The sequence below is a fragment of the Mesorhizobium sp. WSM4850 genome (genome assembly GCF_055811735.1).
Map to the genome: position 1 here is coordinate 60,397 of NZ_JBVVPV010000019.1, position 46,277 is coordinate 106,673.

Sequence of the window (46,277 nt, forward strand, 5' to 3'; positions counted from 1 at the left end):
TCGGTTTTTTTTTAAAACCCCACCCCCGGGTCTTATGCGCCCCGACCAATCCCCCCCAACGCCCTTAATTTTTGCCGGTGGCCCCCCCCCCCCCCCGCCCCCCCCCCCCCCCCACCTCTCCCCCGATCGACGGGGGAGAGGAAAGCGCGCGAACTCCAGGCTCCCTTCCTCTCCCTCCGGAGGGGGGAGAGGTGGCGCTGCGAAGCAGCGACGGAGTGGGGGATGGCCTGGGAGAGCAACTGCCAATTGAAGCAAGAAGCCTTCGACGCTTCCCAAGTAAAATGGCCGGCAGGCCAAAGGGGGTGCCGCGTGATGCCTAAACGTTGCGCTATCACACAAATCTCCCGCCTCGCCCACCGCGCCAGCGGCAGTGCAGCCGCCAACCGGATGGTGCCGGAAGAGACGCCGGTGGCGTTCTCCTTTGCCGGAACCACTCACGCGGTGATGATGGCAAGTCCGGCCGATTTCGAGGATTTCGCGCTCGGCTTCTCGCTGACCGAAGGCATTGTCGCCGACGGCCGGGAAATCGAGGCGATCGAGGTCGAGGATCACGGCGCCGGCATCGACATCCAGATCAGGCTGAAGGACCAGGCCAATACGCGCTTCGAGGCGCGGCGCCGACGCCTGGCCGGCCCGGTCGGCTGCGGGCTGTGCGGCATCGAGTCGATCGAGGAGGCGATGCGCTCGGTCGAGGCGGTCGGTTCGTCACGACTTACACTTAACACCGACGACATCGTCCTTTCGGTCAGGCTTTTGTCGAAAGCGCAGCCGCTTCATGCCGAGACCGGTGCGGTCCATGCCGCCGGTTTTTATATCCCCGGCAAGGGCATCGTCATGGCGCGCGAGGATGTCGGCCGCCACAATGCGCTCGACAAGCTGGCCGGGGCGCTCGCCAAAGCCGGCATCGATGGCACCTTGGGTGCTGTCGTGGTGACATCGCGCGTTTCGGTCGAGATGGTGCAGAAGACGGCGGCGATCGGCGCTGCGTTCATCATTGCCGTTTCGGCGCCGACGGCACTTGCCATCCGTACCGCCGGGGACGCCGGCATGACGCTGGTGGCTTTGGTGCGCGGCGATGATTTCGATATTTTTACCCACCCCGACCGGGTGGCTACCGGAGTTGCCAAGCATGTCGCATGACGAAGGCCACATCATGAGCACCAGCGAAAAGCTGGTCCGCATGGCCAACCAGATTGCCACCTTTTTTCACTCCAAGCCGCGCGAGGAAGGCGTTGCCGGCGTCGCCGAGCACATCAACAAATTCTGGGAGCCGAGGATGCGGCGGCAACTGTTCGAGATGCTGGACGATGGTGGCGAAGGCTTCAACGAGCTTGTCGTGGCCGCCTCGGCAAGGATCAAGCGGCCGGCCGCATCGGAAGCAGCGGGCTTCGGCGCCAATGCCGGGGGCGTCGTTCCAAGCGGCAAGGGCCTTGGGGCCGGTGAGTCGAATACCGGGATCGCCGCTTCGCAGAAGTAGGCCCGGTGCTGCCCCTCATCCGGCCCTTCGGGCCACCTTCTCCCCGTCAACGGGGAGAAGAAAAAGGCGCTACCCGTGCGCCACCATCACATGGCGCACGGCGGTATAATCCTCCAGCGCATAGAGCGACATGTCCTTGCCGTAGCCGGACTGCTTCAGCCCGCCATGCGGCATCTCGTTGGTCAGCATGAAGTGGGTGTTGATCCAGGTGCAGCCATATTGCAGCCGGGCGGCCGTCGCCATGGCGCGCGAGACATCCTTGGTCCACACCGAGGACGCAAGGCCATAGTCATTGGCCCAGTTCACCGCCTCGTCGACCTCGGCAAAGCGGGTGACGGAGACAACCGGCCCGAACACTTCGCGGCGCACGATCTCGTCCTCCTGCAGCGCGCCGGCGACGACGGTCGGCTGATAGAAGAAGCCGGTGCCCTCGCCCGGCTTGCCGCCGGTGGTGATCTCGATGTGCTTAAGCTCCGAGGCGCGCTCGACGAAACTCGAGACGCGGTCGCGCTGGCGGCGTGAGATCAACGGTCCGATCTCGTTTTCGGTGTCGTCGGGGCGGTTGTATTTGATGGTCGAGACGGCGGAGGAAAGGTCGGCGACGAGCTTGTCGTAGATCTTCTTGCCGGCATAGATGCGGCAGGCGGCGGTGCAGTCCTGGCCGGCATTGTAATAGCCGAAGGCGCGCAGGCCATTGACCACCGCGCCGAGATCGGCGTCGTCGAAGACGATGACCGGAGCCTTGCCGCCTAGTTCGAGATGCGTGCGCTTGACCGATTTGGCGGCGGCCTGCAGCACCTTCTTGCCGGTGGCGACATCGCCGGTGATCGAGATCATGTTGATTTTCGGGTGGTTGATCAGCGTGTTGCCGACGCTGTCGCCTCTGCCGAGCACGACGTTGACGACGCCCTCGGGCAGTATCTCGGCAAGGATTTTTGCCAGCTTCAGCGCCGTCAGCGGCGTCTGCTCGGACGGCTTGAAGACGACCGTATTGCCGCCGGCAATCGCAGGCGCCAGCTTCCAGGCCATCATCATCAGCGGGTAGTTCCACGGCGCGATCGAGGCGACGACGCCGATGGCATCGCGGCGAACCATCGAAGTGTGGCCGGGAATGTATTCACCGGCGACCTGGCCGGGCATCGAGCGGACAGCGCCGGCAAAGAAGCGGTAGCAGTCGACGATCGCCGGGATTTCGTCGTTGAGCACGGCATTGATCGGCTTGCCGCAATTGAGCGCCTCGAGGGCGGCGAAATCTTGCGCCGCGGCCTCGATGCGATCGGCGATTTTCAGGAGATAGGCTGAGCGCTGCGCCGGCGTGGTGCGCGACCAGGTGACGAAGGCCTTTTCGGCCGCCAGCACCGCGGCCTCGATCTGCGCCTGGCTGGCTTCAGGCAGGTTGAGGATAGTCGCCCCGGTCTTCGGATTGAGGATCGGCTCCTCGGTCTCGGTGCCCTTCTCGAATTTCGATCCGATCAGCATCTTTGTGTCCATGGCAATCTCTCCCTTATGGATTCTTGACGTCATTTGCCCGAACCGGCGATCTGGTCGCCGTCGCGGGTCAGGTAATAGGCGACGAGGATGGGCAGCAGCGTCACCAGCACGACGACCATGGCCACGACATTGGTGACCGGGCGCTGGCGCGGACGGATCAATTCCTCCAGCATCCAGATCGGCAGCGTCTGCTGCTGGCCGGCGGTGAAGGTGGTGACGATGACCTCGTCGAACGACAGCGCAAAGGCAAGCATGCCGCCGGCCAGCAGCGCGGTGGCGATGTTGGGCAGCACGACATGCCGAAACGTCTGGAAGCCGTCGGCGCCGAGGTCCATCGACGCCTCGATCATCGAGCCGGAGGTGCGGCGAAAGCGGGCGACGGCGTTGTTGTAGACGACGACGACACAGAAGGTGGCGTGGCCGAGCACGATTGTCCAGAACGAGAACGGAATCTCGGCCAGCGAAAAGGCCGAACGCAGCGCGATGCCGGTGATGATACCGGGCAGCGCGATCGGCAGGATGACCAGCAGCGAGATGGTTTCGCGGCCAAAGAACCGTGTTCGCGACACGGCGGCCGCGCAGAGCGTGCCGAGGATCAGGGCGACGAGTGTCGAGATGGCGGCGACACGGACCGACAGCGACAGCGCTTCCCACACGTCCGGGCGGTTCCAGGTGACGGCGAACCATTGCATGGTCAGCCCCGGCGGCGGCCAGGCGAAGCTCTTTTCCTCGGTCGTGAAGGCATAGACGAAGATCAGGAAGATCGGCAGATGCAGGAACAGCAGGCCGCAGGCGGCGGCGACCTTCAGGCCGAGAGGAGCGGATGGTGAGCCATCAGAGCGCATCGAAGGCCCCCATGCGCTTGGCGCCCCAGAGGTAGAAGCCCATGATGACGATCGGCACCACGGTGAAGGCGGCTGCGAGCGGGATGTTGCCGGCGGTGCCCTGCTGCGAATAGACGGCCTGGCCGATGAACAGCCGCGAGGTGCCGATGATCTGCGGGATGATGTAGTCGCCCAGCGTCAGCGAGAAGGTGAAGATCGAGCCGGCGACGATGCCCGGCAGCGCCAGCGGGAACAGCACGTTGCGGAAGGTCTGGCCGGGCGAGGCGCCGAGATCGGACGAGGCCTCGACCAGATTGCCCGGCACGCGCTCAAGCGCCGCCTGCACCGGCAGGATCATGAACGGCAGCCAGACGTAGACGAAGACGATGAAGGTGCCGGTGGACGACACCGACAGCGAGTTGCCGCCGACGACCGGCAGCGACAGCCAGCCATCGAGCAGCCATAGCAGATGCAGCTTGGCGAGCAGCCAGGTGAGAATGCCTTCCTTGGCGAGAATGAGCTTCCAGGCGTAGATCTTGACCAGATAGCTCGACCACAGCGGCAGCATCACGCCGAGATAGAACAGCGCTTTCCAGCGGCCGCGCGCATAGCGGGCCGCGTAATAGGCGATGGGAAAGGCGATGGTCGCCGAGGCGAGCGTGACCAGGGCCGCCATCGTCACCGTGCGCAGGATGATGTCGAGATTGGCGGCCTGCAGCAGGTCGCCATAGGTCTTCAGCGTGAACTGCCGGTTGATGAGGCCGGAGAATTCGTCGATCGAGAAAAAACTCTGCAAGAGCAGCGCGAACAGCGAGCCGACATAGACGATGCCGAGCCACAGGACCGGCGGCAGCAGCATCAACAGCAGCAGCAGCTTCGGCTTGCGCCAGAACAAGTCGGACAGGGCGCCGCGCACGCCGCCGCTTCCCGGCAGGATGGCGGGAACGGGATTGGAGTTGAGCGCGGCGATTGTCATGACGCCGCTCTGTCTTGGCGGAGGATATTTGGGAGGCCGCGATCCTTCGCGCCCCCCTTTGTCCTGCCGGACATCTCCCCCACTTGGGGGGAGATCGGCAGCTTCGCCGGCGGCGCCTCTTCTGCAACGTTGGTGACTGGCGAAAGTGGTTGCAACAGCCGATCTCCCCCCTCTTGGGGGAGATGTCCGGCAGGACAGAGGGGGGCGCCGTAGAGCGTCTTGCCTCGGCTAGCCACAATTGCCGACAGCGCCATCATCCCGGCTCGTCCATCAGATGCAAATGCTCGCGGTTGAAGGTGAGCACGACCGCCTCGCCTTCCCTGGGCAATTTCGCACCGGCCGGCACAATGGCATGCAATCTCAACCCGTCGGCGTCGAGCGCCAGTCTGGTCGTGGCGCCGAGATAATTGGTCGAGACGAGACGGGCGGCAACGCCGTCGCCCTTCGCCGCCCGGCCGATGCGAATGGCTTCAGGGCGCAGGCTGCCCCAGCGATGCTGGCCGGAATAGCGCTGAACGAAATCCGGCGGCAGCACATTGGACGAGCCGACGAAATCGGCGACGAAGCGCGTCCTCGGCCGCTGGTAGATGTCCTCCGGCGTGCCGATCTGCATGATCTTGCCGTCGTTGAAGACGGCGACGCGGTCGGCCATCGACAGCGCCTCGCCCTGGTCGTGGGTGACGAAGATGAAGGTGATGCCGAGCGCCTTCTGCAGCGACTTCAGCTCCTCCTGCATGTTTTCGCGGAGCTTGAGGTCGAGCGCGCCAAGCGGCTCGTCGAGCAGAAGCACCTTCGGCTGGTTGACCAGCGCGCGGGCGAGCGCGACGCGCTGGCGCTGTCCGCCGGAAAGCTGGCTCGGGCGGCGGGCGCCGTAGCCGGGAAGCCGGACCAGCGACAATGCTTCCTCGGCCGCCTGCTGCCGTTCGGGCTTGCCGACACCCTTGACCATCAGCCCGTAGGCGACGTTTTCGAGCACGTTCAGATGCGGGAACAGCGCGTAGTCCTGAAACACGGTGTTGACGTTTCGGCGATAGGGCGGAACGCCTTCGGCGCGTTCGCCGAAAATGGAGATCGAGCCCGATGTCGGCTGCTCGAAGCCGGCGATCAAGCGCAGGCAGGTCGTCTTGCCAGAACCCGAAGGTCCAAGCATGGCGAAGAACTCGCCCGGCACGATGTCGAGATCGACCATGTCGACGGCGCGCACGCTGCCGAAATGGCGCGAGACTTTCTGGAAGGAAACGGCTGATGTCATGGGCTGTCCTGATCTGCCAGGCTCGTCAATTCAGGCGACAGCGCTGACCCTCATCCGCCTGCCGGCACCTTCTCCCCGTAGGGACGTGGAGAAGGGGCCAGCCGCAACGCTCGCGACCCCCTCTCCCCGTTGTTCACGGGGAGGGGGTAAGGGTGAGGGGCAGCGCCAACTGGCGAGCAATGCGAAACGAACTCACCGTCCGCCGATGACGCCGATATAGTCCGACACCCAGCGATAGTAAGGCACGCACTGGTCCTGGGTGGCGCATTTCGACACCGGCGTCTTCCAGAACTTGATCTTTTCGAAATTGTCGTAGCCGTTGGTCTTGCAGCCTTCGTCGCCGAGCAATTCGTTGCCCTTGCAGGCAGCCGGCACCACCGGCAGCGAACCGAACCAGGCGGAGACATCGCCCTGCACTTTCGGCGACAGCGAGTGCTCCATCCACATATAGGCGCAGTTCGGGTGGGCTGCGTCGGCTGCCAGCATGGTCGTGTCGGCCCAGCCGGTCACGCCTTCCTGGGGGATGGTCGAAGCGACCGGCTTCTTGGCAGCAACCAGCGTGTTGACCTGATAGGGCCATGAACCGGAGGCAACGACGCCTTCGTTCTGGAAATCGTCGACCTGGATGGCGGCGTCATGCCAGTAGCGTCCGACCAGCGTGCGCTGGACGCGCAGCAGATCGAGGGCGGCCTTGTACTGGTCCTCGGTCAGCTCGTAGGGATCCTTGATGCCGAGCTCCGGCTTGTGGAACATCAGATAGTTGGCGGCATCGGCGATGTGGATCGGCCCGTCATAGGCCTGGACGCGGCCCTTGTTCGGCTTGCCGTCGGGCAAGGTCATCTCCTCGAAGACGACGTTCCAGCTCTTCGGCGCTTCCTTGAACACCTCGGTGTTGTACATCAGCACGTTCGGCCCCCACTGGTAGGGGGCGCCGTAGTGGATGCCGCCGACCGTGAACCACGGCGCATCCTTCAGCCGGTCGTCGACCGTGCTCCAGCTCGGGATCAGATCGGTGTTGATCGGCTGGACCCGCTTGCCGGCGACAAGGCGCAGCGAAGCGTCGCCCGAGGCGGTAACGAGGTCAAAACCGCCCTCGTTCATCAGCGCGACCATCTCGTCGGAGGTGTTGGCGGTCTTGATGTTGACCTTGCAGCCTGTGTTCTTCTCGAAAGACGTGACCCAATCATAGTTCTTGTCGGTTTCGCCGCGTTCGATGTAGCCGGGCCAGGCGACAATGTTGACCTGGCCTTCGCCCTTGCCGAGTTCCTTAACCTGGGCGATCGCCTGGCCGGAGAAGGCCAGCGCGACCGTCAATGCAGTGCATGACTTCAGGAATGAATTCATCGTCGATCTCCCATTTGAGGGCCGCACTCTCGCGGTGGCTTTGCTCCCTGATCATGAAGGTGCTGTGAAATTTCCGGTTTCGCAAATTCATTTATCAGAAAGGCGATATCGGTTTTTCCGATAGATCAGCGGCCGTTCTTGTCCGGCCGCTGACGAACCATGCGCTGCGACTGGGCAAGCCCGATGAAGTCGCGCGCGGCCTGCGGCAGGCCGGAGCCGCGCCGCCAGACCGTGCCGACCTGGACAACCGGCAACGAGCCCGAAATATCGCGCGATTCGATGCGGTCGCCTTCAAGCGACCATGGCCGGTAGACGAGGTCGGGCAGCAGCGCCACGCCGGCGCCGGTGGCGACGAGGCTGCGCACCGCTTCGACCGAGCGGGTGCGGAAGGCGACATGCGGCTTGGCGGCGATCGCCGCCAGCAATTTTCCGGTATTCTCTTCGATCTCATCGACGGTCAGCATGATCAGCGGTTCCGAGGCGATGTCGCTGATGCCGATGATGTCGGCGCTGGACAGCGGATGGCCAAGCGGCAGCCATAGCCGGTAGGGCGAGACTTCGAGAATTTCCGATTGCAGGGCGGTGCGGTCGCGCAGGTTCGAGGTGACCATGACGGCGATGTCGAGCTTGCCGCCGACCAGCAGATGTTCGAGGTAGTCGCCATTGTCCTCGATGGCCGAGATCTCGACGCCCGGATAGGCGCGGCGATAGCGGGCGAGAAGGTCGGACAGGACATAGCCGGCGACCAGCGAGGTGACGCCGAGTTGCAGCCGGCCGCCAGCCGCCGCTTGCTCGCCGGAGAAGGCGCGGCGCGCATCGGAAACATCGGCAAGGATCTTTGTCGCGTGGCGCAGGAACTGGTGGCCCTTGTGGGTGATGTTGAGGCCGCGCGGATGGCGCTCGAACAGTTCGACGCCGAGATCGCCTTCGAGCTCCTTGATCGCCTCGGTGACCGACGATTGCGAGATGGACAGGTTTTGGGCGGCGCCAGACACTGTGCCTTGCTCGGCGACGGCGATGAAGAACTGCAATTGACGGATGGTGAAAGCCATCGCCGGACTAAACACCGGGACGGCAAGGAAGAAAAGCCGCCGATCCCAGGCTCACCGCATTACTGCTCTGGCCAGGTCAGATCCCGCTTTCGCTGCCGGCAATGCTGAGCCGTGCGCCAGCCTGGGCAAGCGCTGCGGCGATGGCGTGCGGCGGCGGCCGATCGGTGACGAGTTCGGAAAAACCGTCGAGGCCGCAGACCTGGACCAGGCCCTGGCGGCCGAACTTGGTGTGATCGGTGATGACGAGCGAGCGCTGGCCGCGCGACAGCACCATGCGGGCGAACTCCGCCTCGTCCAGATCATAGTCCATCACGCCGGTGACGGCATCGACCGCGCCAGTGGAGATCACAGCGTGGCTGACGGAAAAGCGGCTGACGAATGCAATGGCCGAGACGCCGAAGGCGGCGCCCGAATCGCTGCGCAGTTCGCCGCCGGCCATATAGACCTTGTTGCCGTTGACGGTGGCCAGCGTGCGGGCGATGTCGGAGGAGTTGGTGACCACCGTCAACCGCCGGTGACCGAGCAGTTCGCGGGCCAGGAAAGAGGTCGTGGTGCCGGTGTCGAGCATGATCGCTTCGCCGTCGCGGATGGTGGCGGCAACCATGCGGGCGATGGCGCGCTTGGCATCGGCATTCTCGCGCATACGCCGCTCGAACGGCGCCTCGCCGGCCATCGACGGCAGGCCGACAGCGCCATGCATCTTCAGGATCGAACCGTCACTGGTCAGCGGCTTGACGTCGCGGCGCACGGTCTCCAGCGAGACGCCCAGCCGGTCGGCCAGGCTGGCGATGGTGACGGTGCCTTCCTCATGGAGGAGACGCAGGATCTCGCCATGCCGCTTCGAGGGCATCGGTCTCACCCAATCGGTTTGTTGCGCTACTGACCGCTTCTAAGGCAAATCGGCCACAGTTTACAAGAAATCCTTGTGATTTCGGGCAAAAAGCCACAAGTTGTCGTTGACAAGCCGGATCACATGGCGCGACACTGGCTTGTGACAGGCTTCGGAACTGCCACGGGAGAACGATGGCAGAGCCGCACCAAAATTCGCCTGCCCGAACGTCCGGGAAATCGTCTGACGTAAGGGAAAAGGACTTTTTTGAATCCGCGGGGGCGGATGCCGGAGTCAAAGAACCCGGCACTGGGGCTCGTCGGTGCGGTGCGGGATACCGATCCCGGGATCCCGCACCGACGAGGACTTCGTATTGCTCCCTCCTGCCGGCCGCCCTCTTTGCGTCGCCCGCGACGCCTTGAACCCCGCGCAACGAGGGATTCACCCGTGACCGCCGAGGACCGCATCCGCGCCCTGCCCTGCTGGACCGGCAGCATCGAGATCGCGCCGCTGCCGGGCGGCCTGAGCAACGCCAACTATCTGGTCAAGGACGCCGCCGGGCGGCATGTCGTGCGCTTTGGCCAGGACTTTCCGTTCCATCACGTCTTTCGCGAGCGCGAGGTGATGACCGCGCGCGCGGCGCATGCCGCCGGCTTCGCGCCTGCCGTCCGCCATTCCGAGCCCGGCATCCTGGTAACGGAATTTCTCGGCGCCAAGACTTTTGTCGCCGAGGACGTCCGCGCCAATATCGACCGCGTCGCCGCCCTGATGCGCGGCTTCCATCGCGAGATGCCCAACCATGTCTCCGGCGCCGGCTTCATGTTCTGGGTATTCCATGTCATCCGCGACTATGCGCGCACGCTGGAGGAAGCCGACAGCCGCATGCGAAGCGAGTTGCCGCGGCTGCTGACGCTTGCAGACGAACTCGAACGGGCGCAGAAATTGCTGCCGATCGTCTTCGGTCATAATGACCTTCTGCCGGCTAATATTCTCGATGATGGCCACCGGCTGTGGCTGATCGATTTCGAATATGCCGGCTTCAACACGGCGATGTTCGACCTCGCCGGCGTTGCCTCGAACGCCACCATGAACGACGAGGAGTCCTTCGCCTTCCTGACCGCCTATTTCATGAAGGAGCCGGACGAGGCGATCCGCCGCTCGCATGCGGCCATGCAATGCGCATCGCTGCTGCGCGAGGCGATGTGGAGCATGGTTTCCGAACTCTATCTCGACGCACCAGGCATCGACTACGTCGCCTATACCGACGAAAACCTGACGCGGCTCGATGCCGCGCTGGAAAACTACAGAACAAAATACGGACAGATATCATGACCTTGCCCGCCCACGCCGAGATCGTCGTCATCGGCGGCGGCATAATCGGCTGTTCGACGGCTTATCATCTGGCGCGTGACCACAAGGCCGATGTCGTGCTCCTGGAACAGGGCAAACTGACTTCGGGCTCGACATGGCATGCGGCGGGGCTGGTCGGTCAATTGCGGTCTTCGGCCTCTATCACCCGCGTGCTCAAATATTCGGTCGATCTTTATAAGGGGCTGGAAGCCGAAACCGGGCTGGCCACCGGCTGGAAGATGACCGGGTGCCTCAGGCTCGCCACCAAAGCCGACCGTTGGATCGAGTATAAGAGGCTGGCGACGACGGCGAAAAGCTTCGGCATGGATATGCAGTTGCTGTCACCAGCCGAAGTCAAGGCAATGTGGCCGCTGCTGGCAACCGGCGATCTCGTCGGCGCCAGCTGGCTGCCGACCGACGGCCAGGCAAGCCCTTCCGACATCACGCAGTCGCTGGCCAAAGGCGCGCGCATGCACGGCGCCAGGCTGTTCGAGGATGTCCGCGTCACCGGCTTCGACATGCAGGATGGCCGCATCACAGCGATAAAGACCAACAGGGGCGATATCGCCTGCGACAAGGCGGTGAACTGTGCCGGGCAATGGGCGCGGCAGGTGGGGGCGCTAGCCGGCATCAACGTGCCGCTGCAGCCGGTGAAGCACCAGTACATTGTCACCGAGAGAATTGACGGGTTGGCGAGCGATGCGCCGACGATCCGCGACCCCGACCGCCGCATTTATTTCAAGGAGGAGGTCGGTGGGCTGGTGATGGGCGGCTATGAGCCGAACCCGCAAGCCTGGACGACCGATCTTCCCGGCGGCGATGTCCCTGACGACTGGCAGTTCCGGCTGTTCGACGACGACTACGATCATTTCGAGCAGCATATGAACCAGGCGATCAAGCGGGTTCCGGCGCTCGAAACCGCCGGCGTCAAGCAGATGATCAACGGGCCGGAGAGCTTCACGCCGGACGGCAATTTCATTCTCGGCGTGGCACCCGAATGCGCCAACATGTTCGTCGGCGCCGGCTTCAACGCCTTCGGCATCGCTGCAGGCGGCGGCGCCGGCTGGGTGCTGGCGCAGTGGGTCGTCGACGGCGAGGCGCCACTCGACCTGTGGGTGGTCGATATCAGACGCTTTTCCGACCTGCACCGCGACCGGCAATGGGTCCGCGACCGCACGCTCGAAGCCTATGGCAAGCACTATACGATCGGCTTCCCGCATGAAGAGTATGCCACGGGCCGGCCACGGATCGTGTCGCCGCTCTATGAACGGCTGCAAAAGCACCGCGCCGTGTTCGGCTCCAAGCTCGGTTGGGAGCGGCCGAACTGGTTTGCGCCCGAAGGCGTCGAGCCGAACGACATCTATTCGATGGGCCGGCAGAACTGGTTTTCGCCGGTCGGCGACGAGCACCGGCACGTGCGCGAGAACGTCGGCATCTTCGACCAATCGTCCTTCGCCAAATACGAAATGACCGGTGCGGATGCGCTGAAGGCGCTCGACTGGATCTGCGCCAACGACGTCGCCAAGCCGGTCGGCCGGCTGACCTACACGCAGCTTCTCAACACGCGCGGCGGCATCGAGGCCGACCTGACCGTGGCGCGGCTCGGCGAAGACCGATTCTACGTCGTCACCGGCACCGGCTTTAGGACGCATGACTTCTCGTGGATCGGCGACCATGTCGGCAACGAGCTCGACGTGACGCTCACCGATGTCACCGAGGATTTCGGCACGCTGTCGCTGATGGGGCCGCGGGCCCGCGACGTGCTGGCTGCGGTGACCGATGCGGACGTGTCGAACACCGCTTTCCCGTTCGGACAGGTGCGGGAAATCTCCATCGCCGGCACCACAGTTAGGGCGCTGCGCGTCACCTATGTCGGCGAGCTCGGCTGGGAGCTGCATGTGCCGATCGCGGCGACGGGCGAAATCTTCGACGCTCTGATGGCGGCGGGCGAGGAGCACAGCATCCGCCCGGTCGGCTACAGGGCGCTGGAATCGCTGCGGCTGGAAAAAGGCTACCGCGCCTGGGGCTCCGACATCACGCCCAACGACACGCCGCAGGAGGCCGGCCTTGGCTGGGCGGTGAAGCTTCGCAAGAACACAGATTTTCTCGGGCGGCGGGCGCTGGAAGAGATCGGCGGCGCGGTTCTGAAAAAACGCTTTGCCGGCTTCACCGTCGACGATTGCGAGATCGTGCTGCTCGGGCGCGAAACGATCCTGCGCAACAGCGAGCCGGTCGGCTACCTGACCAGCGGCGGCTATGGCTACACGGTCGGAAAGAACATCGGCTACGGCTATGTGCGCAACGCCGACGGCGTCAGCGACGATTTCCTCACCTGCGGCGACTACGAGCTGGTGGTGGCTATGGAGCGGACGCCGGCAAAAATCCATCTCGAGCCGCTTTACGACCCGGCCGGAGAAAGGATCAGAGCCTAAAGCGCGTCGCGTCTGAACGGCTTCATGCGAGGCGCTTTGAGTTCTTGTTTCTATGCATGTCGTTATCGCAAAACCGCTGCGCACTTTTGCGCAACATGCATAAGAGCGGGGATGGTCAGTTCACGCGCAGAACGAGACCGCGGCTGGGCACGGTGTCGGCCTCGCCCGGCATGGAGACATAGGGCGATGTCTCCTCGGCGCGCGTGACGACGCCCTTCGCCTCGAGGTCGGCTATCCCTGCGGAAAAGCCGGCGTCCCACAGGGTGTTCTTGACCGTCAGCACGATTATCCCGCCCGGCCGGCAGATGCGGATCAGTTCGTCCAGCCCCTCAGCGCCGACATGGCCCGAGGTGAAGACGCCGGCCGATATGATGCCGGCATAGGCATCATCCGCGAAGGGCAGCGGGCCGCCGAGCGCCAGGCAGTGAAGCGCCGAATAGACGCCCTTGCGCGCTGCCTGGGCCAGCATGCCTTCGGAAATGTCGAGCGCCTCGACCTGCGGATAGCCCGCGATCTTCAGCCACTCGCCGATGAGCCCGGTGCCGGCACCGGCATCGAGGAGCGGTGCCGCGCCGCGCGGCAGGTGGCGGGCAAGCAGGGCAAGGCAGATGGTCGGATGGCGATAACCGGCCGCCGACATGTCGGCGTCGTAGGTGTCGGACCAGCGGTCGTAGAGCGCCGCCACCTCCTCTGGCCGCTTCGCTGCATAGGCCGCGGCGAGCGCGCCTTTGTTTTTCCTGTCCGCCATTACAGTCTCGTCCGCAAATCAAAGTGCCGCAGCGTTCTTAGCGCGTCCTACAGGAACGCACGGCGCTGGAGTGAACCGCATGCAAGCGATGATAGCCAAACGGCGAAATTTGTGGAACCGTCGTCACCACAAATAGACGCGAAAAGAGGGCAGAAGCGATGGTGGACGAGGAAGCACGCGCGGCGCTTGCAGCCATTCCGGCGCTGGCCGGCTACGAGGGACCGCTGGAGCGGCTGGGTGGCCTCACCAACCTCGTCTTCAGGGCTGGAGATGCCTGCCTGCGGATTCCCGGCAAGGGCACGCAGGAGTATATCAACCGCGCCAACGAGGCGGTGGCGGCGCGGGAGGCAGCGATGGCCGGCGTCAGCCCCGAGCTGCTGCATGTCGACGGCGAGACAGGCGTGATGGTGACGCGCTTCATCGCGGGCGCCGAGACGATGTCGCCGGATAAATTCAAGACCCGGCCGGGCAGTCCGGAGCGTGCCGGCAAAGCCTTCCGCAGATTGCATACATCCGGCGCGGTGTTTCCCTTCCGCTTCGAGCTGTTTGCGATGATCGACGACTACCTGAAGGTGCTGTCGACCAAGGACGTCGCCCTGCCTGCCGGTTACCACGACGTCGTTCGCGAGGCGGAAACCGTGCGCTCGGCGCTTGCCGCGCATCCCCTGCCTCTCGTCGCCTGTCACTGCGATCCGCTGTGCGAAAATTTTCTCGATACGGGCGACAGGATGTGGATCGTCGACTGGGAATATTCCGGCATGAACGACCCGCTCTGGGATCTCGGCGACCTCAGCGTCGAAGGCCAGTTTGATACGGCGCAGGAGGACGAGATGATGGGCGCCTATTTCGATGGCGAGCCGACGCCGGCGGAGCGCGGCCGCATCGTCATCTACAAGGCGATGTGCGATCTGTTGTGGACGCTGTGGGGACTGATCCAGCTTGCCAACAGCAATCCGGCCGACGATTTCCGCGCCTATGCCGACGGTCGCTTTTCACGCTGCAGGGCGCTGATGGAGACGGCCGACTTCTCAACGCATCTGGCGGCGGTGCGCGCCGGTTAAGTGCCAAAACTCTGAACCTTAAGGCACCAGAAATCTGGACCCTAGTTGACACCTTTCGGCACGTTTTGGGGCGGCACCGTGTCGACCACTTTCTGGCGATGGAAGATGAACAGGCCGGCCAGCACGATGATGCCCGAGCCGATCAGGATGCGCGGGCCGGGCATGTCGCCGAAGAAGGCCAGCCCGAAGATGACGGCCCAGAGCAGCAGGCTGTAATGCAGCGGCGCCAGCGTCGACGCCGGCGCCAGCTTCAGCGCCCTGGTGATCATCAGATGCGCGCCGCAGGAGACGATGCCAAGAAGCAGCATGGCGCCGAAATCGAGCGAGGACGGCGTCTGCCAGTTGCCGATGGTGAGAAACCCGCCGACCAGCAGCGTGCCGATGGTTTGCCAGGTAACGAGCGAGGTGTCGCTGGTGCCACGCAACCGCCGGTTGAGAATGATTGCGAAGGCGAATGAAATGCTTCCGGCCAGCGCGAAGGTCGACGACAGCGAAAACGCGGCCGAGGACGGTTCGAGCATGATCAGCACACCGCAGAACCCGACCAGAATCGCCATCCAGCGGCGCCAGCCGACCTTTTCACCAAGCAACAGGTGGGACAGCGCCGCCACGTAGATCGGCCCTGCCATGTAGAAGCTCATGACGTCGGCGAGCGGCAGATAGACGACGGCGGCGTAGAACAGCGCCGTGTCAAGCGTCGTCATGACGACGCGCAAGACCTGCAGTTCCAGGCGCTCCATGCGGAACAGCCTGGCCGCGCCTTGACGCGCGATCATCGGACCGAGCACGAAAAAGGCGCCGATGGAACGGATCAGCACGACCTGGCCGACGGAAAAGCTGGCGACCAGCCATTTGCCCATCGCATCATTCAAAGCAAACAGGAAATCGCCGGCCAGCATCAGCAGAATGCCAGCCAAAAGCACGTTCCTGAACGTTGAATTCTGGGCTGTTGGCTGTGCCATGCCGATGTCGCTTCCTCCCGCATGAAAGCCCGGTGAGCAGCGTCGTAGACGCAAGCGGCCGCTTTGACGAGCGGAAATCGGGAAGCCGGCCAGACCAGGGACCGGAAATCGGCTGGGCCTGTACGGACGATCGCAACGGCCTACTTTGGCCGTGGCCGAATGATAACCGGACGATAGATCACCGGCCGATCCCAGGGATCGAAGACCGACGCACTTCTGAGCTCGGCGCGGCGCGCCAGATCGATGCGCTGCAGACATTCGGCGAAGGCATCATTCTTCCTGACGAAGCCGTAGGATCGACATTTCGCCTCATCCGCGGCACGACGGTCTTCGGCCGTCATGCAGCCTGCACAGGTCGCCGCCAACACGACCATCATCGCCGCCTTGTGCCACATGACATCCTCCTCGGCATAAAACTGGAGGTTGATTGTAGACTTGCGGTCAGGACCTATCAATCTGATCGATGGAGTTTTGCGACCGGCGATGCCTGCGGTTCACTGTTGCCGGCCGTCCGGCGATCGAGAGCCGTGTTTCCTGCCTGGCCCGCTCGGCCACCACCTTGCCCCTGGCGATGACACAGAGTCGCTCGGGACGCAGGCGCAAGGCCTCGACCGGATCGCCGGCATCGAGGACGACGAGGCTGGCGCGCTTGCCGACCGACAGGCCGAAATGGTCGAGGCCCATGATGGCGGCGTTGACGTTGGTGACCATGTCGAAGCAGCGCGCCATGTCGGCCGGGCTCGACATCTGGGCGACGTGAAGGCCCATGAAGGCGACGTCGAGCATGTCGGCGGTGCCCAGCGAATACCAGGGGTCGAGCACGCAATCCTGGCCCCAGCCGACGCGGATGCCGTGGGCAAGCATTTCCTTGACCCGCGTCAGGCCGCGGCGTTTGGGGAATGTGTCGTGGCGGCCCTGCAGCATGATGTTGATCAGCGGATTGGGGATCGCCGAGACGCCTGCCTCTGATATCAGCGGCAACAGCTTCGAGACATAGTAATTGTCCATCGAGTGCATCGACGTAAGATGCGAGCCGGCGACCCTGCCCTGCAGGCCGAGGCGTTGCGTCTCATAGGCCAGTTGTTCGATATGGCGCGACAGCGGATCATCGGTCTCGTCGCAATGCAGGTCGACCATGAGGCCGCGTTCTGCCGCGATTTCGCACAGTTCCGTCACCGAACGCGTGCCGTCGGCCACGGTGCGCTCGAAATGCGGAATACCGCCGACGATGTCGACACCCATGTCGAGCGCGCGGATGGTGTTATCGCGCGCCGTCGGCGAGCGATAAAACCCATCCTGCGGGAAGGCGACCAGTTGCAGGTCGATATAGGGCGCGACGGTCTTCTTCACATCGAGCAGGGCTTCGACCGCCAGCAACCTGGTATCGCAGACATCGACATGACTGCGGATGGCGAGCAGGCCCATGGACACTGCCCAGTCGCAATAGGCGAGCGCGCGGTCGCGCACCGCTTCGTGCGTCAACAGCGGCTTCAGTTCGCCCCACAGCGAGATGCCTTCGAGCAGCGTGCCCGACACGTTGATGCGCGGGATGCCTAGCGAGAGCGTGGCGTCCATGTGAAAATGCGGATCGACGAAGGGCGGCGAGATCAGATTGCCATGGGCGTCGATCGCCGTGCCCGCGCCAGCGTTCAGCTCCGGCTCGATGGCCGCGATCGTCTCGCCGATGATGCCGATATCGGCGATCCTGCCGTCGGGCAGCGTGCCGCCGCGGACGATAAGGTCGAAATCCATCTACCGTCATCCCTTTGAAGAAGCGAACCTATTCCGGCACATACCTTACCGCACCCTTTGCAGCACTGGTCGCCATCGAGGCGTAGGCGCGCAAGGCCATTGTCACCTTGCGCTTGCGCTTTTCCTCGGGCTTCCAGGCGGCGGCTCCCTTGGCCTCCATCGCGGCGCGGCGGGCGGCCAGTTCGGCATCGTCGACGGCAAGCCGGATGGTGCGGTTCGGGATATCGATCTCGATCGTATCGCCCTCATGCACCAGCCCGATCAGCCCGCCTTCCGCCGCCTCGGGAGAAGCATGGCCTATCGACAGGCCGGAGGTGCCGCCGGAGAAGCGGCCATCGGTGACCAGCGCGCAGGCCTTGCCGAGGCCCTTCGACTTCAAATAGCTGGTCGGATAGAGCATTTCCTGCATGCCGGGGCCGCCGCGCGGCCCTTCGTAGCGGATGACGACGACATCGCCGGCTTTGATCTCGTTGGACAGGATCGCCTTGACGCTGGCGTCCTGGCTTTCGAACACCCTGGCCGGGCCGGTGAATTTCAGGATCGATTCATCGACGCCCGCGGTCTTCACGATACAGCCGTCGAGCGCCAGGTTGCCTTTCAGCACGGCAAGGCCACCATCCTTGGAAAAAGGATATTGGGCCGAGCGGATGACACCCTTCTCCCGGTCGAGATCGAGTTCGTCCCAGCGGCGATCCTGGCTGAAGGCGACCTGCGTCGGCACGCCGCCCGGGGCCGCCAGAAAGAAGTCGCGGACATTCTGGCTTGACGTGCGCGAGATATCCCAATGGTCGAGCGCTTCGCCGAGGCTTGCGGTGTGCACGGTCGGCAGGTCGCGGTTGATCAGTCCGGCGTTATCGAGCTGGCCGAGGATCGCCATGATGCCGCCGGCGCGGTGGACGTCTTCCATGTGCACATCCGCCTTGGCGGGGGCAACCTTGCATAGCACCGGCACCTTGCGTGACAGCGCGTCAATGTCGTCCTGACCGAAATCGATCTCGCCCTCATGCGCGGCAGCCAGGATGTGCAGCACGGTGTTGGTCGAGCCGCCCATGGCGATGTCGAGCGTCATGGCGTTCTCGAAGGCGCCCTTCGAGGCGATGCTGCGCGGCAGCGCGGTGTCGTCGTCCTGCTCGTAGTAGCGCTGCGCGAGATCGACGATCAGGTGGCCGGCCTCGACGAACAGCCGCCTGCGGTCGACGTGCGTCGCCAACGTCGAACCGTTGCCGGGCAGCGAAAGGCCGAGCGCCTCGGTCAGGCAATTCATCGAATTGGCGGTGAACATGCCCGAGCAGGAGCCGCAGGTCGGGCAGGCCGAGCGCTCGATTACCTTGACGTCCTCGTCGGAGATCTTGTCGTCGGCAGCCGCGACCATGGCGTCGACCAGATCGAGCGCCTGCGTCTTGCCGGCAAGCACCACCTTGCCGGCCTCCATCGGGCCGCCGGAGACGAAGACGGTCGGGATGTTGAGACGCAGCGACGCCATCAGCATGCCCGGCGTGATCTTGTCGCAATTCGAGATGCAGACCATGGCGTCGGCGCAGTGGGCATTGACCATGTACTCGACCGAGTCAGCGATCAGTTCGCGCGACGGCAGCGAATAGAGCATGCCGTCATGGCCCATGGCGATGCCGTCGTCGACAGCGATGGTGTTGAACTCCTTGGCCACGCCGCCGGCCTTTTCGATCTCCCGGGCAACCAGTTGGCCGAGATCCTTGAGGTGGACGTGACCCGGCACGAACTGGGTGAAGGAATTGACCACCGCGATGATCGGCTTGCCGAAGTCGGAATCCTTCATGCCGGTGGCGCGCCACAGGCCGCGGGCGCCGGCCATGTTACGGCCATGGGTAGTGGTGCGGGATCGGTAGGCGGGCATTAAACTGTCCTTGCTGTTTGCGTCGTCCGAACAGGGGCGGAAAACCGGAACTGAGCGGCGTTATATACGCCACCGTCTGGTCTGGCCACGGTTTTGCGATGCGCCGGGATCTTGAGCCAAAGACGGCAAGCCGGTCCAGGCAGTAAAAAAAGTCAGAGGTGCTGTCGGATCGTGTTTTGTTTGAGCGTCCTTGGGCAGACGGCGGCGACCGGCATCAATCGCCAGCCGGCCGTTGGACGCGTGAAAACAAGCCAAAACAGCCCAAGGAGCAAGAAAATGCAAAAGATCACCCCGTGCCTGTGGTTCGACGACCAGGCCGAGGAGGCCATGAACCATTACATCTCCATCTTCAAGAACTCGAAGGTGCTGAGCGTGATGCGCTGGCCCAAGGGCAGCGGCGATAATGAGGGCAAGGTGCTGGTGACCTATTTCGAGCTCGACGGCGTGCAGTTCCAGGCGCTCAACGGCGGGCCGCAATTCAAGTTCACCGAGGCAGTCTCGCTCTCCATCGACTGCAAGACGCAGGAGGAGGTCGACTATTTCTGGGAAAGGCTCATCGAGGGCGGTGGCGAGCCCAGCCAGTGCAGCTGGCTGAAGGACAAATTCGGCGTGTCCTGGCAGGTCGTGCCGGAGCAATTGCCGAGGCTGCTGCAGGACCCCGACACGGAAAAGGCCGGCCGCGTCATGCAGGCTATGATGCAGATGAGCAAGATCGACATCGCCAAGATCGAAGAGGCGGCCAGGGGGTGATCGAGCCGTCCGATCTTCCCTTCTCCCCTTGTGGGAGAAGGTGGCCGAGCGAAGCTCGGTCGGATGAGGGGTGTTCCAGCTTGGCGCCGCCGGCACTCTGTCCAACACCCCTCATCCGGCTCGGCTCTCCGTGCCAATCTATCTTCCCCACGAGGGGGAAGGGAAGGCGCTGAGTCTAGTTCAAGCCGCCTTGTCGCGGACCTGATAATCCTTGACCGCGGCGAAGCGGATCGCCTTCCAGCGCTCGGCCTCGTAGTTGAGCGAAAAGGCGTGCTGGGCAAGGAACACCGGATCGTGGTCGAGGTCGCGGGCAATGTCGCCGCGATGCGCCTCGATGAAGCGATGCACCTCGGCCTTGTCGTCGGCCGATATCCAGCGGCAGACGGAAAAGCGCGACATCTCGAAATCGACCGGCAGCGTGTATTCGATATTCAGCCGCTCCTTCAGCACGTCGAGCTGCAGCGCACCGACGACGCCGACGATTGCCGGCGAGCCGTCTTCTGGCGAGAACAGTTGCACGACGCCTTCCTCGGCCATCTGGTGCAGCGCCTCCTTCAGCTTCTTGGCCTTCATCGCGTCGCCGAGCCGGACGCGGCGCAGGATTTCCGGCGCGAAATTCGGCACGCCGCGGAACAGGATCTCCTCGCCCTCGGTCAGCGTATCGCCGATGCGCAGCGTGCCGTGGTTGGGGATGCCGACGACGTCGCCGGCAAAGGCCTCGTCGGCGGTGACGCGGGTGCGGGCGAAGAAAAATTGCGGCGCCGACAGGCTCATCGATTTTCCCGTGCGCACCAGCTTGGCTTTCATGCCGCGCTCGAGCTTGCCCGAGCAGACGCGGACGAAGGCGATGCGGTCGCGGTGGTTGGGATCCATGTTGGCCTGGATCTTGAAGACGAAGGAGGTCATCCTATCCTCGGTCGCCTCGACTTTGCGGGTATCGGCTTCCTGCGCGCGTGGCGGCGGCCCGTAGGCACCAAGCGCCTCGATCAGGTCGCGGACGCCGTAATTGCGCAGCGCCGAACCGAAATAAACCGGCGTCAGATGGCCCTCGCGAAACGCACCGATGTCGAGCGGGCGGCAGGCTTCGCGCGCCAGCTCCAGCTCCTCGATGAAAGCCTCGCGCTCGTTCTCCGGCAACAGGCCGGCGACGCGGTTGGAGTCGGGACCATTGACCGGCGTGCGTTCTTTCTCGGCGTCGCCCTTGCGCACCGCGTTCAGCGCCAGATGATAGGTGCCGGAAAAGGTTTTGCCGCGGCCGATCGGCCAGGTGATCGGTGCGGTGTCCAGCGCCAGCTTCTGCTCGATCTCATCGAGGATCTCGAACGGGTCGCGGCTTTCGCGGTCCATCTTGTTGACGAAGGTGATGATCGGGATGTCGCGAAGCCGGCAGACCTCGAACAGTTTTAGCGTGCGCGGCTCGATACCCTTGGCGGCGTCGATGACCATGACCGCCGCATCGACCGCCGACAGCGTGCGATAGGTATCGTCGGCGAAATCCTCGTGACCGGGCGTATCGAGCAGGTTGAAGACATTGTCCTCATACTCGAAGGTCATCACCGAGGTGACGACCGAAATGCCGCGCTCGCGCTCTATCTTCATCCAGTCCGACCGGGTCTGGATGCGATCCTTCTTGGCCTTGACCTCGCCGGCAAGCTGGATGGCACCGCCGAACAAAAGCAGCTTTTCGGTCAGCGTCGTCTTGCCGGCGTCCGGATGCGCGATGATCGCGAAAGTGCGGCGGCGCGCCACCGCGTTCGTGATGTCTTCAGCCAATTTATGGAATCCCATGTGGTGCGCGGGCTTCTAGCAGCGCTTTTGCAGCCTGTCGAACAATTTTGGGCGGTTGCCCCGCCTTGAGATAGGTCCGCCGCAATGGCATCAACATGAGGCGGTTCGATAAAGGTCCATCCATGAGCGCAGCCAAGCACGTCATCGTCGTCGGCGCCGGCATCATCGGCGCGTCCATCGGCTGGCATCTGGCGAAGGCTGGCGCGAACGTGACGATCATTGCCGACAGCGGCGCCGGCGGTGTCGCTACGCCGAATTCCTTTGCCTGGATCAATGCCAGTTGGGGCAATCCAGAGCCGTATTTCCGGCTGCGTACCCGTTCGATGGCCGAGTGGACGCGGCTTGCCCATGACGTGCCCGGCATTCCGCTCGCCTGGTGCGGCGGCCTGTGCTGGGACATGCCGCCGGCCGAGCTTGAGGCCTATGCCGCCGAGCATTCCGCCTGGGGCTACGGGATCGAGCGCGTCGACCGCGTGGGAGCCGCACGTATAGAGCCCAATTTGACCGAGCTTCCCGACTTCGCCCTTCACGTCGCTGAGGAGGGCGTGGCCGAACCGGTCGCGGCCACGCAGACGCTGCTGGCCGACGCCGAGCGGGTTGGCGCGCGGGTGATTACCAGCACGACAGTCACCGCGCTGATACAGACCAATGGCAGGATTAGCGGCGTCGATACGTCAGGCGGACGGATTGTCGCCGACGAGGTGGTGATCGCGGCCGGCGCCGGCTCTGCGGCAATTGCGGCAACGGCCGGGCTAAAACTGCCGATCGAGACGCCGCCCGGCCTGATCGTCCATTCACGCCCGTACGAAAAGCTGCTCAACGGCCTGGTGATCGGCGACCGGCTGCACATGCGCCAGACTGCCGAGGGCCGCATCATCGCCGGCTCGGATTTCGGCGGCGCCGATCCGGGCATGGATACCGAAGCCACAGCCCGCGAGTTGTATGCGTCGATGAAAACCATGCTGCGCGGCGCCGACCGGCTGGATCTGGATTTTCACACTGTCGGCTATCGGCCGACGCCGATCGACGGCTTTCCGATCATCGGACGGGCTCAAGGCGTGAGCGGCCTCTATGTCGCGGTCATGCATTCCGGCATCACGCTGGCGCCTGCCGTCGGCCTGTTCGCCGGCCGGGAAATACTGGACGACGCGCGCGACCCGCTGCTTGAGCCCTATGGGTTGGCGCGGTTTGCTCAATAGCCGGGCGGAGGGCGAAAACCGCCGCTCAGCGGCGCTATCGCCCTGGCGATGCCAAGCAGCCGCGATTCTGACCAGCGACGGCCGACCAGCTGCAAGCCGATGGGCAGGCCGTCGCGGTCCTGCCCGCAGGGCATCGACAGTGCTGGGTGGCCGCTGTAGTTGAACACCGCGCCATAGGCTGGCAGCAGCCAGTAGCTCTGCTCCCTGTCATCGACCTTGATTGGTGTTCCCGGCTCGCAATGCGGAAAGGCCGTGGTCATGGCGACGGGGCAAAGCAAGACATCGCAACCTTCGAAAAACCAGTCCCAGGCAAGGATTGACTGGTCGCGGCGGGCGAGCGCCTCGAACCAGCGCGAGACCGGTGTCGGTTCTTCTGGCGGCTCCGGTTGCGCAGCCTCCAGCATCATGCCGATCAGCGCGCCGCCTTGCGTCAGATCGTCATGCAGGTCGAGCGTCGGCAGTCTTGCTTCCTCGACGGCTGCCCCCGCAGACTTGAGTTGCTCGGCCAGACTTTCGACCGCGGCCCTGATCTCGCCGGCTACCGGAAAACCCGGAAAGGCCGGCGCGAAAGCGATGCGCAGGGTCTTGGGATCAACCTCCGGCGTGCCCTCGACAGGCACCGGGGCAAGGTCGGTGTCGCTGCCATCCGGTCCTGCAATGATCCTCAGGATCAGCGCCAGATCTTCGACGTTGCGGGCCAGCGGACCGATGCAGGACATCAGCCGTACGCCGCGCGGTACGCCACCGGGATCGGGAAAGGCGCCGGCCAAGGAGACGCGATGCTCGGTCGGCTTGAGGCCGTGGACACCGCAGAAGGCTGCCGGCAGGCGGATCGAATCCTGCATGTCGGTGCCGAGTTCGAATGGCGTCATGCCAGCGCAAAGTGCTGCCGCCGCTCCCCCGCTGGAACCGCCGGCGGTGCGCGATTGATCCCACGGATTACTGGTGCGGCCGAACAGTGGGTTGTTCGACTGCCAGTCGCCCAGCATCGTTGCGACATTTGTCTTGCCGACCAGCACGCCGCCGGCCGCCTTCAACCTGAGAACGACCGGGCTGTCTTTTCTCGCCACATAGTCGGCAAAAGGCGGAAAGCCGACCGTCGTCTTCATCCCCACTGTTTCGTGAGTGTCCTTCAGCGTGAACGGCACGCCGTGCAGCGGCCCGAGAGCGTCGCCGCGCGCTTGCGCTTCGTCGGCCTTCTTCGCGCGAGCGCGAGCCCCTTCCCTGTCGAGCGTGACGACCGCGTTGACCGCCTCATTATGCCTGTCGATCTCAGCCAAATGCGCGTCCAGCGCTTCCACGGCGGAAATCTTGCGGTCGCGGATCGCGGCAGCCAATTCTCTGGTGGAGGAAAAGACGAGGTCCATGACCAATGCTCCGGCTTGCTAGCGGCGCCAGCCTCACCAAATGGCGAACTACGGCGCGTCTTCAAGCCGAGTTCAGCATTCGAGGACTGGCGGTGCTTGATTGGAATTGCGCTGCAAGGGTCTGCTGAGGTCGGCACCGTCCCGCGATATTCCGCGATAGCGAGGGATCTACACGGCCAGCGCCAGTCTTGCCGGCTCCGGCGCAAACGGACGAATGGTCATGCCGTCTCTGGTAATGGTGACGAAGCTAGAGGGCGGGATCGGCTGCCAGTCGCCGCTATCACGGTCGAAAGGCTCCAACATAAGGCATCGCCCGCCGCCATTGCGGAAGACGGAGGTGTAGAGGGTCGGCGCGTGGGCATCGGTCGCATAGCGCACCGCATGGAGCGATTCGCCGTCCGACAAGGCGGCGGTAAGTCTCAGCGCCGGTTCGAAGCCGGCGCGGCGCGAGGCGTCGATCACCCGCGCCGTAGCGCGCGACACTGCGCCTTGCGGATCGCCCGCCAGACCCTCGTCGATCATCAGGAGAAAGAAAAGTTCGGAATCGGTGGTGCCCTCGCGGCGATCGAAGACATCGTCGGAGAGCGCATTTTCCAGCGCGCGGCGGATTCTTTCGAAGCCGCCGATCTGGCCGTTGTGCATGAACGACCAGCGGCCGGCAGTGAAGGGATGACAGTTCATGCGGCTGGTGGCGCCGCCGGTCGAGGCGCGCACATGGGCAAGGAACAGGCTGGACCTGATCTGCCGGCACAGGCTCTTCAGATTGGGATCGGACCAGGCCGGCAGGATGTCGCGATAGAGACCCGGTTCGGGCCGGTCGCCGTACCAGGCGAGACCAAAGCCATCGCCATTGGTCGGCGACTTGGCTTCCTGGGCGCAATGACTCTGGGCGATCAGCGAATGGCAGGGTGCCGTGACGATGTCTTCGAGGAAAACCGCTTCGCCGAGGTAGGCCGCCCACCGGCACATCGCTTAATCCCCCTCAGGCGCGATCCATGAGAGCCGCAGGCTCCTTGATCGCGTGTGTGCCTCTGTTGTGCGTGCGCTCATAGAGCTCGCGGATGATTCGGCTGGCCGTAGTCTCGAACAGAAACGGCAAGAAAGCGTGAATGAGTGCGGCGAACGCTGCCATGAACAGACGCGAGCAGAACCACGCCGCGAAGGCCATATGGCTGAAATAGGTCTCGCCCACCTTGGCCGGGTGAGAGGTAAAGAGCCTTGCAAGCCGTGTCGTCATGGTGATCCCTCCTGGCTGGGTAAGCCCCCGATGCTGAATATTCTGGCACAAGCTTTCGGTTCATCGGTCCCAAATCATCCTTGTGTTTGGCCAATTATTGGGACAAACATCCCACATGCCGCTGGAAATCGATGAGATCGACCGAAGATTGCTGGCCGAACTGCAACGCGACGGCACGCTGTCGGTCGACCAATTGTCGGAAAGAGTGTCGCTGTCGCGCAACGCCTGCTGGCGCCGGGTCAAGCGGCTCGAAGAAGACGGAGTCATCACCGGCCGGGTGGCGCTGGTCGATGCCGACAAGCTTGGCCTTGGCCTTTCGGTGTTCATCCTGGTCCGGACCTCCAACCACGATCCGGACTGGCTGCAGAAATTCCGGGCGGCAGTCACCAGTTTTCCCGAGATCACCGGCGTCTACCGCATGTCCGGCGACCTCGATTATGTATTGCGTGCCCGCGTCGCCGACGTGAAGGCGTATGACCGGCTCTATCAGCGGCTGATCGCCAAGGTGGCGCTGTCGGATGTTTCGGCGTCCTTCGTCATGGAGGAGATCAAGGAGACGACGATCATTCCCGTAGAACTGCGCTGAAACGGAACTGCGCTGAAAGAAAGCCGTTGATAGCCTGGCCGCCGAGTTGACTGAATCGGCGTTGACAGCGATAGGATCAGCCTCATGCGCGCAGCACTCTACACTTCCTCCGTCATCGGTCCGGCCGTCGGCTTCATCAGGCTGCCACATGGTGAAGGCCTGCCGCTTCCCGCCTATGAAAGCGCGGGCGCCGCCGGCATGGATCTGCGCGCCGCGGTGCCGGACGACCGGCCGCTGCTGATCCTGCCGGGAAAACGCGCGCTGGTGCCGACCGGACTGATCCTGGAGATCCCGGAGGGGGTGGAAGGCCAGGTCCGGCCACGCTCGGGCCTCGCCTTCAAGCACGGGCTTACCTGTCTCAACACGCCGGGCACCATCGACAGCGACTATCGCGGCGAGGTCAAGGTGCTGCTGATCAATCTTGGCGACGAGGATTTCGCGGTGACGCGCGGCATGCGGATCGCGCAGATCGTCTTCGCCCCGGTGACGCAGGCGACGGTCGATGAGCGCAGCTTGGCCGGCGGAACGACGCGCGGCTCCGGCGGCTTCGGATCGACCGGCACGGCCTGATGTCGCTACCCAAACTCGTCATCTTCGATTGCGACGGGGTTCTGGTCGACACCGAGAACCTGGCCAATCGGCGCCTCGCCGAATGGCTCAGCGCCGCCGGCTACCCGGCAAGCTTCGAATATTGCCGCAAGAACTTCTCCGGCCGCGCCATGGTCTCGGTGCAGAAGGAAGTCGAGGCGACCGGCGCCAGCCTCGGCGCCGATTTCGTCGACCGTTGGAACGCCGGTCTGCCGGACCTGTTCGCGCATGGCGTCGAAGCCGTCCCCTATGTCAGGCAGTTCATCGAAGCCGTGCACGCTGCCGGCATCGCAACTTGCGTCGCTTCGTCGGCGCGGGTGAGTAAAATGCACATCACGCTCGGCCAGACCGGGCTGCTGCCGCTGTTCGAGCATGCACTGTTCAGCTCGACCATGGTTTCGCGCGGCAAGCCTTTTCCCGACCTGTTCCTGCATGCCGCAAGCACGATGGGCTTCGCGCCAGCCGACTGCATCGTCATCGAGGACAGCGTCGCCGGGACATTAGCCGGCATTGCCGCCGGCATGCGCGTATTTTCCTACTACGGCGACCCGCATTCCGACCGCGACGGCCTGACCGAGGCCGGCGGCATCCTGTTTGACGACATGCGCGAGCTGGCCGGGCTGGTGCCGATCCCCTGATCTGGTCTTCAGGTTGTTATCCGGCTGGACGCGCCAGGCGCCTATGCTAGCTTGCCAATGTCCGACAGTGGGATGCGCCCAGCCTATGAACTCGATCCTGTCTCGCTTCACCCTCGCCTGCTTGCTGCTGCCGTGTCTGTGGGCCGCGGCCAGCGCGCAGGGCGTCAGCTTCCCGGACCTTGGCAGCACCCTCCCCGGCCACGAGAACACGACCTATCTCGACCTCGCCAGGATGGTCATTCCCGATCTGGCGGCGGACAAGGATGGCTTCTACCGTGGCTCCATGCCGATCGAGATGCGCCATATCGAAGGTGGGGATAGCGGTGGCTCGCCGCCCGAAACGTCGGGCTTTTCCAATGCTGGCGTGCTCCAGATCAGGGCCGGCGGCAAGGAACGGCTGGCCATGCTGTTCGACCTCGGCAGTTCCTCCGACAGCGCAGAGGGCTTTGCGGTGCTGGCGCTCTACGATCTTGCCGGCAAGCCGAGACTGCTCGACGCTGTCAATGTCGCCGTCGACCGGAGCACCTATTTCCGCGATCCGGGCAAGCTTCCGATCGGGCTAGGCGATGACGTCATCATCACCCTGAGCACGCATTTCAATTCGAGCCAGGGCTATGTGAGCACGCCGCTGATCCTGGTCCGCGACGACAGGTTCGAGCTGATCGACATGATCTCTACGTTCGACGTATCCCTGTGCGCCTACAGGCGCACGCAGGAGTTGGCGTTTCAGACCGCTGCGGAAGGCCAGCCCTATGCGGCCATCAAGGCGACGGTGACCGATGCCACCATGCCGAATGGCGAAAGCTGCGACGATGCGGCGCCCGAGGCTTCCTCGCGCGACATCTCCGTCACCTACCATTGGGAAGGGGCCGCGTACGTCAAGGGGTCCGACGCACTGGACAAATTGGCAGGAGAGAACGCCAATCGCTTCTGACCCAATCGCATTCGTTTGCCCGGCGGGCAGTGGCGGGATAAAATGCGCTTCGCACTCTGGGGAGCATCCATGGACAAGGGCAAGACCTTTCGCGACCTGCACAGTTCGATCTTCGTCATGCCCAACCCCTGGGACGTCGGCACGACGAAACTGCTGGCCTCCTTCGGTTTCAAGGCGTTGGCGACGACCAGCGCCGGCTTTGCCTTTTCGCGCGGCCTGCCCGATGGCGCGGTGACCTTCGAGGCGATGATCCACCACTGCCGCGACGTGACCGCGGCGACCGGCCTGCCGGTCTCGGCCGACCTTGAGAAGGGCAAGGGCGACAGCGCGACAAGTGCCGCGGAAACTGTCTTCGCAGCCGAAGCGGCAGGCCTCGCCGGCTGCTCGATCGAGGACCACACCGGCGAGCCCGACAAGCCGATTTATGAATTTTCGCATGCCGTCGAGCGCGTCGCCGCTGCAGCGGAGGCGGCACGGGCGCTGAAGCACGACTTCGTCTTCACCGCGCGGGCCGAGAATTTTCTGTGGGGCAGGCCAGACATCGACGACACGATCAAGCGGCTGCAGGCCTTCGAGAAGGCCGGCGCCGACGTGCTCTACGCGCCAGGCCTCGGCGATGTCGAGACGGTGCAAACCGTCTGCTCGGCGCTGACCAAGCCGGTCAACGTCATGGTGAGGCCCGGCTTCACCATCGCCGATCTTGCCCAGGCAGGGGTCAAGCGCATTTCGCTCGGGCCCTGGCTGACCAACTACGCCTTCGGCATGCTGGAAACGGCGGCGCGCGAGATCCAGCAGGACGGCACCTTCGGCTTCACCCGCACCGCCATGCCGTTCGGCAAGCTGCAGGCGTTGTTTGCCGAACCCAACGCATGAAGCTCAGCGTCGTCGACATGCACACCGGCGGCGAGCCGCTGCGGATCGTCACCGGTGGTTATCCCAGGATTCCTGCAGGCACGATCCTGGAAAAACGCGCCTATGTGCGCGATCATCTCGATCATCTCAGGAAGATCCTGATATTCGAGCCGCGCGGCCATTACGACATGTATGGCGCGCTGCTGGTGGAACCCGACCTGCCCGGCGCCGACCTCGCCGTGCTGTTCATGCACAATGAGGGCTATTCGACGATGTGCGGCCACGCCATCGTCGCGCTCGGCCGCTACGCCGTCGACGAGGGGCTGGTGGCGCGGCAGGAGCCGCTAACGACAGTCAACATCGAGGCGCCGTGCGGGCTGGTCGTCGCCTCGGTCGAGGTGCAGGACGGCAAGGCCGGTGCTGTGTCATTCGAAAGCGTGCCGGCCTTTCTGTTCGCCCGCGACCAGCAGATCGAATTGCCGGGTTACGGGGCGATCGGATTCGACATCGCCTATGGCGGCGCCTTCTATGCGCTCGCCGATTGCCGGCAGTTCGGGCTGGAGTTCGGCGAAAACCGCGTGTGCGATTTCGTCGATGCGGCGACGGCACTGACGGAGAAGCTGGAGAAGGAATTCCCGCTGTCGCATCCCGACCATGCCGAGCTTGCCTTTCTCTACGGCACCATCCTGACCGACGGACAGGACGCATATTCCGATAGCCCGACCAAAAACATATGCGTCTTCGCCGAGGCTCAGGTCGACCGCTCGCCGACCGGATCGGGCGTCACCGCGCGGCTGGCGGCGATGCATGCCAGGGGCGAAATCGCCGGCCAGACGCGGCTGTTCGAGAGTATCGCCGGCTCGCGCTTTTCCGGCAGCGTGGCGAGGACCGCGAAAACCGGGCCGCATGATGCCATCATCGCCCGTGTCGGCGGCCGCGCCTTCTACAGCGGCCGGGCCGAATTCATCGTCGAACCCGAGGACGAGTTGGGACGTGGTTTTCTTTTACGCTAGCGCCGAACCCAACAAAACGGAACGGAGCGTAACGTTTGGCTACAACCGCCATTCGCAAGCCTGCATCACCAGAACATCAGCACTCCTAAGCCGCTTCCCGCGCCGAGATCGCCTTGTGCAGATGTACCATCATGGCGGCGGCGAACAGCGGCGTCAAAAGGTTGAGCAGCGGCACTGCGAGGAAGGCAGCGACAACCAGCCCGGCGAGGAACACCGTGACGGCATGTTTTTTGCGCAACGCCCGGGCGTCGGCCTCCGGGCGAAAGCGCATCGCGGCGAATTCGAAGAATTCACGTCCCAGCAGATAGCCGTTGACGATGAAGAAGGCGGCGATGTTGATGCCCGGCACCAGCAGAAGCAGCAAGGCCAAAAGGTTGCCGACGATGACGACGCCAAAGAATTTGATCGCCAACACCAGCGAGCGCAGTGCCGGCATCGCGCGGCCGGGTGGGTCATTGGGATAGTCGGTGCGCTCGACCAGTTCGGCGGCGGCGTCGAGGAACAGGCCGGCGATGATCGCCGTCACCGGCGCGATCAGCAGGGCCAGACCGAAGGCAAGGGCGATGGCGGCGATGATGCCGCCCAACCAGCCGGCCCAGGACGGCAGGCCGGGTATCAGGGACTCCAACCACGGCAAGGCCAGCCACTCGACAAGGCTCGTCAACCCGAACCACAAGGCCACCAGCGCCAGCAAGGTGAGCCCCAGCGTCTCGATGAAAACCGAGCGGAATTCGGGCGAGAACAGCCGGCTCAGGGCGGCGCGGGCGGCGTCGAGTATCATCGCGTTTCAAACCCATATGCAACGCGCCCGTTTTGGGCAGGACGCCCCCCGAGATAGGACAGGGAAATCATCAGCGCAACTGCTGCTGATAACGCAAGTTACCGCGCAAACACCGGCTTGCGGACAGGAATGGTCATCGCAGCCACGCCGGCGACAACAAGGGCCATTCCCCACCACGCCGTCGGGCCAAGGCTCTCGCCGAGGAATACGGCCCCGATACCCACGCCGATCGGCACGCGCAGATAGGCCTGCGAGGTGGTGCCGACGGAGCCCAGCGTATGGATGAGCCGGAAATAAAGGCAGAAGGCCAGCGCAGTTGAAAAAACCGAAAGTCCGAGCAGAGCAAGGATCGAGGCCGTTGATGGCGCCAACGCCCAAGGGCGGTCGAACACAAGGCTGAGGGGGACGAGTATCGCGGCGCCGCAAAGCATCGAACCGGCGGCTGGAATCATCGGATCGAGGCCCTTGAAGCCGCGACCGAAAATGGCGGCACCTGCGTAGCAGACCGTCGCCGCGACGACGGCAAGCTGCGCCCACAACTGGTGACCAAGGCCGCCAAGCGCCTGGGTGCCGACGATGAGGCATATTCCAGCTGTTCCCGCACCGACGCCGGACAGTTTGCGCATGGTCACTGGTTCGTGGCGCGTGATGAGCGCGGTCAGCAAGAAGGTGAAGATTGGGGACGTCGCATTCAGGATCGTGGCCAGGCCGGCGTCTAGCGAGCGCTCGGCCGAGGCTATCAACGTGAACGGCACAACGCTGTTGAGGTATGCCTGGAACGCGAACCGACGCCAGCTGGCGGTATCGCGCGGCAGGGTCAGGCCACGCCAGCGGATGAGGGCGAGAAGAATTCCACCCGCAATCAACGTTCGGGCTGCGATCAGCGTTACCGGCGGGATCGTCTCGACGCCGATCTTGATGAAGGTATAGGAAGCACCCCACAGCACCGCGAGCGCAATGAGGAGCGCCAGCTCGGTCTTCATGTCGGTTTTTGCAGGCATGGCGGGTTCGCAACCTTCGGGGGAACATTGATCGGCGACGCCATCCTTGTAAGCGAGGCACGAAAGAAATGCTTCGATCATTATCCAACCGTGATTGTTGGCTAGGCAAAGCCGCATCAAATCGCTAGACCCGCCCGCGGCCGGCATGCCAGAAAGCCGGTGGTTTTTCGCGGAGACATGATTGATGCCGAACTATGACGTGCTTTGTATCGGTAATGCCATTGTCGACATCATCGCCCAGTGCGACGAGGCATTCCTTGAGACGAACGGCATCATCAAGGGCGCGATGAATTTGATCGATACGAGGCGCGCCGAGCTGCTCTACAGCCGCATGGGCCCGGCCATCGAAGCCTCCGGCGGCAGCGCCGGCAACACGGCGGCGGGCGTCGCCAGCTTCGGCGGTCGCGCCGCCTTCTTCGGCAAGGTCTCGAACGACACGCTCGGCGAAATCTACGCCCATGACATGCACGCGCAGGGCGTCGCCTTCGACACCAGGCCGCTCAAAGGCGAACCGCCAACGGCGCGCTCGATGATCTTCGTCACGCCGGACGGCGAGCGCTCGATGAACACCTATCTCGGCGCTTGCGTCGAGCTCGGTCCTGAGGATGTCGAAGCGGACAAGGCGTCTGGCGCCGCCGTCACCTATTTCGAGGGATATCTGTGGGACCCGCCGCGCGCCAAGGAAGCGTTCCGGCAGACGGCGAAGCTCGCCCATGCAGCCGGGCGCGAAGTGTCGATGACATTGTCGGATTCGTTCTGCGTCGACCGCTACCGCGACGAGTTTCTGGAGCTGATGCGCTCGGGCACCGTCGACATCGTCTTTGCCAACAGCCACGAGATCAAGTCGCTCTACCAGACCGCCTCCTTCGACGAGGCGCTGGCCCAGATCCGCAAGGATTGCAAGATCGCCGCCGTCACCCGCTCCGAAAAGGGCTCGGTCATCGTGCGCGGCGACGAGACGGTCACCATTAATGCGACGGAAATCCGCGAGCTGGTCGACACCACCGGCGCCGGCGACCTCTATGCCGCCGGCTTCCTCTACGGCTACACACAAGGCCGCAGCCTGAAGCATTGCGGCGATCTCGGCTCGCTGGCGGCCGGGCTGGTGATCCAGCAGATCGGGCCAAGGCCGCGGCAGAATTTACGCCACGAGGCTGAGCAGGCAGGCCTGATTTAGGAAGAGGCGCTCGCTCCTCAGGCCCCCGCCGTATAAGCGGCAATCGCCGCCATGTTGACGATGTCGCTGTCCTTGGCGTTGAGCGAGACGATCTGAACCGGCTTGTCCAGGCCGACCAGCAGCGGGCCGATGACGGTCGAGCCGCCGAGCTCCTGCAGCATCTTGGTCGAGATCGAGGCCGAGTGGAAGGCCGGCATGATCAGCACATTGGCCGGGCCGGTCAGCCGGATGAACGGGTATTGCGCCATGGCGCGTGCGCTGAGCGCCACGTCGGCTGCCATCTCGCCGTCATATTCGAAATCGACGCGCCGCTTGTCGAGGATGCGCACCGCTTCCTGGATGCGTTCGGAGCGCTCGCCCTGCGGATGGCCGAAGGTGGAATAGGCAAGCATGGCCAGCCGCGGCTCATAACCCATGCGGCGGGCAAAGCCGGCGGCCTCCTCGGCGATGTCGGCGATCTGTTCGGCATTCGGCATATCGTGCACGGCGGTGTCGGCGACAATCACGGTTCGGCCCCGCGCCAGCACGATCGAGGCGCCGATGACGCGGTGGCCGGGCTTGGCGTCGATAATGCGGCGGATGTCGTCGAGCGCCGTCGAGTAGTTGCGGGTGACGCCGGTGACGATGCCATCGGCATCGCCCAGCGCCACCATGCAGGCGGCGAAATGGTTGCGGTCGTTGTTGATCAGGCGCTGGCAGTCGCGAAACAGGAAACCCTTGCGCTGCATGCGCTCGTACAGATAGTCGGTGTAGACGCCGTTGCGGCGCGACAGCCTGGCATTGATGATCTCGATGCCTTGCTTGTTCAGTTCGATGCCGGCGTTCCTGGCGTTCTCCTTGATGATATCGTCGCGGCCGAGCAGGATGGCGGTGCCGAGCCGCTGGTTCACATAGGAGACGGCGGCCCGCATCACCTGCTCCTCCTCGCCCTCGGCGAAAACGATGCGCTTGGGCTGGCGGCGCACACGGTCGTAGATGCGCTGCAGCGTCGAGGCGATCGGATCGCGGCGGGCGGACAGCTCCTGCGCGTAGCGGTCGAGGTCGAGGATCGGCTTGCGCGCGACGCCGGATTCCATCGCGGCCTTGGCAACCGCGATCGGAATGGCCGAGATCAGGCGCGGGTCGAACGGCACCGGGATGATGTAGTTGGGGCCGAATTTCGGCCGCATGCCCTGGTAGGCGGCGGCGACGTCGTCGGGTACATCCTGGCGCGCCAGTTCGGCGAGCGCACGCGCCGCGGCGATCTTCATGTCGTCATTGATGGTGGTCGCCCGCACGTCCAGCGCGCCGCGGAAGATGTAAGGGAAGCCGAGCACGTTGTTGACCTGGTTCGGATAGTCCGAACGCCCGGTGGCCATGATGGCATCGGCGCGGATTTCGGCGACTTCCTCCGGCGTGATCTCCGGATCGGGGTTGGCCATGGCGAAGATGATCGGCTTCTCGGCCATGGACTGCACCATCTTGGTGGTCAGCGCGCCCTTGGCCGAGAGGCCGAGGAACACGTCGGCACCGTCGAGCGCCTCGGCCAGCGAGCGTGCGTCGGTCTTGACGGCATGCGCCGACTTCCACTGATTCATGCCTTCGGTGCGGCCCTGGAAGACGACGCCTTTGGTGTCGCACAGGATGATGTTTTCGGGCGCAAAGCCCATCGCCTTCATCAGCTCGATGCAGGCGATGCCGGCGGCACCGGCGCCGTTGCAGACCATTTTGGTGGTCTTCATGTCGCGGCCGGTGATTTCCAGCGCGTTGATCAGGCCGGCCGCCGAAATGATGGCGGTGCCGTGCTGGTCGTCATGAAAGACCGGTATGTCCATAAGTTCGCGCAGCCGCTGCTCGATGATGAAGCACTCCGGCGCCTTGATGTCTTCCAGATTGATACCGCCGAACGACGGCCCAAGAAAACGCACGCAATTGATGAACTCTTCGGCATCCTCGGTGTCGACTTCGAGATCGATCGAATCGACATCGGCGAAGCGCTTGAACAGCACCGCCTTGCCTTCCATCACCGGCTTGGCGGCCAGCGCGCCGAGATTGCCGAGGCCGAGGATGGCGGTGCCGTTTGAGATGACGGCGACCATGTTGCCGCGCGCCGTGTAGTCGAAGGCGCGGCTGGGATCCTCGGCAATGGCAAGCACCGGAACCGCGACGCCCGGCGAATAGGCGAGGCTTAGGTCGCGCTGGGTGGCCATCGGCTTGGTGGCGACGATCTCCAGCTTGCCCGGGCGGCCCATGGCGTGGAATTCCAGCGCCTCCTGCGCACTGACGGAGGGGCCGTTGCTTTCGGTTTTCTTGGCCATGATGCTTTCGATTTCCTCACCCGTGCAGCACCTCGTTGAGACGGGCGCGGTGCTTTCTTTTGTGGAACGTTCGGGATTAAGGCTACACTTCGCCGCTGTAAACCGCCAAGCAGATGGCTTGGGAAATTTTGGAAGCAACTTCTTGAACGACGAAACGCCCATTCGCAGCGACAGCGCTACGCCGGCCTTTGCGCCGGCAACGCCGATGATGGAGCAGTATATCGAGATAAAGGCGGCGAACCCGGATTCGCTGCTGTTCTACCGCATGGGCGATTTCTACGAGCTGTTCTTCGACGACGCCGAGAAGGCGAGCCGGGCGCTCGGCATCGTCCTGACCAAGCGTGGCAAGCACCAGGGCCTCGACATCCCGATGTGCGGCGTGCCGGTGCATGCCGCCGACGATTATCTGCAGAAGCTGATTGGACAAGGGTTCCGCGTCGCCGTCTGCGAGCAGATCGAGGATCCGGCAGAGGCGAAGAAACGCGGTGGCAAATCGGTGGTGCGCCGCGACGTGGTGCGGCTGGTAACGCCCGGCACCATCACCGAGGACAAATTGCTGGCGCCGTCGGAATCGAGTTTCTTGATGGCACTTGGCCGGGTCAAGGGCGGAGCCGAACAAAGAAGCGGGGAGCGCGGCAGCGCGACAGGGAACCAAGGAAGTTTTGCGCTGGCCTGGATCGAGATCTCGACCGGCGCCTTCCGCGTTGCCGAGACCAGCGCCGACCGGCTGCTCGCCGATGTCTTTCGCGTCGACCCACGCGAACTGATCGTCGCCGAGCCGGTGTTTTACGATCCGGAGCTGAAACCGGTGTTCGATGTGCTCGGCCGCATCGCCAGTCCGCAGCCGCCGAGCCTGTTCGACTCAGCGTCGGCCGCCGGGCGCATCGCCCGTTTCTTCGAGGTGGCGACGCCGGACAGTTTCGGCACGTTTTCCCGCGCCGAACTGTCGGCGATCTCGGGCGCCATCGCCTATGTCGAGAAGACGCAGAAGGCCGAGCGGCCGCCGCTGTCGCGGCCCGAGCGCGAGGAGCAGGGTTCGACGCTGTTCATCGATCCGGCGACACGCGCCAATCTGGAACTGCTGCGCACGCTGTCCGGCAGCCGCGAGGGCTCGCTGTTCAAGGCGATCGACCGCACGGTGACCGGCGGCGGCGCGCGGCTGCTCGCCGACCGGCTGATGGCGCCGCTGACCGATCCGGCGGCAATTGGCGCAAGGCTGGATTCGGTGTCGTTCTTCCGGTCCGAGACACGGCTGTGCCAGGCGGTGCGGGCGAGCCTGAAGAGTGTCGCCGACATGCCACGCGCGCTGTCGCGGCTGGCGCTCAACCGCGGTGGCCCGCGCGATCTCGGCGCGCTGCGTGCCGGGTTCGAGGCCGCCGGCGCTATTGCCGAACTGTTTGGGGCGACCGCCCTGTCGCCAGAATTGGCGGCGGCGCTGGCGGCGATCGAGGCGCTGCCGCGCCCGCTGGCCGAGCATCTGACACGGGCGCTCGCCGACGAGCTGCCGCTGCTCAAGCGCGACGGCGGCTTCGTCCGTTCCAGCTACAACGCCGAGCTCGACGAGATGCGGGCGCTGCGCGATGAATCGCGCAAGGTGATCGCCGGGCTGGAGCGCTCGCTGATCGACGAAACCGGCATCCGCTCGCTGAAAATCCGGCACAACAATGTGCTTGGCTACTACATCGAAGTCACCGCCAACAACCATGCGATCATGACGAGCAGCGACGGGGCGAAGGCGCGCTTCATCCATCGCCAGACCATGGCCAACGCCATGCGCTTCACCACGACCGAACTGGCCGAGCTGGAATCGAAGATCGCCAATGCCGCCGACCGGGCGCTGGCGATCGAGCTTGCCGCCTTCGACAGGCTGACGGCGGAAGCCGTCGGCGAGGCGCACAAGATCCGCGCCGGCGCCGAAGCACTCGCCGTGCTCGACGTGTCGGCGGCACTGGCGCTGCTTTCCGAAAGCGAGGCATGGTGCCGACCCATCGTGGACGCGAGCCTCGCCTTCGCCATTTCGGGCGGACGGCATCCGGTGGTGGAACAGTCGCTGCGGCGTTCGGGCGAAGGACCGTTCGTCGCCAATGATTGCGATCTGTCGCCGGAAGGCAATGCCAGAAACGGCGCGATCTGGCTGCTGACCGGCCCGAATATGGGCGGCAAATCGACCTTCCTCAGGCAGAACGCGCTGATCGCCATCCTCGCCCAGACCGGCTCCTTCGTGCCGGCGGCATCAGCCCATATCGGCGTCGTCGACCGGCTGTTTTCACGTGTCGGCGCCTCCGACGATCTGGCGCGCGGCCGTTCGACGTTCATGGTCGAGATGGTCGAAACGGCGGCGATCCTCAACCAGGCCGGCGAACGCGCGCTGGTGATCCTCGACGAGATCGGCCGCGGCACCGCCACCTTCGACGGCCTGTCGATTGCCTGGGCGGCGGTCGAGTATCTGCACCAGAAAAACCGCTGCCGGGCGATCTTTGCCACCCATTTCCATGAAATGACTGCGCTGGCCAGCAAGCTCGCTCGACTGCACAATGTCACTATGCGGGTCAAGGAATGGGAAGGCGACGTGGTCTTCCTGCACGAGGTCGACAAGGGTGCCGCCGACCGCTCCTACGGCGTGCAGGTGGCGCGCCTGGCCGGCTTGCCGGAGGCGGTGGTCGGGCGGGCCAGGGAAGTGCTGCACCAACTGGAAGCTGGCGAGGTTTCGGGCAAGGCCAACCGGCTGGTCGACGATCTGCCGCTGTTTTCGGTGGCGCTGAAACGGGAATCGCCGAAGCCGGTGAAGGACGATGCACTGGGCGCCGCGCTCGGAGCGATCAACCCCGACGAGATGACGCCGCGGGAGGCGCTGGAGGCGCTGTATCGGCTGAAGGGAATGGCGGGGAAATAGCTGGGCCTCGTCCGCTCCCATCCCTCAAATCATCTGCAGGCCCTGCTTGCGCCTCGGCGGTGGGAAGGCGCGGTCGATTTCGGTGAAATCCTCACGCGTAAGCTCGATGTCGAGCGCCGCGACATTCTGGCGGATATGCTCCTGCTTGCTGGCCTTTGGAATGGCGATGATGCCGTCCTGTGCCATCACCCAGGCCAGCGCCAGCTGAGCCGGCGTCGCATCGTGGCGGGCGGCGATGGTTTCGAGGCTGGCGTTGCGCGCCAATACGCCCTGATCGACCGGCGAATAGGCAATCAGCGGAATGCCGCGCTGCCGGCTCCAGGGCGCAAGGTCGAATTCGGGGCCGCGCTGGGACAGATTGTAGAGGATCTGGTTGGTCTGGACGCCGTCGCCGGCCGGCAGGCTGACCAGTTCCTCCATCTCATGAGTGTCAAAATTGCTGACGCCCCAATGGCGGATCTTGCCGGCCCTTTTCAACGCTTCGAAGGCCTCGACCGTTTCCGGCAGCGGCACGCTGCCGGGCCAGTGCAGCAGATAGAGATCGATGCGGTCGGTGCGCAGATGCCTGAGGCTTGCCTCGCAGGCAGCCGGCACGCCGGTGCGCGAGGCGTTGGACGGCAGCACCTTGGAGACCAGGAACACCTCGTCGCGGCGCCCGGCAGTAGCATCCGCCACCACTTCCTCGGCGCCGCCGCTGGCATACATTTCGGCGGTGTCGATCAGCGTCATGCCGAGATCCAGCCCAAGCTTCAGGGCATTGACCTCATCGGCATGGCGGCGGGCGTCCTCGCCCATTTTCCAGGTGCCTTGACCCAGCACGGGAACGGCTTCGCCCGAGGGCAATGTCGTGGTTCTTATCGTTGACGGCATGGCGCGCTCCAGTCGAGACCCGATGGCACCACAGCTTTCGGGAGAAATCCAGACGAAAGTCCTGCCCTGGATTGCCTGCAGACTGCCCGATGTCTACTCCACCGGATGGGCGACCAGCCAATCCTGCATCTGCTTGATCTCGGCTTCCTGCGCCGCGATCACCGCTTCGGCCAGCTTGCGCATTTCCGGATCCTTGCCATTGGCAAGCTCGACCTTGGCCATGTCGATAGCCGCCTGGTGATGCGGGATCATGCCGCGGGCGAAATCGACATCGGCATTGCCGGAATATTCGATCGCTGTCATCGCGGTGTGCATCTTGTCCATCGCCGCCTTGTAGCCATCGGTCGAGGCACCCGGCGCGCCCATCGCTCCCATGTCGTGCGCCCCCATGTCGTGTTTCGTCTCCTGGGCTTGCGACGGAATGCTTTCCAGGAAAACGGCGAGCAGCATTCCGGCCGCCATCAGCAGCAGCACGATCTTCTTGGCCAACGTCATTCATGATCTCCTTTTTGAACGAGTTCCTATCTGGGGACTTGGCTCAGAGTTTCAACGCCCTGAGCCGCAACGCATTGGTCATCACCGAAACCGAGGACAGGCTCATCGCCGCTGCCGGTCGCCATGATGATCTTCAGGCCGCGCTCGTGCAGCGCCTTTATCGCCTCTGATGTCGTCGCCTTGATCGGGTCGGCGACGGCGACGATGCCGGCCAGCTTGTTGCCGACGGCGACGAACATCGAGGTCTTGCCCTCGGCAGCGCCTCGGCGCTGGTCGAGATGGATGCGATATCGATGCCGAGAGCGGCCATCATCGCGGCGTTGCCGAGCGCCACCTTCTGTCCCGACTTTTCGAGGCCGGCGGCAATGGCCAGCAGATCATCGTCCGCCATGCCCTCGGCAGCGACGATTTCGGTCAATCTCGGCCGGCCTTCGGTCAATGTGCCGGTCTTGTCGACGATCAGCGTGTCGACCGAGGCAAAGCGCTCGAGCGCCTCGGCGTCCTTGATCAGCACGCCGGCATGCGCGCCGCGCCCTGTGGCGGTCATGATCGACATCGGCGTGGCAAGGCCCAGCGCGCAGGGACAGGCGATGATCAGCACCGAGACCGCCGAGACGATTGCAAAGATCAGACTGGGTTGCGGCCCGAAAATCGCCCAGGCGATGAACGCAACGATCGCAACCACCACGACGGCCGGGACGAAATAGAAGGAGACGCGGTCGGCCAGGCCCTGGATCGGCGCGCGCGAACGCTGCGCCTTGGCGACGAGCTCGACGATCCGCGCCAGATATCGACCAGTTCCGGGCCCTCGTCGCCGGTCGGCACGCCCATCGGTTCCAGCGCCATGCCGCAGATCGGGCAGGCGCCTGGCTTGTCGCGGACGATTTCGGGATGCATCGGGCAGGTGTATTGCGTGCCTTTCGGCATCGCCTGCTGCTCCGGCCTGTCGCCAAGATACTTTGCCGGCTCCGCCTCGAACTTCACCTTGCAGCCGGCCGAGCAGAAATAGAAGCCCTGGCCTTCATGCCGGGAAAAGTGCTTCGCGGCGGCACGCTCGACACGCATGCCGCAGACCGGATCGGTGGCGGTAATGTAGTTTTCCGGCTCGGCCGTGAACTTCGAACGGCAGCGCTCGCTGCAGAAATGATAGCGATGGCCGCCATGATCGGCGGTCGGCTTGCCGGCGGCCGGATCGACGGTCATGCCGCAGACCGGGTCGCGAATGACTGCGTCGGCGACGGACGGAGCAGCTTTCGGCGAGCAGCAACCGCTATGGGCGTGATGGTGGTGGTCGGAGTGCGTCAATGCGGAAAGGCCTCTCTGTCTCGAACTTGCAACAGAGGTAGTGCTTCCAGTAACTGGAAGGTCAAGGCCAATTTCGACCTTTGGTGCCGTGGTGCATGCCGGACTGCCTGACCCAAACCGCTTCCATGCTTATGGCCGCCGCCACTTCCGGGCTTGGCAACATCGTCCAGCAAGACCATCTATCAAGTGCGGCAAGAGGCGATCATCCGGTTTCGACTCCCGTGGAGAGCGTGTCCGTCCGCCCCATACCCAGCGCCGCGAAAACGCGCTATAGACGCCGCCAAAACGGCGAGGCCGAACGACACTTATGGCAAGAATCTCTCTAAAGCTCGACGAACTGATCGACGGCGAAGCCTTGCGCCGCGAGATGACCGCGCTGACCGCGGCCACGGCAGGCGACGGCTCCGGCAAGGCTGCGCGCACCGGTGTTCTGCAGCTTCTCAAGGGCAGGCTGGCCGCCGGCCGCAGCATCGCCGAACGCATGCTGATGGACGACGGCAGCGGCACAGCCTGCGCCGCCCGGCTGTCGCATCTCATGGACGAAATCATCCGCGCGCTCTACGAGTTCGCCGCCACCCACGTCTATCGCATCAAAAACCCGTCATCGGCCGAACGCATGGCCGTCGTCGCGGTCGGCGGCTATGGCCGCGGCACGCTGGCGCCGGGATCCGATATCGATCTGCTCTTCCTGCTGCCCTACAAGCAGACGCCATGGGGCGAGCAGATCGTCGAATACATGCTCTACGTGCTGTGGGACCTGGGACTGAAGGTCGGCCACGCCACCCGCAACATCGACGAATGCCTGCGGCAGTCGCGCACCGACATCACCATCCGTACCTCGATCCTGGAGGCGCGTTTCCTGTGGGGCGAGCAGAAGCTCTATGACGAGCTATTGCAGCGCTTCGACCGCGAGGTGGTGCGCACCACCGGACCCGAATATGTGCAGGCCAAGCTTGCCGAACGCGACGAGCGTCATGCCAAGGCCGGCGAAAGCCGCTATCTGGTCGAACCCAATGTCAAGGACGGCAAGGGCGGCCTGCGCGACCTGCAGACGCTGTTCTGGATCGGCAAGTATTTCTACCGGGTCCGCACCGGCGAGGAACTGGTCGACAAGGGCGTCTTCACCGGCACCGAATACCGGGAATTCCAGAAGGCCGAGGACTTCCTGTGGGCGGTGCGCTGCCACATGCATTTCCTCACCGGCAAGGCCGAGGAACGGCTGCATTTCGACATCCAGCGCGAGATCGCCGAGCGCCTGGGCTACACCACACATCCGGGCCTGTCGGCGGTCGAGCGCTTCATGAAGCATTACTTCCTCGTCGCCAAGGATGTTGGCGACCTGACCCGCATCTTCTGCGCGGCGCTGGAGGAAGAGCAGGCCAAGCATGTGCCGGGCTTCAACCGTATCTTCCTCACCTTCTCGCGCCGCAAGCGCAAGCTTGCCGGCACGTCCGATTTCATTATCGACAACCATCGCATCAACATCGCCGACGACCTGGTGTTCGAGCGCGATCCGGTCAATCTCCTGCGGCTGTTCTGGGTCGCCGACAAGCACGGGCTGGAATTTCACCCCGATGCGCTGAAGCTGCTGACCCGTTCGCTCGGCCTCATCGGCAAGGCGCTCAGGCGCGACGAGGAAGCCAACCGGCTGTTCCTCGACATATTGACGTCGGACCGCAATGCCGAACTCAATCTCAGGCGGATGAACGAGGCGGGACTGCTGGCAAAGCTAATCCCGGATTTCGGCAAGATCGTCGCCATGATGCAGTTCTCGCTGTACCACCACTATACGGTGGACGAGCACCTGATCCGCTGCATCGGCGTGCTGGCCGAGATCGAGCGCGGCGACGGTGAAAAGGTCCACCCGCTTGCCCACTCGCTGATGCCGGGGCTGAAGAAAAGCCGCGAGGCGCTTTATGTCGCGGTGCTGCTGCACGATATCGCCAAGGGCCGGCCCGAGGACCATTCCGAAGCGGGCGCCCGGATCGCGCGGCGGATCTGCCCGCATATGGGGCTGTCGGCGGCCGACACCGAAACGATCGCCTGGCTGGTCGAGAACCATCTCGTCATGTCGATGACCGCGCAGACCCGCGACCTCAACGACCGCAAGACGATCGAGGACTTTTCCGCGATCGTGCAGTCGGTCGAACGGCTGAAGCTGCTGCTCGTCCTGACCGTCTGCGATATCAGAGGCGTCGGGCCTGGCGTCTGGAACGGCTGGAAGGGGCAGTTGCTGCGCACGCTCTACTACGAGACCGAATTGCTGTTGACCGGCGGGTTTTCGGAGGTGTCGCGTGCGATGCGCACCGCGGCCGCCCGCGAAAAGCTGGCCGAGGCGCTCGCCGATTGGCCGGAAAAGGCCCGCAAGCGCTATGTCGCCAAGCACTATGAGAATTATCTGCTGGCGGTCGATCTCGCCGACCAGCTTCGCCACGCCGAATTCATCCGCGAGGCGGATGCGGCGGGCAAGAAGCTCGCCACGATGATCAAGACCCATCAGTTCGAGGCGGTGACCGAGATCACCGTGCTGGCGCAGGACCATCCCCGCCTGCTGTCGGTCATTGCCGGCGCCTGTGTGGCGGCCGGCGGCAACATTGTCGACGCGCAGATCTTCACCACCTCCGATGGCCGCGCGCTGGACACCATCCTGATCTCGAGGGAATTCGACCGCGACGAGGACGAGCGCCGCCGCGCCGAGCGCGTCGGCCGTCTGATCGAGGACGTGCTGTCGGGCAAGAGCTGGCTGCCGGAGATGATCGAGAAGCGCACCAAGCCGCGGCGCGGCGCCAAGGTCTTCCGCATCCAGCCGCGCGCCGAAATCCGCAACACGCTGTCGAACCGGTTCTCGGTGATCGAGGTCGAGGGGCTGGATCGGCCGGGCCTGCTGTCCGAGATCACCGGGGCGTTGTCCGACCTGTCGCTCGACATCGCCTCGGCCCACATCACCACCTTCGGCGAAAAGGTCATCGACACCTTCTATGTCACCGATCTCACTGGCCAGAAGATCGACAGCCCGACCCGGATGGCCGCTATCAAAAACAGACTGATCGCGGTCCTCGAAGGCACCGTGCCCGAGCGCGGCGGCAAGGCCAAGGCTGCGGCCGAGTGACAGCCACCACTCATTTGTCCCAATCCTGCAGGCAGTCTCCAGACGCATGAGCCTTGTCAAAAAGTTCGCGACGGTCGCTTCCGGCACGCTGATGAGCCGCGCCCTCGGCTTCGGCCGTGAGATGCTGATGGCGGCCGCGCTCGGCACCGGGCCGATCGCCGACGCCTTCAACGCCGCCTTCCAGTTTCCCAACACCTTCCGGCGGCTGTTTGCCGAAGGCGCCTTCAACGCCGCCTTCGTGCCGCTGTTCGCCAAGGAGATCGAAACCCACGGCACCGATGGCGCCAAGCGCTTTTCCGAAGAGGTGTTCGGCGTGCTGTTCACGGCGCTGCTGGCGCTGACCATCGCCATGGAACTGGCGATGCCGCTGATCGTGCGCTACCTGGTGGCGCCGGGCTTTGCCGACTCGCCGGAAAAGTTCGAGATGACGGTCCGGCTCGCGACCATCATGTTTCCCTATCTGATCTGCATGTCGCTCGGCGCCATGATGGCCGGCATGCTGAATTCGCTGCGCCGCTATTTCGCCGCCGCGGTGGCGCCGGTGTTCCTGAACGTCATCCTGATCGGCGTGCTCGCCTATGCGTGGCACAAGGGATCGGACGCGCGCACCGTTGGCTTCGCACTGGCCTGGGGCGTGCTGGCGGCGGGGCTGGTGCAACTGGCGATCGTCTGGGTGGCGGTGCGCCATGCCGGCATCTCGATCGGCTTTCGCCGGCCAAGGATGACGCCCAATGTCAAGCGGCTGCTGATCCTGGCGCTGCCGGCGGCGATCACCGGCGGCATCACCCAGATCAACCAGCTGATCGGCACCGCAATCGCCTCGGCGCAGGACAGTGCGGTGTCGTCGCTCGCCTATGCCGATCGCATCTACCAGCTGCCGCTCGGCGTCGTCGGCATCGCCGTCGCAATCGTGCTTCTGCCCGAACTGTCGCGGGCGCTGAAGTCGGGCAATCTGATCGAGGCGGCCAATATGCAAAACCGGTCGGTGGAGTTCACGCTGTTCCTGACCTTGCCGGCGGCGGCGGCACTGCTGGTCCTGGCGGAGCCGATCGTCGGGCTGGTCTACGAACGCGGAGCATTTGCCGCAAACAACTCGACGCCGATCGTGGCGGCGATCCTGGCGATCTTCGGCTTGGGGCTGCCCGCCTTCGTGCTGATCAAGGCGTTCACCCCCGGCTATTTCGCTCGCGAGGACACACGCACGCCGATGATCTTCGCCGCGATCTCGGTGGCGGTGAACATCACCACCGCGCTGACGCTGTTTCCGCAGATGGGCGCGCCGGGCATCGCCGTCGCCTCGGCCGTCGCCGGCTGGGTCAATGCGCTGATGCTGCTCGGCGTGCTGATCCGGCGCGGCCATTGGGGCCGCGACGTGCCGCTCATGAGACGCATCCCACGGCTGGTGCTGTCGGCCGCGGTGATGGCGGCGGCGCTGTATTTTGCCGAACACTGGTTTGCCGCCAGCCTCGCTTCCGGCTCGCCGCTGGTGGTCAAGACTGCAACGCTGCTTGGGCTCGTCGCCGGCGGGGCGCTGCTTTACTTCGTCACCGCCTTCGCCATCGGCGGCGCCGATTTCGGCATGATCCGGCGCAGTATGGCGCGGAAGGGATCACCGTCTGTCAGGGGACAGTCTCCAGATCCGTAAGCTAACCGTAGCGACCCCGTCGACAAGCATCAGTCTTCGCCGGACAATTCGTCATAGACCGGGCGCGGCAGCGGCTTACGTGCCTGCTTGCTAAGTTCGATCCCGAATTCGGCCCGAAGCCGCGCCGCTGTCTCTAGCGGCGTCTCGCGGCCATGTCGGTGCTCCAAAGCTTTCTCGTTTGAGATGGTCATCCATTTCTCGTCAGATCGTTTGCAGAATATGCTCCTATCATACCATATCGATGTCGGCGCCGCCCCTCATTGCCCTGCCGGGCATTTCTCCCCGTATAGTGACGGGGAGAAAGACCCGTCGTCGACGGTTTCGCCAAC

The 46,277-nt window shown here is 64.2% G+C and carries 40 protein-coding genes and 2 pseudogenes; 18 read left to right on the forward strand and 24 right to left on the reverse strand.

Features of this window, described 5'->3' with window-relative positions:
- The first annotated feature begins 312 nt into the window (after window positions 1–312).
- Window positions 313–1,140: a formate dehydrogenase accessory sulfurtransferase FdhD gene (gene fdhD / locus AC0L2Z_RS19025; protein ID WP_473629003.1), complete on the forward strand. Its 828-nt coding sequence runs from the start codon at window positions 313–315 to the stop codon at window positions 1,138–1,140.
- The gene (locus AC0L2Z_RS19030) at window positions 1,130–1,477 is read left to right on the forward strand and encodes a formate dehydrogenase subunit delta (protein WP_287239181.1); all 348 of its coding nucleotides are present in this window, start codon (window positions 1,130–1,132) and stop codon (window positions 1,475–1,477) included. The genes fdhD and AC0L2Z_RS19030 overlap by 11 nt, the downstream gene beginning before the upstream one ends.
- A gap of 69 nt (window positions 1,478–1,546) precedes the next feature.
- Here the strand turns inward: AC0L2Z_RS19030 and AC0L2Z_RS19035 are convergent, their stop codons facing one another.
- From AC0L2Z_RS19035 to AC0L2Z_RS19065, 7 genes are all read right to left on the reverse strand, one after another.
- Window positions 1,547–2,968: a gamma-aminobutyraldehyde dehydrogenase gene (locus AC0L2Z_RS19035; RefSeq protein WP_473629004.1), complete on the reverse strand. Its 1,422-nt coding sequence runs from the start codon at window positions 2,966–2,968 to the stop codon at window positions 1,547–1,549.
- 29 nt (window positions 2,969–2,997) lie between these two features.
- Entirely contained in the window at window positions 2,998–3,813 is an 816-nt protein-coding gene (locus AC0L2Z_RS19040; RefSeq protein ID WP_023802874.1) for an ABC transporter permease, read from the reverse strand.
- Window positions 3,803–4,768, reverse strand: a complete 966-nt coding sequence (locus AC0L2Z_RS19045; RefSeq protein ID WP_473629005.1) for an ABC transporter permease — start codon at window positions 4,766–4,768, stop codon at window positions 3,803–3,805. The genes AC0L2Z_RS19040 and AC0L2Z_RS19045 overlap by 11 nt, the downstream gene beginning before the upstream one ends.
- Window positions 4,769–5,021: 253 nt before the next feature.
- Window positions 5,022–6,020, reverse strand: coding sequence for an ABC transporter ATP-binding protein (locus AC0L2Z_RS19050; RefSeq protein ID WP_473629006.1), 999 nt, complete (start codon window positions 6,018–6,020; stop codon window positions 5,022–5,024).
- A 192-nt stretch (window positions 6,021–6,212) separates the two neighbouring features.
- Complete coding sequence (locus AC0L2Z_RS19055) at window positions 6,213–7,364, reverse strand: ABC transporter substrate-binding protein (protein ID WP_287344823.1); 1,152 nt, start codon at window positions 7,362–7,364, stop codon at window positions 6,213–6,215.
- A 125-nt stretch (window positions 7,365–7,489) separates the two neighbouring features.
- Window positions 7,490–8,416 carry a LysR family transcriptional regulator gene (locus AC0L2Z_RS19060; protein WP_023802869.1) on the reverse strand — a complete coding sequence of 309 codons (927 nt, stop codon included), beginning with the start codon at window positions 8,414–8,416 and terminating at the stop codon, window positions 7,490–7,492.
- 76 nt (window positions 8,417–8,492) lie between these two features.
- Window positions 8,493–9,266 (reverse strand): DeoR/GlpR family DNA-binding transcription regulator, encoded by a 774-nt coding sequence (locus tag AC0L2Z_RS19065; RefSeq protein WP_128183265.1) that lies wholly within the window; start codon window positions 9,264–9,266, stop codon window positions 8,493–8,495.
- Window positions 9,267–9,692: 426 nt separating this feature from the next.
- On the opposite strand from AC0L2Z_RS19065, the gene AC0L2Z_RS19070 reads away from it, so the two are divergent.
- Together AC0L2Z_RS19070 and AC0L2Z_RS19075 are read left to right on the forward strand one after the other, a co-directional pair.
- Window positions 9,693–10,577, forward strand: coding sequence for a phosphotransferase family protein (locus tag AC0L2Z_RS19070; protein ID WP_023802867.1), 885 nt, complete (start codon window positions 9,693–9,695; stop codon window positions 10,575–10,577).
- Window positions 10,574–13,027: a GcvT family protein gene (locus AC0L2Z_RS19075; protein WP_473629007.1), complete on the forward strand. Its 2,454-nt coding sequence runs from the start codon at window positions 10,574–10,576 to the stop codon at window positions 13,025–13,027. The genes AC0L2Z_RS19070 and AC0L2Z_RS19075 overlap by 4 nt, the downstream gene beginning before the upstream one ends.
- 115 nt (window positions 13,028–13,142) lie before the next feature.
- Here AC0L2Z_RS19075 and AC0L2Z_RS19080 read toward each other — a convergent pair whose 3' ends face one another.
- Window positions 13,143–13,775: a class I SAM-dependent DNA methyltransferase gene (locus AC0L2Z_RS19080; protein WP_023802865.1), complete on the reverse strand. Its 633-nt coding sequence runs from the start codon at window positions 13,773–13,775 to the stop codon at window positions 13,143–13,145.
- A gap of 158 nt (window positions 13,776–13,933) precedes the next feature.
- On the opposite strand from AC0L2Z_RS19080, the gene AC0L2Z_RS19085 reads away from it, so the two are divergent.
- Window positions 13,934–14,836, forward strand: coding sequence for a phosphotransferase (locus AC0L2Z_RS19085; RefSeq protein ID WP_473629008.1), 903 nt, complete (start codon window positions 13,934–13,936; stop codon window positions 14,834–14,836).
- Between the two features lie 41 nt (window positions 14,837–14,877).
- Here the strand turns inward: AC0L2Z_RS19085 and AC0L2Z_RS19090 are convergent, their stop codons facing one another.
- The 4 genes from AC0L2Z_RS19090 to ilvD all read right to left on the reverse strand — a co-directional run bounded on the left by AC0L2Z_RS19090 (window position 14,878) and on the right by ilvD (window position 19,423).
- On the reverse strand, window positions 14,878–15,798 hold the full coding sequence (locus AC0L2Z_RS19090) for a DMT family transporter (RefSeq protein WP_473629009.1): 921 nt from the start codon (window positions 15,796–15,798) through the stop codon (window positions 14,878–14,880).
- A 140-nt stretch (window positions 15,799–15,938) separates the two neighbouring features.
- Window positions 15,939–16,193, reverse strand: coding sequence for a hypothetical protein (locus AC0L2Z_RS19095; RefSeq protein ID WP_128174082.1), 255 nt, complete (start codon window positions 16,191–16,193; stop codon window positions 15,939–15,941).
- A 46-nt stretch (window positions 16,194–16,239) separates the two neighbouring features.
- Window positions 16,240–17,550 (reverse strand): amidohydrolase family protein, encoded by a 1,311-nt coding sequence (locus AC0L2Z_RS19100; RefSeq protein ID WP_473510336.1) that lies wholly within the window; start codon window positions 17,548–17,550, stop codon window positions 16,240–16,242.
- Between the two features lie 28 nt (window positions 17,551–17,578).
- The gene (gene ilvD, locus AC0L2Z_RS19105) at window positions 17,579–19,423 is read right to left on the reverse strand and encodes a dihydroxy-acid dehydratase (RefSeq protein ID WP_473629010.1); all 1,845 of its coding nucleotides are present in this window, start codon (window positions 19,421–19,423) and stop codon (window positions 17,579–17,581) included.
- Window positions 19,424–19,699: 276 nt separating this feature from the next.
- Between ilvD and AC0L2Z_RS19110 the strand changes: the two genes are divergently transcribed.
- Entirely contained in the window at window positions 19,700–20,173 is a 474-nt protein-coding gene (locus AC0L2Z_RS19110; protein WP_027151605.1) for a VOC family protein, read from the forward strand.
- Between the two features lie 180 nt (window positions 20,174–20,353).
- On the opposite strand, the gene AC0L2Z_RS19115 is transcribed toward AC0L2Z_RS19110, so the two are convergent.
- A complete protein-coding gene (locus AC0L2Z_RS19115) occupies window positions 20,354–21,946 on the reverse strand; it encodes a peptide chain release factor 3 (protein WP_473629011.1) in 1,593 nt (530 codons plus the stop codon).
- Between the two features lie 137 nt (window positions 21,947–22,083).
- Between AC0L2Z_RS19115 and AC0L2Z_RS19120 the strand changes: the two genes are divergently transcribed.
- Window positions 22,084–23,160, forward strand: a complete 1,077-nt coding sequence (locus AC0L2Z_RS19120; RefSeq protein ID WP_023803736.1) for an NAD(P)/FAD-dependent oxidoreductase — start codon at window positions 22,084–22,086, stop codon at window positions 23,158–23,160.
- On the opposite strand, the gene AC0L2Z_RS19125 is transcribed toward AC0L2Z_RS19120, so the two are convergent.
- From AC0L2Z_RS19125 to AC0L2Z_RS19135, 3 genes are all read right to left on the reverse strand, one after another.
- Window positions 23,154–24,527, reverse strand: a complete 1,374-nt coding sequence (locus tag AC0L2Z_RS19125; RefSeq protein ID WP_473629012.1) for an amidase — start codon at window positions 24,525–24,527, stop codon at window positions 23,154–23,156. The genes AC0L2Z_RS19120 and AC0L2Z_RS19125 overlap by 7 nt on opposite strands.
- A gap of 168 nt (window positions 24,528–24,695) precedes the next feature.
- A complete protein-coding gene (locus AC0L2Z_RS19130) occupies window positions 24,696–25,496 on the reverse strand; it encodes a class II glutamine amidotransferase (RefSeq protein WP_473629013.1) in 801 nt (266 codons plus the stop codon).
- 13 nt (window positions 25,497–25,509) lie between these two features.
- Window positions 25,510–25,764: a DUF6356 family protein gene (locus AC0L2Z_RS19135; protein ID WP_128244455.1), complete on the reverse strand. Its 255-nt coding sequence runs from the start codon at window positions 25,762–25,764 to the stop codon at window positions 25,510–25,512.
- Window positions 25,765–25,879: 115 nt separating this feature from the next.
- Between AC0L2Z_RS19135 and AC0L2Z_RS19140 the strand changes: the two genes are divergently transcribed.
- The 6 genes from AC0L2Z_RS19140 (at window position 25,880) to AC0L2Z_RS19165 (ending at window position 30,375) form a co-directional block, all read left to right on the forward strand.
- On the forward strand, window positions 25,880–26,350 hold the full coding sequence (locus tag AC0L2Z_RS19140) for an Lrp/AsnC family transcriptional regulator (protein ID WP_128183289.1): 471 nt from the start codon (window positions 25,880–25,882) through the stop codon (window positions 26,348–26,350).
- An 84-nt stretch (window positions 26,351–26,434) separates the two neighbouring features.
- Window positions 26,435–26,920, forward strand: coding sequence for a dUTP diphosphatase (dut, locus tag AC0L2Z_RS19145; RefSeq protein ID WP_287194544.1), 486 nt, complete (start codon window positions 26,435–26,437; stop codon window positions 26,918–26,920).
- Window positions 26,920–27,576, forward strand: coding sequence for an HAD family hydrolase (locus AC0L2Z_RS19150; RefSeq protein WP_287055152.1), 657 nt, complete (start codon window positions 26,920–26,922; stop codon window positions 27,574–27,576). Before dut ends, AC0L2Z_RS19150 begins: the two co-directional genes overlap by 1 nt.
- Window positions 27,577–27,661: 85 nt before the next feature.
- Window positions 27,662–28,510, forward strand: coding sequence for a hypothetical protein (locus AC0L2Z_RS19155; RefSeq protein WP_473629014.1), 849 nt, complete (start codon window positions 27,662–27,664; stop codon window positions 28,508–28,510).
- Window positions 28,511–28,579: 69 nt separating this feature from the next.
- Complete coding sequence (locus AC0L2Z_RS19160) at window positions 28,580–29,383, forward strand: isocitrate lyase/PEP mutase family protein (protein WP_287344930.1); 804 nt, start codon at window positions 28,580–28,582, stop codon at window positions 29,381–29,383.
- Entirely contained in the window at window positions 29,380–30,375 is a 996-nt protein-coding gene (locus AC0L2Z_RS19165; protein WP_473629015.1) for a proline racemase family protein, read from the forward strand. The genes AC0L2Z_RS19160 and AC0L2Z_RS19165 overlap by 4 nt, the downstream gene beginning before the upstream one ends.
- A gap of 85 nt (window positions 30,376–30,460) precedes the next feature.
- On the opposite strand, the gene AC0L2Z_RS19170 is transcribed toward AC0L2Z_RS19165, so the two are convergent.
- Both AC0L2Z_RS19170 and AC0L2Z_RS19175 read right to left on the reverse strand, forming a co-directional pair.
- Window positions 30,461–31,156 (reverse strand): sulfate transporter family protein, encoded by a 696-nt coding sequence (locus tag AC0L2Z_RS19170; protein ID WP_473629016.1) that lies wholly within the window; start codon window positions 31,154–31,156, stop codon window positions 30,461–30,463.
- Between the two features lie 98 nt (window positions 31,157–31,254).
- Window positions 31,255–32,157, reverse strand: a complete 903-nt coding sequence (locus AC0L2Z_RS19175; protein WP_473629017.1) for a DMT family transporter — start codon at window positions 32,155–32,157, stop codon at window positions 31,255–31,257.
- Window positions 32,158–32,341: 184 nt separating this feature from the next.
- Between AC0L2Z_RS19175 and AC0L2Z_RS19180 the strand changes: the two genes are divergently transcribed.
- The gene (locus AC0L2Z_RS19180) at window positions 32,342–33,334 is read left to right on the forward strand and encodes an adenosine kinase (RefSeq protein ID WP_473490612.1); all 993 of its coding nucleotides are present in this window, start codon (window positions 32,342–32,344) and stop codon (window positions 33,332–33,334) included.
- A gap of 17 nt (window positions 33,335–33,351) precedes the next feature.
- On the opposite strand, the gene AC0L2Z_RS19185 is transcribed toward AC0L2Z_RS19180, so the two are convergent.
- Entirely contained in the window at window positions 33,352–35,631 is a 2,280-nt protein-coding gene (locus AC0L2Z_RS19185) for an NADP-dependent malic enzyme (RefSeq protein ID WP_128244462.1), read from the reverse strand.
- 205 nt (window positions 35,632–35,836) lie between these two features.
- Between AC0L2Z_RS19185 and mutS the strand changes: the two genes are divergently transcribed.
- Window positions 35,837–38,524 (forward strand): DNA mismatch repair protein MutS, encoded by a 2,688-nt coding sequence (gene mutS, locus AC0L2Z_RS19190; RefSeq protein WP_473629022.1) that lies wholly within the window; start codon window positions 35,837–35,839, stop codon window positions 38,522–38,524.
- Window positions 38,525–38,548: 24 nt separating this feature from the next.
- On the opposite strand, the gene AC0L2Z_RS19195 is transcribed toward mutS, so the two are convergent.
- On the reverse strand, window positions 38,549–39,394 hold the full coding sequence (locus tag AC0L2Z_RS19195; protein ID WP_473629018.1) for an aldo/keto reductase: 846 nt from the start codon (window positions 39,392–39,394) through the stop codon (window positions 38,549–38,551).
- A gap of 93 nt (window positions 39,395–39,487) precedes the next feature.
- On the reverse strand, window positions 39,488–39,889 hold the full coding sequence (gene copM, locus AC0L2Z_RS19200; RefSeq protein WP_128168323.1) for a CopM family metallochaperone: 402 nt from the start codon (window positions 39,887–39,889) through the stop codon (window positions 39,488–39,490).
- A 2-nt stretch (window positions 39,890–39,891) separates the two neighbouring features.
- Between copM and AC0L2Z_RS19205 the strand changes: the two genes are divergently transcribed.
- Window positions 39,892–40,059 carry a hypothetical protein gene (locus AC0L2Z_RS19205; RefSeq protein WP_287226952.1) on the forward strand — a complete coding sequence of 56 codons (168 nt, stop codon included), beginning with the start codon at window positions 39,892–39,894 and terminating at the stop codon, window positions 40,057–40,059.
- On the opposite strand, the pseudogene AC0L2Z_RS19210 reads toward AC0L2Z_RS19205, so the two are convergent.
- Together AC0L2Z_RS19210 and AC0L2Z_RS19215 are read right to left on the reverse strand one after the other, a co-directional pair.
- A pseudogene (locus AC0L2Z_RS19210) lies at window positions 40,060–40,128 on the reverse strand (hypothetical protein); the annotation flags it as partial.
- Between the two features lie 98 nt (window positions 40,129–40,226).
- A pseudogene (locus AC0L2Z_RS19215) lies at window positions 40,227–41,194 on the reverse strand (HAD-IC family P-type ATPase); the annotation flags it as partial.
- A 307-nt stretch (window positions 41,195–41,501) separates the two neighbouring features.
- On the opposite strand from AC0L2Z_RS19215, the gene AC0L2Z_RS19220 reads away from it, so the two are divergent.
- A complete protein-coding gene (locus AC0L2Z_RS19220; RefSeq protein WP_473629019.1) occupies window positions 41,502–44,303 on the forward strand; it encodes a [protein-PII] uridylyltransferase in 2,802 nt (933 codons plus the stop codon).
- Between the two features lie 46 nt (window positions 44,304–44,349).
- A complete protein-coding gene (gene murJ / locus AC0L2Z_RS19225; RefSeq protein WP_473629020.1) occupies window positions 44,350–45,948 on the forward strand; it encodes a murein biosynthesis integral membrane protein MurJ in 1,599 nt (532 codons plus the stop codon).
- A gap of 29 nt (window positions 45,949–45,977) precedes the next feature.
- On the opposite strand, the gene AC0L2Z_RS19230 is transcribed toward murJ, so the two are convergent.
- Window positions 45,978–46,139, reverse strand: coding sequence for a hypothetical protein (locus AC0L2Z_RS19230; RefSeq protein ID WP_023803758.1), 162 nt, complete (start codon window positions 46,137–46,139; stop codon window positions 45,978–45,980).
- Window positions 46,140–46,277: the final 138 nt, after the last annotated feature.

Bases quoted from the DNA above. Each gene is read 5' to 3' on its own strand.
- AC0L2Z_RS19195 (WP_473629018.1), bottom strand. From the start codon at position 39,394: ATGCCGTCAACGATAAGAACCACGACATTGCCCTCGGGCGAAGCCGTT.
- copM (WP_128168323.1), bottom strand. From the start codon at position 39,889: ATGACGTTGGCCAAGAAGATCGTGCTGCTGCTGATGGCGGCCGGAATG.
- AC0L2Z_RS19220 (WP_473629019.1), top strand. From the start codon at position 41,502: ATGGCAAGAATCTCTCTAAAGCTCGACGAACTGATCGACGGCGAAGCC.
- AC0L2Z_RS19100 (WP_473510336.1), bottom strand. From the start codon at position 17,550: ATGGATTTCGACCTTATCGTCCGCGGCGGCACGCTGCCCGACGGCAGG.
- AC0L2Z_RS19110 (WP_027151605.1), top strand. From the start codon at position 19,700: ATGCAAAAGATCACCCCGTGCCTGTGGTTCGACGACCAGGCCGAGGAG.
- AC0L2Z_RS19090 (WP_473629009.1), bottom strand. From the start codon at position 15,798: ATGGCACAGCCAACAGCCCAGAATTCAACGTTCAGGAACGTGCTTTTG.
- AC0L2Z_RS19080 (WP_023802865.1), bottom strand. From the start codon at position 13,775: ATGGCGGACAGGAAAAACAAAGGCGCGCTCGCCGCGGCCTATGCAGCG.
- murJ (WP_473629020.1), top strand. From the start codon at position 44,350: ATGAGCCTTGTCAAAAAGTTCGCGACGGTCGCTTCCGGCACGCTGATG.
- AC0L2Z_RS19055 (WP_287344823.1), bottom strand. From the start codon at position 7,364: ATGAATTCATTCCTGAAGTCATGCACTGCATTGACGGTCGCGCTGGCC.
- AC0L2Z_RS19165 (WP_473629015.1), top strand. From the start codon at position 29,380: ATGAAGCTCAGCGTCGTCGACATGCACACCGGCGGCGAGCCGCTGCGG.
- AC0L2Z_RS19160 (WP_287344930.1), top strand. From the start codon at position 28,580: ATGGACAAGGGCAAGACCTTTCGCGACCTGCACAGTTCGATCTTCGTC.
- mutS (WP_473629022.1), top strand. From the start codon at position 35,837: ATGATGGAGCAGTATATCGAGATAAAGGCGGCGAACCCGGATTCGCTG.
- AC0L2Z_RS19030 (WP_287239181.1), top strand. From the start codon at position 1,130: ATGTCGCATGACGAAGGCCACATCATGAGCACCAGCGAAAAGCTGGTC.
- dut (WP_287194544.1), top strand. From the start codon at position 26,435: ATGCGCGCAGCACTCTACACTTCCTCCGTCATCGGTCCGGCCGTCGGC.
- AC0L2Z_RS19050 (WP_473629006.1), bottom strand. From the start codon at position 6,020: ATGACATCAGCCGTTTCCTTCCAGAAAGTCTCGCGCCATTTCGGCAGC.
- AC0L2Z_RS19130 (WP_473629013.1), bottom strand. From the start codon at position 25,496: ATGTGCCGGTGGGCGGCCTACCTCGGCGAAGCGGTTTTCCTCGAAGAC.
- AC0L2Z_RS19045 (WP_473629005.1), bottom strand. From the start codon at position 4,768: ATGACAATCGCCGCGCTCAACTCCAATCCCGTTCCCGCCATCCTGCCG.
- AC0L2Z_RS19175 (WP_473629017.1), bottom strand. From the start codon at position 32,157: ATGCCTGCAAAAACCGACATGAAGACCGAGCTGGCGCTCCTCATTGCG.
- AC0L2Z_RS19185 (WP_128244462.1), bottom strand. From the start codon at position 35,631: ATGGCCAAGAAAACCGAAAGCAACGGCCCCTCCGTCAGTGCGCAGGAG.
- ilvD (WP_473629010.1), bottom strand. From the start codon at position 19,423: ATGCCCGCCTACCGATCCCGCACCACTACCCATGGCCGTAACATGGCC.
- AC0L2Z_RS19035 (WP_473629004.1), bottom strand. From the start codon at position 2,968: ATGGACACAAAGATGCTGATCGGATCGAAATTCGAGAAGGGCACCGAG.
- AC0L2Z_RS19095 (WP_128174082.1), bottom strand. From the start codon at position 16,193: ATGTGGCACAAGGCGGCGATGATGGTCGTGTTGGCGGCGACCTGTGCA.
- AC0L2Z_RS19180 (WP_473490612.1), top strand. From the start codon at position 32,342: ATGCCGAACTATGACGTGCTTTGTATCGGTAATGCCATTGTCGACATC.
- AC0L2Z_RS19060 (WP_023802869.1), bottom strand. From the start codon at position 8,416: ATGGCTTTCACCATCCGTCAATTGCAGTTCTTCATCGCCGTCGCCGAG.
- fdhD (WP_473629003.1), top strand. From the start codon at position 313: ATGCCTAAACGTTGCGCTATCACACAAATCTCCCGCCTCGCCCACCGC.
- AC0L2Z_RS19065 (WP_128183265.1), bottom strand. From the start codon at position 9,266: ATGCCCTCGAAGCGGCATGGCGAGATCCTGCGTCTCCTCCATGAGGAA.
- AC0L2Z_RS19150 (WP_287055152.1), top strand. From the start codon at position 26,920: ATGTCGCTACCCAAACTCGTCATCTTCGATTGCGACGGGGTTCTGGTC.
- AC0L2Z_RS19155 (WP_473629014.1), top strand. From the start codon at position 27,662: ATGAACTCGATCCTGTCTCGCTTCACCCTCGCCTGCTTGCTGCTGCCG.
- AC0L2Z_RS19135 (WP_128244455.1), bottom strand. From the start codon at position 25,764: ATGACGACACGGCTTGCAAGGCTCTTTACCTCTCACCCGGCCAAGGTG.
- AC0L2Z_RS19120 (WP_023803736.1), top strand. From the start codon at position 22,084: ATGAGCGCAGCCAAGCACGTCATCGTCGTCGGCGCCGGCATCATCGGC.
- AC0L2Z_RS19085 (WP_473629008.1), top strand. From the start codon at position 13,934: ATGGTGGACGAGGAAGCACGCGCGGCGCTTGCAGCCATTCCGGCGCTG.
- AC0L2Z_RS19170 (WP_473629016.1), bottom strand. From the start codon at position 31,156: ATGATACTCGACGCCGCCCGCGCCGCCCTGAGCCGGCTGTTCTCGCCC.
- AC0L2Z_RS19125 (WP_473629012.1), bottom strand. From the start codon at position 24,527: ATGGACCTCGTCTTTTCCTCCACCAGAGAATTGGCTGCCGCGATCCGC.
- AC0L2Z_RS19075 (WP_473629007.1), top strand. From the start codon at position 10,574: ATGACCTTGCCCGCCCACGCCGAGATCGTCGTCATCGGCGGCGGCATA.
- AC0L2Z_RS19040 (WP_023802874.1), bottom strand. From the start codon at position 3,813: ATGCGCTCTGATGGCTCACCATCCGCTCCTCTCGGCCTGAAGGTCGCC.
- AC0L2Z_RS19205 (WP_287226952.1), top strand. From the start codon at position 39,892: ATGATCTCCTTTTTGAACGAGTTCCTATCTGGGGACTTGGCTCAGAGT.
- AC0L2Z_RS19140 (WP_128183289.1), top strand. From the start codon at position 25,880: ATGCCGCTGGAAATCGATGAGATCGACCGAAGATTGCTGGCCGAACTG.
- AC0L2Z_RS19230 (WP_023803758.1), bottom strand. From the start codon at position 46,139: ATGACCATCTCAAACGAGAAAGCTTTGGAGCACCGACATGGCCGCGAG.